Source organism: Actinoallomurus sp. NBC_01490, assembly GCF_036227085.1.
GTDB classification, from domain to species: domain Bacteria; phylum Actinomycetota; class Actinomycetes; order Streptosporangiales; family Streptosporangiaceae; genus Actinoallomurus; species Actinoallomurus oryzae.
On sequence record NZ_CP109433.1, the window covers coordinates 2,896,215 to 2,953,885 of the forward strand.

Annotated in this window: 44 protein-coding genes and 1 riboswitch (2 of these 45 cut by a window edge); of the genes, 23 read left to right on the top strand and 21 right to left on the bottom strand. The window is 71.5% G+C overall.

The window, feature by feature from the left end; translation table 11 throughout:
• Both OG417_RS14010 and OG417_RS14015 read right to left on the bottom strand, forming a co-directional pair.
• On the bottom strand, positions 1 to 5,124 hold the 5' end (the start) of the coding sequence (locus OG417_RS14010; protein ID WP_329255331.1) for a hypothetical protein. It extends 8,577 nt beyond the left edge of the window; only the first 5,124 of its 13,701 coding nucleotides appear in the window; its start codon is at positions 5,122 to 5,124; the stop codon falls past the left edge of the window.
• Positions 5,125 to 6,591 (bottom strand): hypothetical protein, encoded by a 1,467-nt coding sequence (locus OG417_RS14015; RefSeq protein ID WP_329255334.1) that lies wholly within the window; start codon positions 6,589 to 6,591, stop codon positions 5,125 to 5,127.
• Between the two features lie 518 nt (positions 6,592 to 7,109).
• Between OG417_RS14015 and OG417_RS14020 the strand changes: the two genes are divergently transcribed.
• On the top strand, positions 7,110 to 8,519 hold the full coding sequence (locus OG417_RS14020) for a C40 family peptidase (protein WP_329255337.1): 1,410 nt from the start codon (positions 7,110 to 7,112) through the stop codon (positions 8,517 to 8,519).
• Between the two features lie 503 nt (positions 8,520 to 9,022).
• Entirely contained in the window at positions 9,023 to 9,694 is a 672-nt protein-coding gene (locus tag OG417_RS14025) for a hypothetical protein (protein WP_329255340.1), read from the top strand.
• Between the two features lie 36 nt (positions 9,695 to 9,730).
• Here the strand turns inward: OG417_RS14025 and OG417_RS14030 are convergent, their stop codons facing one another.
• Positions 9,731 to 11,893 (bottom strand): WD40 repeat domain-containing serine/threonine protein kinase, encoded by a 2,163-nt coding sequence (locus tag OG417_RS14030; RefSeq protein WP_329255344.1) that lies wholly within the window; start codon positions 11,891 to 11,893, stop codon positions 9,731 to 9,733.
• Between the two features lie 155 nt (positions 11,894 to 12,048).
• On the bottom strand, positions 12,049 to 12,438 hold the full coding sequence (locus OG417_RS14035; RefSeq protein WP_329255347.1) for a MerR family transcriptional regulator: 390 nt from the start codon (positions 12,436 to 12,438) through the stop codon (positions 12,049 to 12,051).
• Between the two features lie 53 nt (positions 12,439 to 12,491).
• Between OG417_RS14035 and OG417_RS14040 the strand changes: the two genes are divergently transcribed.
• Positions 12,492 to 13,493 carry an NAD(P)H-dependent oxidoreductase gene (locus OG417_RS14040; RefSeq protein ID WP_329255350.1) on the top strand — a complete coding sequence of 334 codons (1,002 nt, stop codon included), beginning with the start codon at positions 12,492 to 12,494 and terminating at the stop codon, positions 13,491 to 13,493.
• A gap of 87 nt (positions 13,494 to 13,580) precedes the next feature.
• Here the strand turns inward: OG417_RS14040 and OG417_RS14045 are convergent, their stop codons facing one another.
• The gene (locus OG417_RS14045) at positions 13,581 to 14,588 is read right to left on the bottom strand and encodes a Gfo/Idh/MocA family oxidoreductase (protein ID WP_329255351.1); all 1,008 of its coding nucleotides are present in this window, start codon (positions 14,586 to 14,588) and stop codon (positions 13,581 to 13,583) included.
• A 101-nt stretch (positions 14,589 to 14,689) separates the two neighbouring features.
• Between OG417_RS14045 and OG417_RS14050 the strand changes: the two genes are divergently transcribed.
• Positions 14,690 to 15,499, top strand: a complete 810-nt coding sequence (locus OG417_RS14050) for an AMP-binding protein (protein ID WP_329255354.1) — start codon at positions 14,690 to 14,692, stop codon at positions 15,497 to 15,499.
• 2 nt (positions 15,500 to 15,501) lie between these two features.
• On the opposite strand, the gene OG417_RS14055 is transcribed toward OG417_RS14050, so the two are convergent.
• Together OG417_RS14055 and OG417_RS14060 are read right to left on the bottom strand one after the other, a co-directional pair.
• The gene (locus OG417_RS14055; RefSeq protein WP_329255356.1) at positions 15,502 to 15,891 is read right to left on the bottom strand and encodes a VOC family protein; all 390 of its coding nucleotides are present in this window, start codon (positions 15,889 to 15,891) and stop codon (positions 15,502 to 15,504) included.
• Positions 15,892 to 15,895: 4 nt separating this feature from the next.
• Positions 15,896 to 16,744, bottom strand: coding sequence for a helix-turn-helix domain-containing protein (locus tag OG417_RS14060; protein WP_329255359.1), 849 nt, complete (start codon positions 16,742 to 16,744; stop codon positions 15,896 to 15,898).
• An 88-nt stretch (positions 16,745 to 16,832) separates the two neighbouring features.
• Positions 16,833 to 16,955: riboswitch (cobalamin riboswitch) on the top strand.
• A 60-nt stretch (positions 16,956 to 17,015) separates the two neighbouring features.
• On the opposite strand from OG417_RS14060, the gene cobN reads away from it, so the two are divergent.
• The 3 genes from cobN to katG all read left to right on the top strand — a co-directional run bounded on the left by cobN (position 17,016) and on the right by katG (position 23,573).
• Positions 17,016 to 20,744, top strand: coding sequence for a cobaltochelatase subunit CobN (gene cobN / locus OG417_RS14065; protein ID WP_329255362.1), 3,729 nt, complete (start codon positions 17,016 to 17,018; stop codon positions 20,742 to 20,744).
• Positions 20,745 to 20,905: 161 nt separating this feature from the next.
• Positions 20,906 to 21,355 carry a Fur family transcriptional regulator gene (locus OG417_RS14070; RefSeq protein WP_329255365.1) on the top strand — a complete coding sequence of 150 codons (450 nt, stop codon included), beginning with the start codon at positions 20,906 to 20,908 and terminating at the stop codon, positions 21,353 to 21,355.
• Complete coding sequence (gene katG / locus OG417_RS14075) at positions 21,348 to 23,573, top strand: catalase/peroxidase HPI (RefSeq protein WP_329255370.1); 2,226 nt, start codon at positions 21,348 to 21,350, stop codon at positions 23,571 to 23,573. Before OG417_RS14070 ends, katG begins: the two co-directional genes overlap by 8 nt.
• A 108-nt stretch (positions 23,574 to 23,681) precedes the next feature.
• Here the strand turns inward: katG and OG417_RS14080 are convergent, their stop codons facing one another.
• A complete protein-coding gene (locus OG417_RS14080; RefSeq protein ID WP_329255372.1) occupies positions 23,682 to 24,911 on the bottom strand; it encodes an MFS transporter in 1,230 nt (409 codons plus the stop codon).
• A 171-nt stretch (positions 24,912 to 25,082) separates the two neighbouring features.
• Here OG417_RS14080 and OG417_RS14085 point away from each other — a divergent pair, with 171 nt between their 5' ends.
• Together OG417_RS14085 and OG417_RS14090 are read left to right on the top strand one after the other, a co-directional pair.
• Complete coding sequence (locus tag OG417_RS14085) at positions 25,083 to 26,414, top strand: phosphorylase family protein (protein ID WP_329255375.1); 1,332 nt, start codon at positions 25,083 to 25,085, stop codon at positions 26,412 to 26,414.
• Positions 26,411 to 26,689, top strand: coding sequence for a hypothetical protein (locus OG417_RS14090; RefSeq protein WP_329255378.1), 279 nt, complete (start codon positions 26,411 to 26,413; stop codon positions 26,687 to 26,689). The genes OG417_RS14085 and OG417_RS14090 overlap by 4 nt, the downstream gene beginning before the upstream one ends.
• On the opposite strand, the gene OG417_RS14095 is transcribed toward OG417_RS14090, so the two are convergent.
• On the bottom strand, positions 26,658 to 27,788 hold the full coding sequence (locus OG417_RS14095) for a GDSL-type esterase/lipase family protein (RefSeq protein WP_329255380.1): 1,131 nt from the start codon (positions 27,786 to 27,788) through the stop codon (positions 26,658 to 26,660). The two genes, OG417_RS14090 and OG417_RS14095, sit on opposite strands and share 32 nt — an antisense overlap.
• Position 27,789: 1 nt before the next feature.
• On the bottom strand, positions 27,790 to 29,427 hold the full coding sequence (locus tag OG417_RS14100; RefSeq protein WP_329255383.1) for a glycosyl hydrolase family 79 C-terminal domain-containing protein: 1,638 nt from the start codon (positions 29,425 to 29,427) through the stop codon (positions 27,790 to 27,792).
• A 186-nt stretch (positions 29,428 to 29,613) separates the two neighbouring features.
• Between OG417_RS14100 and OG417_RS14105 the strand changes: the two genes are divergently transcribed.
• Both OG417_RS14105 and OG417_RS14110 read left to right on the top strand, forming a co-directional pair.
• Positions 29,614 to 30,693, top strand: coding sequence for a LacI family DNA-binding transcriptional regulator (locus OG417_RS14105; RefSeq protein ID WP_329255385.1), 1,080 nt, complete (start codon positions 29,614 to 29,616; stop codon positions 30,691 to 30,693).
• A 222-nt stretch (positions 30,694 to 30,915) separates the two neighbouring features.
• Entirely contained in the window at positions 30,916 to 32,547 is a 1,632-nt protein-coding gene (locus OG417_RS14110) for a hypothetical protein (protein WP_329255388.1), read from the top strand.
• A 19-nt stretch (positions 32,548 to 32,566) separates the two neighbouring features.
• On the opposite strand, the gene OG417_RS14115 is transcribed toward OG417_RS14110, so the two are convergent.
• Complete coding sequence (locus tag OG417_RS14115) at positions 32,567 to 33,154, bottom strand: DUF1349 domain-containing protein (protein WP_329255391.1); 588 nt, start codon at positions 33,152 to 33,154, stop codon at positions 32,567 to 32,569.
• A 62-nt stretch (positions 33,155 to 33,216) separates the two neighbouring features.
• On the opposite strand from OG417_RS14115, the gene OG417_RS14120 reads away from it, so the two are divergent.
• Entirely contained in the window at positions 33,217 to 34,176 is a 960-nt protein-coding gene (locus tag OG417_RS14120) for an alpha/beta hydrolase (RefSeq protein ID WP_329255394.1), read from the top strand.
• Here OG417_RS14120 and OG417_RS14125 read toward each other — a convergent pair.
• Positions 34,139 to 34,945: a GntR family transcriptional regulator gene (locus tag OG417_RS14125; RefSeq protein WP_329255396.1), complete on the bottom strand. Its 807-nt coding sequence runs from the start codon at positions 34,943 to 34,945 to the stop codon at positions 34,139 to 34,141. The genes OG417_RS14120 and OG417_RS14125 overlap by 38 nt on opposite strands.
• Before the next feature lie 125 nt (positions 34,946 to 35,070).
• Between OG417_RS14125 and OG417_RS14130 the strand changes: the two genes are divergently transcribed.
• Positions 35,071 to 35,595 carry an ATP-binding protein gene (locus OG417_RS14130; RefSeq protein ID WP_329255398.1) on the top strand — a complete coding sequence of 175 codons (525 nt, stop codon included), beginning with the start codon at positions 35,071 to 35,073 and terminating at the stop codon, positions 35,593 to 35,595.
• Positions 35,596 to 35,614: 19 nt separating this feature from the next.
• Here the strand turns inward: OG417_RS14130 and OG417_RS14135 are convergent, their stop codons facing one another.
• From OG417_RS14135 to OG417_RS14145, 3 genes are all read right to left on the bottom strand, one after another.
• Positions 35,615 to 37,336 (bottom strand): serine/threonine protein kinase, encoded by a 1,722-nt coding sequence (locus OG417_RS14135; RefSeq protein ID WP_329255401.1) that lies wholly within the window; start codon positions 37,334 to 37,336, stop codon positions 35,615 to 35,617.
• A gap of 331 nt (positions 37,337 to 37,667) precedes the next feature.
• Entirely contained in the window at positions 37,668 to 39,002 is a 1,335-nt protein-coding gene (locus OG417_RS14140) for an MFS transporter (RefSeq protein WP_329255404.1), read from the bottom strand.
• Positions 39,003 to 39,144: 142 nt separating this feature from the next.
• Entirely contained in the window at positions 39,145 to 40,734 is a 1,590-nt protein-coding gene (locus tag OG417_RS14145; RefSeq protein WP_329255407.1) for an MFS transporter, read from the bottom strand.
• A gap of 132 nt (positions 40,735 to 40,866) precedes the next feature.
• On the opposite strand from OG417_RS14145, the gene OG417_RS14150 reads away from it, so the two are divergent.
• Entirely contained in the window at positions 40,867 to 41,514 is a 648-nt protein-coding gene (locus tag OG417_RS14150; RefSeq protein WP_329255410.1) for a TetR family transcriptional regulator, read from the top strand.
• Between the two features lie 4 nt (positions 41,515 to 41,518).
• On the opposite strand, the gene OG417_RS14155 is transcribed toward OG417_RS14150, so the two are convergent.
• Positions 41,519 to 43,546, bottom strand: coding sequence for a HelD family protein (locus OG417_RS14155; protein ID WP_329255413.1), 2,028 nt, complete (start codon positions 43,544 to 43,546; stop codon positions 41,519 to 41,521).
• 134 nt (positions 43,547 to 43,680) lie between these two features.
• On the opposite strand from OG417_RS14155, the gene OG417_RS14160 reads away from it, so the two are divergent.
• Positions 43,681 to 44,634: a quinone oxidoreductase family protein gene (locus OG417_RS14160; RefSeq protein WP_329255416.1), complete on the top strand. Its 954-nt coding sequence runs from the start codon at positions 43,681 to 43,683 to the stop codon at positions 44,632 to 44,634.
• Here the strand turns inward: OG417_RS14160 and OG417_RS14165 are convergent, their stop codons facing one another.
• The gene (locus OG417_RS14165; RefSeq protein WP_329255419.1) at positions 44,635 to 45,849 is read right to left on the bottom strand and encodes an RNA-guided endonuclease InsQ/TnpB family protein; all 1,215 of its coding nucleotides are present in this window, start codon (positions 45,847 to 45,849) and stop codon (positions 44,635 to 44,637) included.
• 65 nt (positions 45,850 to 45,914) lie between these two features.
• Entirely contained in the window at positions 45,915 to 46,418 is a 504-nt protein-coding gene (locus OG417_RS14170; RefSeq protein ID WP_329255422.1) for an NUDIX hydrolase, read from the bottom strand.
• Between the two features lie 102 nt (positions 46,419 to 46,520).
• Between OG417_RS14170 and OG417_RS14175 the strand changes: the two genes are divergently transcribed.
• The 7 genes from OG417_RS14175 (at position 46,521) to manA (ending at position 54,772) form a co-directional block, all read left to right on the top strand.
• Positions 46,521 to 47,531 (top strand): LacI family DNA-binding transcriptional regulator, encoded by a 1,011-nt coding sequence (locus OG417_RS14175; RefSeq protein ID WP_329255425.1) that lies wholly within the window; start codon positions 46,521 to 46,523, stop codon positions 47,529 to 47,531.
• A 109-nt stretch (positions 47,532 to 47,640) separates the two neighbouring features.
• Positions 47,641 to 48,951, top strand: coding sequence for an ABC transporter substrate-binding protein (locus tag OG417_RS14180; protein WP_329255428.1), 1,311 nt, complete (start codon positions 47,641 to 47,643; stop codon positions 48,949 to 48,951).
• Positions 48,948 to 49,919 carry a carbohydrate ABC transporter permease gene (locus OG417_RS14185; RefSeq protein WP_329255430.1) on the top strand — a complete coding sequence of 324 codons (972 nt, stop codon included), beginning with the start codon at positions 48,948 to 48,950 and terminating at the stop codon, positions 49,917 to 49,919. The genes OG417_RS14180 and OG417_RS14185 overlap by 4 nt, the downstream gene beginning before the upstream one ends.
• Entirely contained in the window at positions 49,912 to 50,754 is an 843-nt protein-coding gene (locus OG417_RS14190) for a carbohydrate ABC transporter permease (RefSeq protein ID WP_329255432.1), read from the top strand. The genes OG417_RS14185 and OG417_RS14190 overlap by 8 nt, the downstream gene beginning before the upstream one ends.
• A 25-nt stretch (positions 50,755 to 50,779) precedes the next feature.
• A complete protein-coding gene (locus OG417_RS14195; protein WP_329255434.1) occupies positions 50,780 to 52,681 on the top strand; it encodes a cellulase family glycosylhydrolase in 1,902 nt (633 codons plus the stop codon).
• Positions 52,682 to 52,686: 5 nt separating this feature from the next.
• Entirely contained in the window at positions 52,687 to 53,658 is a 972-nt protein-coding gene (locus OG417_RS14200) for an ROK family protein (RefSeq protein WP_329262276.1), read from the top strand.
• A 1-nt stretch (position 53,659) separates the two neighbouring features.
• Positions 53,660 to 54,772, top strand: a complete 1,113-nt coding sequence (gene manA / locus OG417_RS14205; RefSeq protein ID WP_329255437.1) for a mannose-6-phosphate isomerase, class I — start codon at positions 53,660 to 53,662, stop codon at positions 54,770 to 54,772.
• On the opposite strand, the gene OG417_RS14210 is transcribed toward manA, so the two are convergent.
• The 3 genes from OG417_RS14210 to OG417_RS14215 form a co-directional block, all read right to left on the bottom strand.
• Entirely contained in the window at positions 54,762 to 55,796 is a 1,035-nt protein-coding gene (locus OG417_RS14210) for an alpha/beta hydrolase (protein WP_329255439.1), read from the bottom strand. The genes manA and OG417_RS14210 overlap by 11 nt on opposite strands.
• A 160-nt stretch (positions 55,797 to 55,956) precedes the next feature.
• Positions 55,957 to 56,067 carry a DUF397 domain-containing protein gene (locus OG417_RS54300; RefSeq protein ID WP_442875684.1) on the bottom strand — a complete coding sequence of 37 codons (111 nt, stop codon included), beginning with the start codon at positions 56,065 to 56,067 and terminating at the stop codon, positions 55,957 to 55,959.
• 29 nt (positions 56,068 to 56,096) lie between these two features.
• Positions 56,097 to 56,981 (bottom strand): helix-turn-helix domain-containing protein, encoded by an 885-nt coding sequence (locus OG417_RS14215; RefSeq protein WP_329255441.1) that lies wholly within the window; start codon positions 56,979 to 56,981, stop codon positions 56,097 to 56,099.
• 504 nt (positions 56,982 to 57,485) lie between these two features.
• Between OG417_RS14215 and OG417_RS14220 the strand changes: the two genes are divergently transcribed.
• On the top strand, positions 57,486 to 57,671 hold the 5' portion of the coding sequence (locus OG417_RS14220) for a DUF6504 family protein (protein WP_329255444.1). The gene runs 90 nt beyond the window's last position; only the first 186 of its 276 coding nucleotides appear in the window; its start codon is at positions 57,486 to 57,488; the stop codon falls past the right edge of the window.

A 57,671-nucleotide genomic window follows, 5' to 3' on the forward strand; every position in this document is an offset into this window, starting at 1 on the left:
CTTGGACCGGATGTTGTGCTGAAGGTGGAGAACCGCCGTCCGTGCTCCGCGAAGGTCGGCAAGCCTTCTTTCGAGCGGCCTCATCCGGTAAGCCGTGTCGATGTTTCGCGGCAGCGTCAGCGGGCCGTCGATGACCGAGTATTCGCCGTCGTGGTCGTAACGGACGGTCGACCAGTCGTCGTAGTCCCGCGCCATCAGGTAGGCGAACTCGACAGGCGTCTTCCTGAGGTGGCCCAGATCCCCGCCACCATCGTCCCGGCCACTTGGCTCGAGAGAGCCGCTCGGTTGGTTGTGGAACAGGCCGGCGCCGCCTCTGGGGCCGTATATCGCCCCCGTAGAACCCATGCGGAAACTGATCCACCACGGGAATGGACTGGTGGAATCCATGTACCGTGCGGTGGGTACCGCGAAAACGCCGAATTCCCGCGCCGATCCGAGCTCTGCCGCGGCGTCGGCGTGAGCGGTCAGCCAGGTGACAAGATACTCGAATTCGCGTCGGCTCAGCCGAGGCGCGTCCGTGAACGGCCCACGGTCGAGAAGCTCCCCGGTGACATTGTCGATCGGTCCGAGGAACCATTCCTGCAACGGCAGCCCCGCCCGTTGCGGATCCGAGGAGTTCGAGAGCGGACCTCGGAGGTCCTGCACGGCAGGCGGTAGGGGCTGGTCTTCGGCGTTCGTTCGCTGGGCGCGGCCGGAGAGGTCCGGCTCCGTGCTCCGGACCTCCTTCACATCGCCGATGGCCCGTGGGACGCGCACGATCTCATCCGCGTGCCGATCGACGCGGTACTCGGTGTCGGTGGTGCCGCGGCGGACGATGACATGGGCGGGGAGCCGGCCGACGTAGTCGTCGAGCCCGGTGACGACATCGGCCGGTGAGATCGAGTTCGGGGCACCGGTGAGGTCGAGGAGCAGACCGCGCGGGCGGGTGTCGCCGGGGGACAGGCCGCCGGCGGCCCGCTCGTACGCGGTCAGCGCCCTCCCGATCTCCTGCGTGAGTCGCTGCCGGCCGCTCAGCCCGAAGACGCGCTCGACGCGGATCTCGTGCGGGACGTACAGAACGCCGTTGACGGTGGTGAGCCCGGCGAGCCCGGACATGTAGCGGTCGTGCAGTTCCTGGAGGCGGTGGTGGGGAACGGCGGCCGGGGTGCCGTCCTGCTTGAGTACGAGGATCTCGTCGGGTAGGTCCGGGACGTAGTCGGCGAGGGCCTCGGTGAGCGCCCCCACGGTGACCTGCGGGTCGGCGCCGGACAGGTCGATCAGGAGGCCGGGCCGGCGGGCGCTGCCCGGGACCGCGCCCTCGATACGGTCCGTGTACGCGTTGGCGGCGGCCTCGGCGACCTGGACCGGCGTGGCGCCTCCGGACACGTGGTGGACGCCGTAGGGCGTACCACCGACGAGGAGGACGGGTTCGCCGTACAGGGTCGCGTTGGGTCGCGTCTCGACCTGGCGTCCCGACGCCTCCAGCCCGCGGGCGACCCGCGTCACGGCCGGTGACGGCGGTGCCCGCGACACCTGGATGTACGCGCCGGACTGGTCGACGAGGACGAGATCGGCGGGCAGGCGGGCATGTCTCGCGCGGAGGGCGTCGATCACCTGCCGGGTGTCGACCGGAGTCGCCAGACCGGTCAGGTTGACGATCAGGCCGGGGAGACCGCCCGGGCCCGCGGCACGATTCTTGGCGACGGCGCCCACGGCGATGTCCTGGGGAGTGGTCCTGGTGCGTGGTGAGTAGACGCGATACCGGGTGCCGTCCACGGACAGGGCATGAGCGCGGGTCGGGGACAGGGTGACGTCGCGCCGGTCGGCGGTCGCGATCTGCCCGATCCGGCGTACGACGGCGGGGGTCCGCGGGGCGGAGCCATCGGGCAGCCAGTCGCGGGCCTGCCGGATGGCGGCCTCCTGGTCGAGTGCCTGCTGCTCGGCCTCGGCGAGGGCACGGGTGAGCGCCTCTTCGATCTCCTTGCGCCTGCCCTCGCCGATGCCGGGAATCTTCGCCAGGAGCCCGGCCGCCAGATCCTGGCCGGTGCCGACCTTCTCGCCGAAGACCACGTTGCCCGGAACGCCGGTGATGTTGCCGACGTACGGAGGGATGGCCCAGGAGGTGTAGGGGATGGGAACGGGCGAGCCGCCGACGGCGATGAACGGTGAGAGAACCACCTCGCGTCCGACGCCGATCTCCCATTGACGTTTCGTCCTGGGATCGGCCGGCTGGGTCCTGATCTGGTTCTTCGCCTCACCGGTGTACTGGACCTGAACGACGAAGCCGACCGAGCCGACCTGGTGGGCCGGGTCGGCCGGTGGTGTCGTCAGGATGGGCTGGGCGGGCAGGGGGGCGCTACCGTGAGCGTGACCGAGGAGTCCCGCGATCCAGTTTCCGAGCGCCACCAGGTCGCGTGTGTCGATGGGCCGGACCACGACCAGTTGGGCTCCGGCGCCGCTCTTCAGCTGAGGGGCCGCCCAGCGGGGTCCGGGGCTCTCCGGAACGAGGGTCTTGCCGGTCGCCTCTTCGGAGTGGGTCCATTCCGCGGGACGGCCGTCGGGGATCTCGGTATCGCCCTTGGTGACGACCAGCCTGACCTTGCCGGGGTAGGCGAAGACGTCGTCGGACCCCGGCAGCAGCAGCCCGGACTCCCGGCTGAGGTAGGTGCCGAGCGCCACCTGCACCTTGCCGAGGGGCACCGGCACATGCGAGGTGAGGTCGAGAGAGCCGAACGGGACGCCGGTCATCGGTGATCCCGGCAGGACGAACGGCCCCTTGAGCAGGTCACCGCCCAAACGCGTCATCTCGGTGAGGCTGCGCAGCTCCGCCTTTCCGAACGCGAACTTCTTCGTGTACGAATAGTGGTTTCCGGCATACCGCAACTCGGCGTCGAACCTCGCGCTGTCGTTGCTCCACACCGGCAGCAACCCCCCGAACGGCCACCAGGGCACCGCACGCGCCACGAGATAGTGGCCCTTGGTGTCGCTGACCTGCGTGGCGTGGATGCCGCCCCACGACTCGATGTCGCCGGGCGCGGTCACCGGGGATTCGACGTTGTCGCGCCGCTCGTCCATCGTGGCGACGACGAGTTTCTTGCCGGTCCTGGGGTCGGTTCCGTACGCGGGCACCGTGAACACGCTCTCCGGAGGCCGCGGCTCCGCGGTCACCGGGTCCAGCGTCCACGCGGACAGGTAGCGGGAGAGCAGCTCCACCCGGTCACGCGCTCGGCCGAGTTCCTTGCGTTCGGTCCTGGTCAGGCGGCTTCGGCCGGTCAGCCGGCTCACGGTCTCCATGGCCTGGTGGAGAGCCTTCGCCTGCCGGACGAAGCCGTCTCTGTGCCGCCGGACCGTCTCCGCGGCGGCGAGACCGGCGCCCGGCCCCTGGGCGGGGAGCTGGGAGACGGCCGCCAGGTCGCCCTGGTTCGGCCACATCCGTGGGGGCGGCTCGTCCAACCGGCGGGCCACCTCGTCGGCGATGGTGTGCGCTCTGCGGACCGCGGTACGGCGGTAGCGGCTCAGGTCGCGGGCCGTGACGGACCGGCGCCGGGCGGCGGCCGTGACCGCGGAGATCTGGGCTTGGGCGGCGGCCCGCTGCTGTTCGAGCGCGGCGGTCCGCGCGGCGTCACGGCGCAGCCGCGCCGACGTCAACCGCACGCCGATGGCCGTGATGTGCTTTCGCAGCGGTTTCAGACGGGTGGCCGTATTGGCGCCGGCCGGATCGTAGCCGGTCAGCCGAAGCCTGCCGGAGGACTGTCTCAGCTTCCACACGCCGGTCACGGCGGGGTCCCGCCGTTCGAACCAGTGGTGGACCGCCACGGTGTAGTGGATCTTCGCGGCGGCATCCGCCGGCATCCCGGCGGTGATCTCGGAGAGCCGCTTCTCCAGATCGGCCGGGAGCGGTTCCGAGGCCGCCCGCGCCTCCAGCCGTGCCAGCCGGTCGGCCGCACCGATCGCGTGTTCGGCCTGGGCGGCCAGGTCCCCTCGCCGCCGCCGGGACGCCTTCCCCGCGAGTGCGCGCCGGAGCTCGGCCAGGGCGGTGGACGCCTCCCCCCGGAGGCCGGTGCGGAAGTCGTGCAGCGCCATCACGTACTCGGCCGCGTCGGTGAGGGGCGCCCACTGGTTCGCCTCGGCCCTCAGCGCGTCGAGTCTCGCGTCATCCTGTCCGAGCAGTGCCTCCTGCCGGCGGATCTCCTGCTCCACCGCCTGGAGCGACTGTACGGCCGGCGCCGCCGAGGTCCCCGCGCCGCCGCGGACGGGCGCGGACGAGGAGACCCGCACCGTCTGCGCCTGCCGGACCACGGCGGGCCGTACGGTCCGCGGCTGCGGCTGCCGCGGGTTCATCCGTGAGGCGTACGCCCGCGTCGACACGGAGACGCCGGGGCTGCCCCGTTCGCCGTTCGCCACGTGTCGCGGCGCCTGGGGCGGATTCACGGTGCCGCCGGTCAACGCGACGATTTGGGCGATCTGTGCCGCGGTGAACCGGAAGCGCGCGTCCGGCGCGAGCCGCAGGGTCCTGACGGCGGCGGCCACCCGCTTCGCGAGCGCGACGCGCTGCCGGGCGTCGGCGAGGGCCGTCGGCGACAGCCGGGGCCTCAGCTCGCGAGCGATCGCCAGCGCGGTGTCGTCGGTGATGACGACTCCGGCCGCGGCAAGCGTCCGCAGGATGTCGTCGCCGAGCCGGTCGAGCCCCGCGTCGTCGTCGCGCGTGCGCGCGGGCGGGGCGTCGCCGCCACCCGTCGCGTTCTCGCGGTCCGCCGAAGACCTCGCCGGCGCGTCCGTGTCCTTGCCCGGCGGTGCGAGCCGTCGGAGCATTCGCCGCAGCTCGTCCCCCTCGGGTTCCGGCGTCGAGGCCTCGCGCTCGGCCTCCTTGTTCAACCGGCCGATCGTCTTCTTCAGCTCGGTGCCGAGCCGGTTCACGTCGTCGGGGACGGGCCGGCCCGTGGAGGACACCGTGTCGGCCCGTGCCGTGCGTGGACCGGTCAGTCTCGTCGGTACGGCGAGGTCACCGACCAGAAGCGCCATGGCGACCGCGATCGCCACCGCGCCCAGGGCGGAACTGATCCGGCATCGGCTCAGCGCGCCGGCGCAGCCGAAGACCAGCGCGAGCGTGCCGAGCACGAGCCGGATCAGTTCCAGGGTCTGCATTCAGCTGTTGTCCTGCCAGGCGGACGGCCGGCCGTCGTCCGACGGCGAGCCGTACGGGATCGTGTCGGGCGTGGACGCCCGATCGGGCGTCGTGTACGGAGACCGGGTCGCACCGGACAGGTCCTGACCCGAGGTGTCCGGTGAGTAGGTCGTGTCCCCGTTCAGGAGGCACAGAGGGACGATCACGCCGCCGGCCTGCCGCTGCGAGGTGGGGCAGGGAGCGCACGGCCGGTACGAACCGTTGTCGCCGGGGCACAGCAGGACCTGTCGTGTCCCGGCGGAGGTGTCGCTCTGCTGTACCGCCGTCCCGTCCTCGTCCACCGTGTCCTGGGAGGGATCGAGCGCCGCGCACACTCGCCGCAGCGACTCGAGTGCCTCCAGGCCGGCCGTCGCCGAGGTGACACCCTGCTGGGACGCGTCGGCCGGGCAGGGCACGCAGCGCTGGGGCAGCGTCGTCGGGGTGCCGTCCGAGGAGGCGCCCTCCTTGATCAGGCACACGCCGGCGTTGCGCGAGGAGACCGACGAGGTCGGTGCCGTCGTCGTGTCGCTGCCGTCGGAGACCGGTACGCAGATCCGCGGCACGGCCGTGGTGGCGTCGTCACGCGCGGAGGAGACGTCATCGGTCAGGTCACCGTTCAGCGGGATGCGCCGTGAGCAGACGGTGCAGTACTGCGGCGTCGCTCCGGTCACCGACGCGTCGCTGCCGTTCAGGGCGCACATGTCGGGCCGTTGCGCCGTCGCCGTGTCGCTGGAGGCCGGGTCGTCCGAGGCCGGGTCGTAGACCGGTACGTCGGCCGAGTCGGCCAGGTTCGCGAGCGGCTCGCCGGCCGAGTCGGTCAGGTCGGCGAGCGGGTTGCCGGCCGAGTCGGAGTCGGCGGTCGTCGTCTTCTTCTTCGCCTTTCCGGTGGGCTCGTCGTCGCCGGCGAGGACGATCGAGTCCTTCTTCGGAGCGGCTGCGTGAGCGGTCTTCCACGAGCGGGCGGCGGCGACGAGCCGGGTCTGCTCCGCGGCCAGGCTCTTGTCTCGGGCGCGAAGCTGGGACTCGAGCCGCTTCAGCTCGGTCGAGGATGTGCCGGACCGGCCGGTGATCGTCTGCTGCATCCGCGCGATCGTGCTCAGCGACTTCTTGACGAGCCGGCGCTGTTCCTGGTTGGCGCGCAGCTTCTTCGCGTACGGAGTGCCGGCCGCGGCCTTCGTGTACGCCGCCGCCTTCACCGGCGCGGGCTTGTCCGGGCGAGCGTTCTTCTTCGGCGCCTTGCGGTGCTGCGCGACCTTGGGGGTCGCCGGAGCGGTCGGAACCGGCTCCTGTCGCGCGGCCGAGCTCTGGCCGCCGTCCCGGCCTATCGACATGCCCACGGCGATGACACCGCAGACGAGCGCGACGACGAGGAAGAGCAACGGCCATGGCGAGCGTCTGTCGTCGTCTGATTCGCGTGTACGGCGGGCGGGAGGGGAGGGCTTCTTCACGGGAGGACTCCTCGTCGGCTTACCGGGTCGGGGTGCCCGACAGCGCCGGCGCCTTCATGCGGCGTCGGGCGTCATGACGCCAGAAGGGCGCCGAGGGCAGGGAGAACAGAAGAGTGGGCGGTATTCCGCCGTCTCGCGCGTCGCGGCCTGGCCGGCGACCCGCCTTCGAGCGCGTCAGGGAAGATCACCCAACACACCCGGTATGCGAAGACCAAGAATGAGCCCGGCGGGCTCCGCTGTCAAGGAGCGCCTGCGCCGTGCGACTTGACGTGGGATGGATCTTTACTCAGACTGTGAGCTGCCATCGGCGCGATGGCGGAACCGCTGCGTGACCTGTCCGCGGTGGTCATCCGGTTGAGCCGGCTGCTGAACAAGTGGTGGGCGTGCCGCGTCGGGATGGTGCTCATTCGCCGTGACCTGGCGGAGCACCCGTGCTTTGCACTTCTTTCGACCCCTTGTTCCGTCGTCGACAGGTGCAGGCCCACGCCCTGGCGTTGCCGCGCACCCGAGGAGCAGCAATGTCCCGTCGCCTACCTCTCAACCGGCTCCATCTCCCGTGGAACCACACGAAGCTCCGCCGTATGGCGGCCCGGCTGCGCCCCGGCCCGGGTGCGGTGCTGTGGCCGGTCCTCGCGGCCACCACGTTCACCGCGCTGGCCGCGGGCGCATCACACCCCGGCGTGATCGAGATGGTCACGCCGTCGAAGACTCCGCATCACGGCGGCGCGGCTCCCCAGCGGTCCGTACGCCAGGTGCGGCAACAGGACAAGAACGACCTGACCAAGGTCAGGAGCGCGCTGCGTGCGCTGGAGACGGTCCGGAGCGAACTCGCCGGAGTTCGCGGAGCCTCGCCCGTGACCTACGACCGCGCCACCGCGGACCTCGCCAGGCTGGAGCGGACGCTGGCACAGGGCACCACGGCTCCCGGCCGCGGCGCCGAACCGGCATCGAGCGAAGACGTCTCCCAGCAGGCCGACTCGGCCGACGCGGTCCGGGCCCGGATCAGCCGCAAGGTCATCGCCTACGCCCGCGCACAGATCGGCAAGCCGTACATCTACGGTGGCGTCGGCCCGCGCGGATTCGACTGTTCGGGGTTGACGATGAAGGCCTACCGCGCCGCGGGCGTCTCGATTCCGCGAACCTCCGACGTCCAGTACTTCCATACCCATCGCATCGCCAAGGGCAAGGAACGCCCGGGCGACCTCGTCTTCTTCGACTATCACCGCGGCATGAGCGGTCCCGGTCACGTGGGCATCGTGCTGGATCCGGCCCGCCACACGATGATCGCCGCACCGCACACGGGCACGACGGTGAAGATCCAGAACTACGTGACCGTGGGCAGGGCGGACGGCTTCGTCGGCTTCACCCGGCCGGGCCACAACGGCGCCGGCGAGGCACCCAAGTCGCCGAAGCCGAATAAGTCCCCCAAGCCGGACAAGCACCGCGAACCGGCGACGGGCCATCGGCACATCGCCACGGCTGTCGTGCCTGCCGCCCAGACGACGTCCACGGGACGTCCGGCCCGCACCCCGGAGGCACACGTCCGCCGGCCCCAGCCCGCCAAGAGGCACGCCGTGAAGAAGGCGAAGAAAGCGGCGGTGAAGAAGGCGACGCGGAAGACGCGACGCGCGCAAGCTCCCGCCGGTCCGCAGATCCTCTCGTCTCCCGCGCCGACGGTCGTGTCATCGAGCGTGCCGTCGGCAGGAAGGGCGTTCACGCCGCGACGCGTGTCCGGCCATCCGGGGGAGCGGATGAGAGAGCAGCGGCACGCGGGCTCGCGGCGCGGTACGGGTTGCGGTGCGACCGGGCGTCATGGCGGTTCCGGCGAGCACGGCGTCAGGTTCTGGATCGGCCGCACGGGGCAGTCGGGAACCGCAGGCCATCGGACATCCGCACATCACGCACACCGGCCGAGTGATCGCCGGTGACGTCGACGAAGGCCACCGCAGGGCGTACCTGCGCTCTTCCCGGATGTGACCGGCCGGTCGTTCCGACGACGGACGGCTCGCCCCGGCTGTACTGCACACCGGACCACCGTGCCGAAGCACGTCGCCGCAGACGCGCCACCTCGCCCGCCTCGACCGCCGCCGAAGCGCCCGGCGCGGCGCGGAAGGAGCGCGAGGCAGGAAAGGGACGCCCGGCCCGAGCGGCACCGGAGGCGACCGGAGCCACGCCGGGTACCGGCAGGAGACGGTCGGTTTCTCGGGCAGGCGGCGTAGGGCGCGGTTCCGGCGGGGAGCATCAGGCGCAGTCGGTTTCCCGGGCGGGCGGCGTGGGACGCGATTCCGGCAGGGGACGTCTGGAGCGGTCGGCCCGCAAGGCGCCGTCGGGACGCATCGCGCGGCCCAGGGCCGTCGCGGCACGGGGTCCGCTGCGGGCCTTCCGGAGAACAGCCTTGCCTGCCCGGCCGGCGGTGGCCGGGGTGCGGCGAGTGCGTTCGCGCATCGAGCGCCGGTGCCGGTCGACGTCGGCCGGGGTCCTCGGCGGCACGCGGCGGATCCTGGAGCGGCCGGCGTCTCGGCGAGCGCTCGTCGGGCTGACGGCTCTCGTGCTCCTCATCGGCCTCGCGTCCGCCGACCGGCCGTGGGCCGGAACCGGTGTCCGGCCCGCGCGGGCCGCGGTGCCGTCCACGCGAGCACGGCCGATCGGGGTTGAGGCCCTGATCCGGCAGCGCTCCGCGACGGTCCCCCGGTCGCTGGCCCTTGCCACCCGCCGCCTCCGCGCGGTCCGCGACGCACGGCGGAAACTCGATGATCTGCCCGCGTCCCGGAAGAACGCCAACATCACGGCTGCGGCGCACCAGCTCGCGCAGCAGGAGAGGCGGCTCAACCAGGTGATCAAGACGCTGCGGGGTTGGACCGCCGACGCCGCGAGCCGCTCCCGCGAGGTGGCCCGGCGAGGCCGGATCGACGGCGATCTCGCCGATGTCGAGCGTGCGCTGACGGCACTGCGCGGATTGCCGCCGAAGGAGACCACCCCGTATCTCCGGGCGGCCACCCGGCATCTGCTCGAACGGCGTACCGGCCTGCGCCGGCAACGGGCGGCGGTCACGGAGGCGATCGCCGGCCTGGAGAGGAGGCTCACCGTCCCGCTTCCGAACTGAGCGTCGAGCCCAGCGTTTCAGAGCGCCGGGAGGTCGTTATCCGGTCCAGGACGCGAGTTGCTTCTGCGCCGGCAGATTCCACAGCGTGCCATGCCCCTCCGCGATGACCAGCATGTCGCCGCGGGGGCTGAGCGCCAGCGTCTTCGGCGTGTCGATGAGCCGAAACGCCGACGTCTTCTTGGCGCCGGGAATCTCCCAGATATCGATGATGTCCTCGTCGGTGCTCGAGTCGGCGCTCGAGTCGGTCGAGGTAACGGCGAGGGTCCGGCCGTCCGGGCTGAACACCAGCCCGCCTTCGGGCGCTGTCCAGAGGCCGTCGGGCGCCACCCAGGAGCTGTGCAACTCGATGGTCTTGGTGTGGGAGGCCACGTCCCAGAGTTCCAGCCGGCCGTCACGCGTGCTGGAGAACACGATGGTCTTGCCGTCGGGGCTGAACGCCATTCCGTCAGGCTCGGCCCCAGGCCATGAGGTGCGCTGCCTGTTCTCCTTGGCGTTCCAGATGAAGATGCCGCTGCCGCCGCCTTCGCTCTGGTAGTAGCCGCAGGCGACGTCGTACCCGTCCGAACTCAACGCCGTGCCGAGGCAGCCGGACGGCATCGTGCTGGCGACGCGCCTTCCCGTACGGACGGTCCAGATGGCGATGTGACCGTTCGTGCCGACGGCGGTGAGGGTCCGGCCGTCGGAGCTGTATCCCAGCGCGTCGACCACCTCATCGATCCCGGAGTACTCATGCTTGTGACGAGTGGCGAGGTCCCAGGTGTCGACGGACCCGCTGTCGAGGGCGGCGGCGACGGTGCGGCCGTCCGGACTGAAGGTCAGCGCCTGGATCTCGCCGTCGGTCTTCCAGGAGCGCCGTAGCCTGCGGGTGGCGGTGTCGTACACCCGCACGACCTCAGAGCTTCCGCCGAACACCACGGCGTCGCCGTCCGGGCTGAACGCCGTCTGGTCGAAACCATCGGGGTCATCCGGCGGCTCGCCCCCGGTGGGCGGCCCGGACTCGGTCGGCAGCGGATCGCCCAGCGGGACCGACGGCGTCGCGGCGGGCGCACTCGCGGGCGAGTGGCCCGAGCCGGCATGGATCCCGGTGTACAGCACGGTGAGGCCGAGGACGACGAGTGCCGTGATGGCCAGGACTCGGCTGGGTCTGACGGCCGGCGGCGGGCGGTGAGGCAGGGCGTCGACGGGAGGGATCCGCGGATCCCGGTCCGAATTCCGGTGCGGCGGCGGGACCTTCCGTACGGGAGAGTCCTCGTCCGAGCGAGCCGGGCCGGCGGTCTTCGGCGGCGACGGCGCGGCCGGCTTCTCGCTCACCGCCGGCTTCTCGGTGGCAGCGGGCGCGATGGCCGGTCTCTGGGGGATGGCGGCCCTGGCCGTCGCGCCGTCGGGCTCCTCGCGCAGGATCTCCGCGAACCGGTCGGCGACCTCCTCGGCGCTCAGACGCCGCTCCGGATCACGGCGCAGCAGCGCCGTGATCACTGGTGCGAGCGGACCCGCGCGCACGGGAGCCGGCGGGTCCTGGGTGAGCAGGGTCAGCAGGACGGTGGCGTGGTCCGGGCCCTCGTACGGCGGTCTGCCCTCTGTCGCGTTGAAGAGTGTGGCGCCGAGGGCCCACAGGTCGGCGGCGGGACTGGCGGCGGCGTTCTCGGCCTGTTCGGGGGCCATGAACGCCGGGGTGCCGGTGATGTCTCCGGGCTCGTCGGTGCGCTCGCCGACCCGCTGGGCGACGCCGAAGTCGGTGATGACGATCCGCCGGTCGCTGATCAGGATGTTGGCGGGTTTGAGGTCACGGTGGACGACGCCGGCGGCGTGCGCCTCCCGCAGCGCTTCCAGCGCCGCCCTCCCGATCTCGGCGACGCGCCGGTACGGCAGGCGTACCTCTTCTTTGAGGATGTCGGCGAGTGAACGGCCGGGGAGGAGTTCCATGACGATGATCGGGACGCCGTCGTCGTCGATGACGTCGTAAATCGTGATGATCCCGGGATGGTTGAGCCGGGCGGTGGCACGCGCCTCCCGCAGGGCGAGCGTGCTGAGTTCGGCACGTTCGTCATCGTCGAGGCCGGGCGGCAGAGTGACCTCTTTGATGGCGACCTCGCGGTCGAGCATCTCGTCATGACCGCGCCAGACCGTGCCCATACCGCCCTGCCCGATCACCTCGACCAGGCGGTAGCGCCCGTTGATCAGCTGACGCCCTTCATCCATGACCCCACCCATGATCGGGTTCGACGGGAGAGGGACATCGTCGGTTCCCGGGGGACCGCACTGGCGAGTGGGGGAGAGCGCGGCCTCGATGACCTCCAGGCCCGCGATGGCGTCCTCCAGCGTCACCGGAGGGGGGTGCGCAAGTAACGACCACGTCAGGCGGGGTTCGGCTCGAACTCATCCAGCAGCTTCAGCAGCTGGTCCACGCGTTCCACGATGACCGTGCGCAGTCGCTCGGCGAGCCTGTTCCAGTCTTCGGAGGCCGGCGGCCGACCGGGTGGGAGGGCCGCGAGCGCCACGCGGATCTCTTCCAGGGTGAGCCCGACCCGCTGCGCCGCGCGGATCATCGCGACGCGGCACAGCACGTCGGCGAAGAAGCGGCGCTGGTTGTCACTCGTCCGCTCGCAGGGCAGCAGGCCCTGGTCGGCGTACCAGCGCACCGCCGACCTGGCGATGCCCATGCGCTCGGCGACCTGGCCGACCGTGAGGCCGGAGACGTGCCACTCCGCGGCCCCGCGGTCGCGCGGGCTTGCGTTCAAGTTCACTTGACCCCCTAGCGTCTCGGCCATCTCACCACGAGACGTACAGGAGGAACATCATGGCCGAAACGCTGCAGGTCGGCGTCCTCGTCGGCAGCACCCGCCCGGCCCGGCGGGCCCGGGCGGTCGCCGAGTGGATCTGCGCCGGCCCCGAACCCGGCGAGCTCGCCCTCGATCTCACCGTCGTCGACCTCGAAGAGGTCGGCCTGCCGATGCTCGCCGAACCCGAACCGCCCGCGTTCGGCCGGTACGCCCTGGAGCACACGAAGGCCTGGGCGGAGCTGGTCGCCGGCTTCGACGCCTACGTGCTCGTGTCACCGGAGTACAACCATTCCACCACCGCCGTGCTGAAGAACGCGCTGGACCACCTGTACGCCGAGTGGCAGGACAAGGCCGTGGCCTTCGCCGGCTACGGCACCGGCGGCGGGGTCAGGGCCGTCGAGCACCTGCGCGGCGTCACCGCCGAGCTCGGTATGGCGGGCGTCGGCCCGCAGGTGGCACTCGACCTCTTCGAGGACTTCGACGACCAGGGCCGGTGCGCACCACGGGCGCGACAGGACGAGGCGCGCCGCCGGATGCTCACCGGCCTGGCGCGGTGGGGCCGGTCGCTGAGGGGCCTGCGCGCCGCCCCGCCGCCGGACGGCGAGCGGCCGCACCTGCACTCGCCCGCGGAGGACGCCGAGGCCTCTGCGGCGGTGGAGCGGCTCATCGAGACGCTCCAGGCCGGCGGCGACACCGTCGACGCGGACGAGTACGACCGGATGTTCGCCGGAGACATCCTCTGGGGCAGCCCCTACGGGCGCACGCTGGCGGGCTACACGCCGCTCAACGAGATCCACCACAAGCTCATGGCGAAGAGAGTCGCTCCGCCTTCGCGGTTCGAGCCGGTCCAGGTCCTCGCGCCGGCGCCGGGCGTGGCCGTCGCACACATCCGCCGGCGGGCCCTGACCGAGCCGGGCTTCTCCGAGATGGCGATGTACGTCCTGATCAAACGGCAGGGCACCTGGTGGCTGGCCGCCGCCCAGAACACCCCGATCGCCGACCCGCCCCCGGCGCCGTGACGCCGGAACACGCTCCGCCCGTCATCGGTCGAGACTACGCGCGGGAGCGAACATTCCCGGTCGCGCGGACACCCGCGGACGACTCATCTAGAGCACGCGGCCCAGCGCCGTCTCGATGACCTCCAGGCCGGCGACGGCGTCGTCCAGCGTCACCGGAGGGGGTGCCTCGCCGCGGATCGCGGCGGCGACCGCCGGATAGAAGTCCTGGTAGCGGCCGTGCTCGGTGGGGTGCGGCTGTGTCCGGCCCGGGGTGCCGAGCAGCCCGTACGCCTCCGGCGGTGTCACGCCGAACCCGGGGTCGTCCGGTGTCCGGCCGTCGCGGAGCTGGGCCTCCTGGCCGTCCAGCCCGTACGAGGTGTACGCCGCCCTGTCGCCGAGCACGCGGAAGCGCGGGCCCAGGTCGGCGCTGATGGCGCTCATCCACAGGTGCGACCGGACGCCGTTCGCGTGGGTCAGGGCCACGAACGCGTCGTCGGCGGCCTCCGCGTCCGGGCGGCGGACGTCGATCTCCGCGTGGACCGAAGACGGCGGGCCGAACAGGGTGATCGCCTGGTCGATGAGGTGCGACCCCAGGTCGTACAGGACGCCGCCGGCGGCGGCCGGGTCGGCGGTCTCCTTCCAGCCCGGCTTGATCTGCGGGCGCCAGCGGGTGAACCGCGACTCGAACCGCAGCACCCGGCCCAGCGCGCCCGACGAGCACAGCCGGGCGACCGTGCGGAAGTCGCCGTCCCAGCGCCGGTTGTGGAAGGGGACCACGAGCGGGCCACCGGCGAGCGACCGCGCCTCGGCCGCGGTCGGGGCGACCGGCTTGTCGACCACGACCGGCAGGCCGGCGTCGAGCGCCGCGCGGGCGAGGGAGACGTGCGAGCGGTTCGGCGTGGTGACCACCACCAGGTCGTATCCACCCGCCCACACCGGGTCCGTACGATCCAGGATCTCCGTGTCCGGGTACCGGCTGCGGACGCTCGCCCGCCGGTCGGGGTCGGCCGTCACGACGGCGGCCAGTTCGAGTTCCGGCGCGGCGGAGATGAGCGGAGCGTGGAAGACGGCACCTCCGGTGCCATAACCGATCAACGCGACCCGAAGGGTGTCCACAGATGGCCTCCTCAGAATCTATTTGATCACGCTCCGGGTCTGTCCCGGCACGGCCGCCCGGCCTAGTGTCGCTGGGGGGCCCACGATGGGGAGGAGCGCGCATGCCCGGACCATCCCCGGATGCGAATCTGGCGGAGGTGCTCAGGCAGTGGACGCACGCGTTCGGCTGGTCTGAACGGGCCGCGTTCCTGTGCGGTGACGACGTCTACACCCACGGCGAGGTGCACCGGGGCGCGGCCCGCGTCGCGTCACTGCTGCGCGCGTACGGCGTCGCGCCGGGCGACCGCGTGGCGATCGCGCTGCCCGGCTCGATGGAGCTCGTCTGGTCCTTCCTCGGCGCCGTACGCATCGGCGCGGTCGCGGTACTGGCCGATCCGGACGCCTCGGCGCTGCCCCCGGCGGCCTTCGCGGTCTGCACGCCCGGACGCCATCCTCATACGATCACGCCGGTCGAGCTGATCGGCGCGCTGCCCGCCGCGGCCTCCGCCGACCCGCACCCGGTGCTGCCCGACGCACCGGCGTACGGCCAGCACGCCGCGACGTACGCCCACCGCGACCCCGAAGAGTCCTACCTGGCGATGGAGCCGTTCGGGCTGCGCGAGAACGACGTGCTGTTCTCGGTGTCGAAGACCTACGACCCGGTCGGCCTGCGCAACACGATCTTCCTTCCGCTGTTCACCGGCTCGTGCGCGATCCTCGACTCGCGGCAGCGCTCGATCCCCCTGGTCGCCGAGGGGGTGCGGCGGCACCGGGCCAGCGTGTTGCTGTCGACGTCGGCGTTCCTGGGTCGCCTCGCGGCGGAGCGGCCGCAGGGCGACTTCGCACCGCTGCGGCTCGCGGTCTCCCAGGGGACGACGCCACCACCGAGCCGCGTCGAGCAGTGGCTCGGCTGCCCGGTGGTGACGCCGTAGGGTCAGCTCCCCGCCCCCGCGTAGGTGCCGAAGCTCCAGAAGACGCCCTCGGGGTCGCGCACGGTGAAACCGCGCCCGTACGGCTCGTCGAGCGGCTCCCGTACGACGGTGGCACCGGCCGCGCACGCCCGCTTGAACAGGCCGTCCACGTCATCGGTCACGACGTAGACCGATCCGGTGCCGGCCGGCAGACCGGCGATGGAGCTGTCCTCGCGGGAGGAGCTGCCGAGCATGACGCCGCCGCCGAGCGGCCAGCGGAGTTCGGCGTGGTCGACGCGGTCACCGTTCTCATAGACGGCGACGCGTTCGAAGCCGAAGGCGTCGACCAGGAACCGGATGGCGGCGTGGGCGTCGGAGTAGCGGAACGACGGCCAGATCATGGTTTCGCTCATGGCCCTATCGTCCGACGGCGTCCTCGCCCCCGTCTTGGATGAATGGGAGATCCTCGCCGGTCAGCCACGCCGAGGGCGGGCAGCCGCAGAGCTCGTTCCACTCGCGCGCCAGGTGCGCCTGGTCATAGAAGCCGCACACGGCCGCGACCTCGGCGAGCGCCGGCCGGTCCGGCCGCGACAGCAGCCGCTTGGACCGCTGGAACCGTACGACGCGTGCCGCCTCCTTCGGCGTCAGGCCGTACTCGGCGGTGAACCGCGCGGCCAGGTGCCGCCGGCTCCAGCCGACCTCGGCGGCGATGTCCGCGACGCGCACGAGGCCGGCGTTCCGCGTGATCAGCTCCCAGGCGTGGCGCACCTCGTCCGACGGCGCGCCCGGCCGGCCGGCGTCGCGGGACAGCACCTCGTCGAGGACGGCGAACCGCGCGGGCCACGAGGCCGACTCGGCCAGGCGTTCGATCAGCTCACCCGCCCGCGTGCGCAGGAGCCCGTCGAGTGGGACGACCGTCGACGACAGCTCGCCGGCCGGCATCCCCAGCAGCGTCCTGACTCCCCGCGGAGTGAGGTCGAGCTGGACGCCGTACTGGTCGCCGTCGTGTTCGATCAGCACCGGGCGCGTGTGCATCCCCCCGGCGAGCGCCGCGAATCCCGTCGCGTCCGAATCACGGCCGGGCTGGGTCGTACGGGTCGGCTTGCCCAGGCTGAGCACCACGGTGACGTACTGGGAGGGCAACCCCCGGTGCGTGCCCGCCGGCAGACCCTCGTAGCGGTAGCCGGAGTAGCGGGCGACCAGCGGCGCCACGCGCGCCGGCGGTGTCACGTCGGCACGCTCCGCGATGAGAGCCGAGCTGCTCATGTCCACCACGGTAACCGCGACGAACGGCACGTAGCGCCCCTGCCGTGGCGAATCTCCCTCTCGTAGACTGGCCGCGCGACGGCGAGGCAAGGAACCCGGTGCGATTCCGGGGCTGTCCCGCAACTGTGATCGGGTAGCGCACCCGCACGTACGGCCACGGCGACGAGCCGGAAGGCCGCGGGTGTGCGGTGACCCGAGAGTCAGGAGACTTCCCGCCGTCGGCGATCGGCACCCGAGCCGGGGCGAGGACCCCCGAGGGAAGGACCCACACGTGCGTGTCTTGCTGCTGTCCACCGCCGACACCGAGTTGCTGTCGGCCCGCTCCGCCGGGTACCTCACGGGCAACCCCACCCGGCTCGCCCTCGCCGACCTCGACGCCCTCTGCGCGGACGCCGACGCCGTCGTCGTCCGGCTCCTGGGCGGCCTGAAGACCTGGCGCGAGGGCGTGGAGGACCTGCGGCGGCGCGGCCTGCCGCTGGTCGCGCTGGGCGGCGAGGCCACGCCCGACGCCGAGCTGATGGCGCTGTCCACCGTTCCCGCCGGCGTCGCGGCCGAGGCCCTCGACTACCTGCGCGAAGGCGGCGTCGGCAACCTGCGCGAACTACGCCGCTTCCTCGCCGGGATGCTGTCGCCGGGCGACGAGGAGCCCTGGGCGCCGCCGCAGCGGATGCCCGAGTACGGCGTGCACGGCGAGCACGAGACGCGGGCGGACCGGCCCACGGTGGGGATCGTCTTCTACCGGGCGCACGAGCTGTCCGGCAACACGGCGTTCGTCGACACGCTCTGCGAGCGGATCGAGGCGGCGGGCGGCAACGCCCTGCCGGTGTTCTGCGGCTCGCTGCGCTCGGTCGACGAGGGCCTGCTGGAGCTGCTCGGCCGTGCCGACGCCGTCGTGGTCACCGTGCTCGCGGCCGGTGCGTCCGCCGGAGCGGCGAGCCGACGAGCGAGCGGAGCGGTCGGTGAGGGACGAGCCGCCCGCGCAGCGAGTGAGGAGGGGAGCGCGACCATCGACACTGACGGCTGGGACGCCGGTGCGCTGGCTGCTCTGGACGTCCCGGTCATCCAGGGCATGTGCCTGACGACCTCGCGGGAGGTGTGGGAGGCCTCCGACGCGGCGCTGTCGCCGATGGACGCGGCCATGCAGGTGGCCATCCCCGAGTTCGACGGGCGGCTGATCTCGGTGCCGTTCTCCTTCAAGGAGGAGGGGCCCGACGGCATCCCGGTGTACGTCGCCGACCCCGAGCGCGCCGCCCGCGTCGCCGGCATCGCCGTGCGCCACGCGCGGCTGCGTCACACGCCACCCGCCGAACGGAAACTCGCGATCGTGCTCTCGTCGTACCCGACCAAGCACGCGCGTGTCGGCAACGCGGTCGGCCTGGACACCCCGGTCTCGGCGGTACGCCTGCTGACCGCGCTCAAGGAGGCCGGCTACCAGGTCGGCGACCACCCCGCCGACGGCGACGAGCTGATCCACTCGCTCATCGCGGCGGGCGGCCACGACGTGGAGTGGCTGACCGAGGAACAGCTCCGCGCCGCGTCGGCGCGGGTGCCGCTGGAGGACTACGAACGCTGGTTCGCCTCGCTCCCGGACTCGCTGCGCGAGGCCGTACGGGAGCACTGGGGCGAGCCGCCGGGCGAGCTGTACACGGACGGCCCGGGAGGTCGGTCGGGGTCGGTTGGTCGGGGGAAGGTCGAGATCGTGCTCGCGTCACTGCGGTTCGGGAACGTGCTGCTGATGATCCAGCCGCCGCGCGGCTTCGGGGAGAACCCGGTGGCGATCTACCACGACCCCGACCTGCCGCCGTCGCACCACTACCTGGCCGCCTACCGCTGGCTGGACGCGACGTTCGGCGCCGACGCCGTCGTCCACCTCGGTAAGCACGGCACGCTCGAATGGCTGCCCGGCAAGGGCCTGGGCCTGTCCGCGGAGTGCGCGCCCGACGCCGTACTGGGCGACCTGCCGCTGGTCTACCCGTTCATCGTCAACGACCCGGGCGAGGGGACCCAGGCCAAGCGCCGTGGCCACGCCGTCGTCGTCGACCACATGGTGCCGCCGATGGCCCGCGCGGACACGTACGGCGACCTGGCCAAGCTCGAACAGCTCCTGGACGAGTACGCCACGGTCCAGGCGCTGGACCCGGCCAAGCTGCCCGTCGTGCGCGCGCAGATCTGGACCCTCGTCCAGGCGGCCCAGCTCCACCAGGACCTGCACGTGTCCGACGAGCCGGACGCCGACGCCTTCGACGACTTCGTCCTGCACGTGGACGGGTACCTGTGCGAGGTCAAGGACGTGCAGATCCGCGACGGCCTGCACATCCTGGGCGACGCGCCGGACCCGGAGCAGCGGGTCAACCTCGTGCTCGCGGTGCTGCGGGCCGCCCAGGTGTGGACCGGCGGATCCGGCGCGCTGCCGGGACTGCGCGCGGCCGTCGCCGCCCGGTACGGGCTGGAGGAGAAGGCGCTGCTGGCCGAGCCGGGCGCCCCGGCGGACGCGGGCGGCCTCACCGAGATCGCCGACGGCCCGGCCCGTACCGCCTCGGACGTCGTCGACCTGCTCGAGGCGGTCGCGCGGCGGCTCGTGGTCGGCATGGAGACCCTCGGGTGGGACGCGTCCAAGACGCCGGCGGTCTGCGCCGAGGTGCTCGGGTCGGCGGATCCGGACGTCGTACGGCTGCTGGAGTTCGCGGCGCGCGAGGTCGTGCCGCGGCTGGAGGCCACGTCCGGCGAGATCGACGCCGTCCTGCACGCGCTGGACGGCGGGTACGTCCCGGCCGGACCCTCGGGTTCGCCGACGCGCGGCCTGGTCAACGTGCTGCCGACCGGGCGCAACTTCTACTCCGTCGACCCGAAGGCGATCCCCTCCCGCAACTCCTGGGAGGTCGGCGTCTCCCTGGCCGACTCGCTGATCGCCCGTCACCTCGCCGACACGGGGGAGTACCCGCGCAGCGTCGGCCTGACGGTCTGGGGCACCTCGGCGATGCGCACCCAGGGCGACGACATCGCCGAGGTCCTCGCGCTGATCGGCGTGCGGCCGGTGTGGGACGAGGCCTCCCGGCGGGTTACCGGCGTCGAGGTGGTCCCGCGCGAGGAGCTCGGCCGCCCGCGCATCGACGTGACGCTGCGCATCTCCGGCTTCTTCCGCGACGCGTTCCCGCACGTCATCACCCTCGTCGACGACGCGATCGCGGCCGTCGCCGAGCTGGACGAACCCGACAACCACCTGCGGGCGCACGCGCTGGAGGACGCACGCGAGCACGGCGACTGGCGGCGCGCCACGAGCCGCATCTTCGGCTCCAAACCGGGCGCGTACGGCGCGGGCCTGCTGCCGCTGATCGACGCGCGCAACTGGCGCGACGACGGCGACCTGGCCGAGGTGTACGCCGTGTGGGGCGGCTACGCGTACGGGCGCGGCCTCGACGGGCGCGAGGCGCGCGGCGACATGGAGGCGGCGTTCCGGCGCATCACGGTCGCCGCCAAGAACCAGGACACCCGCGAGCACGACATCGTCGACTCCGACGACTACTTCCAGTACCACGGCGGCATGGTGGCCATGGTCCGCACGCTGACGGGCCGCAGCCCGGCCGCGTACGTCGGCGACTCGGCGCTGCCGGAACAGGTGAGGACCAGGACGCTCGGCGAGGAGACCCACCGGGTGTTCCGCGCCCGGGTGGTCAACCCGCGCTGGATCGCGGCGATGCGCCGGCACGGCTACAAGGGCGCGTTCGAGCTGGCCGCGACGGTGGACTACCTGTTCGGCTACGACGCGACGGCGGGCGTGGTGGACGACTGGATGTACGAGAAGCTGGCCGAGGAGTACGTCTTCGATCCGGAGAACCGGGAGTTCATGGAGCGCTCGAACCCCTGGGCGCTGCGCGGCATCACCGAACGCCTGCTGGAGGCCGCCGACCGCGACCTGTGGGCCGAACCGGATCCCGAGACCCTCGACCGCCTCCGCGAGACCTACCTGCGCCTCGAAGGCGACCTCGAAGGCGGCGAGTAGCGGGCCCCGCTCGACGACGGTCTTGAAAGGCGGAGGGTAACGGGCGTCGCACGTCACGGTGAAATGTCGTGGCGAAAGGGGCGACCATGGACCGGTGCGGGTCTAGACTTGCGTCGTTCGTTGTCTTGGACCATTCGCGTTATGAAGGTAGGTCTGGCGCCATGACCGCATCCCAGACTCCCACCCCTGCCGAGGAGTTGCGCGGTGCCGGCCTGCGGGTGACCGCCGCCCGGGTCGCGTTGCTCGAGACCGTCCGGCACGGTGACCACCTCGACGTCGAGGCGATCGCGTCCGGAGTGCGCGATCGCGTGGGCCATGTCTCCCTTCAAGCGGTGTACGAGGCACTCCACGCCCTCACCGCGGCGGGGCTCGTACGCCGCATCGAGCCGGCCGGCAGCCCGGCGCGGTTCGAGGGACGCGTGGGGGACAACCACCACCACGCCGTGTGCCGGTCGTGTGGTGCCGTCGCCGACGTCGACTGCGCGGTCGGCGATGCCCCCTGCCTGACAGCTTCCAACGACCAGGGCTTCACGATCGACGAGGCCGAGGTCATCTATTGGGGCCTGTGCCCCGACTGTTCCACCACAAATCGGAAGGATTCCCGTGGCTGACACTCCTGACGCCGTTGTTGGAGAGACGAACGAGAGCGCGGGCGGGTGCCCGGTCGCGCACGGGCGCGCGCCGCATCCCACCCAGGGCGGCGGCAACCGCGGCTGGTGGCCGGATCGGCTCAACCTCAAGCTGCTCGTCAAGAACCCGCCCATGGCCAACCCCCTGGGCGAGGACTTCGACTACGCCGAGGCGTTCAACAGCCTTGACCTCGCTGCCGTGAAGCAGGACATCGCCAACGTCCTCACCGACTCGCAGGACTGGTGGCCGGCCGACTTCGGGAACTACGGGCCGCTGATCATCCGCATGGCGTGGCACAGCGCCGGCACCTACCGCGTCAGCGACGGCCGGGGCGGCGCCGGAGCGGGTCAGCAGCGCTTCGCGCCCCTCAACAGCTGGCCGGACAACGCGAGCCTCGACAAGGCCCGCCGCGTGCTGTGGCCGGTCAAGAAGAAGTACGGCCGGAAGATCTCGTGGGCCGACCTGATGATCCTGGCCGGCAACGTCGCCCTGGAGACGATGGGCCTGAAGACCTTCGGCTTCGCCGGCGGACGCGAGGACGCCTGGGAGGCCGACGAGGACGTCTTCTGGGGTCCGGAGACCGGCTGGCTGGACGACGAGCGTTACAGCGGCGACCGTGAGCTGGAAAAGCCCCTGGCCGCGGTGCAGATGGGCCTCATCTACGTCAACCCCGAGGGCCCGAACGGCAACCCGGACCCGCTCGCCGCGGCGCGCGACATCCGCGAGACGTTCGCCCGCATGGCGATGAACGACGAGGAGACCGTCGCCCTGATCGCCGGCGGCCACACGTTCGGCAAGACGCACGGCGCGGCCCCGGCGGACGCCATCGGCCCCGAGCCCGAGGGCGCCCCGCTGGAGGACCAGGGCCTGGGCTGGAAGAACACGCACGGCACCGGCAAGGGCCGCGACTCCCACACCAGCGGCATCGAGGTCACCTGGACGCCCACCCCGACGAAGTGGGACAACAGCTTCTTCGAGCTCCTCTTCGGCTACGAGTGGGAGCTGACGGAGAGCCCGTCCGGGGCGAACCAGTGGCGGCCGAAGGACGGCGCCGGCGCCAACACCGTGCCCGACCCCGAGGACGGCACGCTGAACCGCCAGCCGGGGATGCTGACGACCGACCTGGCGCTGCGCTACGACCCGATCTACGAGCCGATCTCGCGGCGCTTCAAGGACAACCCCGAGGAGTTCGCCGACGCGTTCGCCCGCGCCTGGTTCAAGCTGACCCACCGCGACATGGGCCCGATCCAGCGCTACCTCGGGCCCGAGGTGCCGGCGGAGACGCTGGTCTGGCAGGACCCCGTCCCGGCGGTGGACCACGAGCTCGTCGACGCCGACGACGTCGCCGCGCTCAAGGCCCGGCTCCTCGACTCCGGCCTGTCGATCTCCCAGCTGGTCTCCACCGCGTGGGCGTCGGCCGCGTCGTTCCGCGGCACCGACAAGCGCGGTGGCGCCAACGGCGCGCGCATCCGGCTGGAGCCGCAGAAGAGCTGGGAGGTCAACAACCCCAGCGAGCTGGCGACCGTGCTGCGCACCCTGGAGCAGGTCCAGGAGGCGTTCAACGCCGAGCAGACCGGCGGCAAGCGGATCTCCCTGGCCGACCTGATCGTGCTCGGTGGGTGCGCGGCCGTCGAGCGGGCCGCGAAGGACGCCGGCCACGACGTGGTGGTGCCCTTCACCCCGGGACGCACCGACGCGTCGCAGGAGCAGACCGACGTGGAGTCGTTCGAGGTGATGGAGCCGACGCACGACGGGTTCCGCAACTACCTCATGAAGGGGAACCTGCTGCCGGGCGAGTTCCTCCTCATCGACCGGGCGAACCTCCTCACCCTGAGCGCGCCCGAGATGACGGTACTCGTCGGTGGTCTGCGCGTCCTGGGCGCCAACCACGGGCAGTCGTCCCTGGGCGTCTTCACCGACAACCCCGGGTCGCTGACCAACGACTTCTTCGTGAACCTGCTCGACATGGGCACGGTGTGGAAGCCGACGTCCGAGGAGTCGGAGACCTTCGAGGGTCGCGACGCCTCGGGCGAGGTCAAGTGGACCGCCAGCCGCGCCGACCTGGTCTTCGGGTCGAACGCCGAGCTGCGCGCGGTCGCGGAGGTGTATGCGAGCGACGACGCGAAGGAGAAGTTCGTGACGGACTTCGTCGCGGCGTGGGACAAGGTGATGATGCTGGACCGGTACGACCTCGCCTGATCCTCGCGTGATCGATCTCGTCTGACCGACGACGTCCGGGCCGGCCCATGGATGGGCCGGCCCGGACGCTTTTTTGTGGACCCGTGGACGGGGCGGCGCTGGACGCTTTCAGGCGGCCGGTGCGTTCGGCGCGGGTTCGAGGAGAGCCTGCCGGTGGCCGCGCCGCGCCCGGCGTACGGCGAGTGGAGCGGCCAGCCCGGTCAGGGCGAACAGCGCTCCGACGACGTACCACCCGGGACGGCCCCAGGCGATGCACAAGGCGATGAGCACGCTCGGCCCGACGGCCTCGGCCAGCCCGGCGCCCAGGCCGAACACACCCAGGTACTGCCCGGTGGCGTGCTCCGGAGCGAGGGCGAAGGACACCTCGAAGCCCCCGCCGGAGTGCCACAGCTCGCCGACCGTGTGGACCACCACCGCGGTCATGAGCAGCGCCGCGGCGGCCCACGCCGGCACCCCCGCGGACAACGAGATCAGCGAGCAGGACAGGAGGAAGGCCACGCCCGCTCGGCGGTAGGCGACTCCTCCGGCCGTGGGGGAGTCGATGCCGCGGCTGGCCCGTACCTGGAACACGACGACGATCACGGTGTTGACGACCATCGTTCCCGACACGAGCCAGCGCGGAGCGGTGGTGGCCTCGACCAGCCAGAGCGGGACGGCCACGGTGAGCACCTTGAACTGGACCGCCATGATGCCGTCGAGCGCGGTGAGCAGAAGGTAGGGGCGGTCCCGTAGCGCGATCCAGCGGGGCCCGTGGACGACGGGCCCGGCCGTGACCGGCGGCAGGAAGGCGAGGATCGCCGCGGAGGCCGCGAAGGCGATCGCGTTGCCGACGACCAGCACCTGGTACGCCGTGAGGGTGCCCACCTGAACCGCCCATCCCGCCAGCAGGGCACCGAGTGAGATGCCGACGTTGGTCACCGCGCGGAGGTAGGCGCGGAACTCCTGGGGCCGGTCCCCGCCGTAACGCCTGATGAGCGGACTGCGCGCGGCCAGCCCGGCCGCCTTGGCCCCGGTGGCCGCGCCCACCGCGAGAACGAACGGCCAGAAGCCGTCCACCAGCACGAACCCGGCCGTCGCGAGCGCCTGGACGACGAGGGTGGCCGCGTAGACGCCGCGCGCCCCGCGCCGGTCCGCGAGATGGCCGACGACGATGCCGACGGCGAGCGAGAGAAGCCCGGCGATGCCGAGCCCGAGTCCCACCTGGCTCGCCGGCAGGTGCACCGCCTGGGTGAAGAACAGAACCCCGGCGGTCAGGTAGAGGCCACTGCCGACGGTGTAGACGAAGTTCGAGGCCGCGACGACACGCTGTGGTCCGGTGTCCGGTACGAGGTGGGGCATGACGTGGCTCCGCTCCCGGGCAGGCGGTGAGGACCGGAGCTCATCTTGTTGCAACTATATTGCAATAGCAAGTGAGATGTGACTGCCGAGCCGTAGACTCCTCTCGTCGTCTGGTCCGGGAACTGATGGAGACCTGCACATGACCTCCACTGACGGAGATCGATCCGAGCGGTGACGCTGCGCGCCGACCTGACCGGATTGCTCGCCGATGCCGACGTCGTCGACGTGGACATCGACAGGGCCCTCGAGGACGAGCACGTGCGCTGCTCCGCATATCTCAGAATTCTTTCGGTGCTCGCCGCCGCACGGAGCCGTGACCGTGACCGGGAAGTCGTATCGACGATCCTGCGCGACCCCGAGGGGTCGGTGGCCAAGACGGCGGTCGTCGCACTCGTGGACGGCATCGCCATGAAGACGGATGACCCGGCCGAGTTCCGGCGGTGGGCGGCCGGACTGATGCCGGAGATGGATCGGCTCATGGCGGATGGGCACCGCGGCTTCCTGCACCGTCGAATCCACGACTGGACGGTCTATCTGACCATCCTGACCGGCCGTACTCCGGCCGCCGCCGAGATCGCCGGGCTCACGGACTGGATGCAGCGCAAGATCGCGACTGAATCGACCTCGCCGCCGGTACTCGCGATGCTCACCGAAACGGGCCGCACACGGAAGATACGGAACATCGCCCGAAACCGCGCCGGCAGCCGCGCGGTCAGAAACGAACTACGCCCGTGGCGGAGGAGCGCGATGGACATTCCACTGACGGAGTTCGATCCGAGTGGTGACGGGCTGGTCCCGCCGGCCCCTCCTCCGCTGAGCGAACCACTGCCCGAGCGCGTGGTGATGTGCTTCTTCCCCGAGGTCGTCGACGGCCTCCCGGAGACGTACGGCGCGCGGCGCATCGGCGCGTACTCCCGCGAACTGGGCGGCCACGCGATCTACCGGATCGTCCACGACGGTGTCCCGGTCGCGGTCTTCCACCCCGGCGTCGGCGCGCCGCTGGCCGTACAGCACTTCGAGAAGGCGATCGCCGCCGGCGGACGGTACTTCGTGGCCTGCGGAGGGGCGGGCGCCGTACGGCCCGGCCTGGCGCTCGGCCACGTCGTCGTGCCGGACGCCGCCGTACGCGACGAGGGCACCTCGTACCACTACGCCGAGCCGTCCCGTCTGATCCGCGCCGACCCGACCGCCGTGGAGACCGCCGTGGCCACGCTCGCCGCACACGACGTCCCCCACGTCACGGGAACGACCTGGACGACGGACGCCCCGTTCCGCGAGACCCCGGCCCGCGTAGGAGCGCGCCGCGAGGAGGGCTGCGTGACCGTCGAGATGGAGACCGCCGCGTTCCTCGCCGTCGCGACCTTCCGCGGCGTGCGCTTCGTCCAGTACCTCTACGCGGGCGACGACGTGAGCGGCGAGGCCTGGGACCACCGCGCGTGGACGACGGCCGCCGTACGCCCGGAGCTCTTCGCACTCGCCGCGGAAACGGCCACCCGCCTGTGAACGAGGGAAGCGCCCGGCCGACACCGCCCGGTGCCATCTGGTACGCCGTGGCCGCGGCGATCCTCCTCACGGGCTGGGGACCCATCTTCATGTTCCTCGTCCTGCCGGTGGGTTCCCCCGAAGGCGTACACCTCGGGGCGCGGTTCCGGCCCGACACGACGATCACCGTCTCGCTGCGCGCCGGGGATCGCCTGGCGATCCACGCCGGCACGACCGGGATCTATCGCCTGAGGTGTCACAAGCCTACGGTGATTCCCGCGGAGCCCCGGACCTGACCGGCCACCCGGTCACCCGGCTGATGATCGGGATCAGCCGGGAGGCGACCTTGAGATGGCCCGCGACGGTCGGATGGACCGTGTCGGTGTAGTCCGCGGTGCTGTGCCGGTCCAGCCAGCCGTCGGTGTTGACGAAGACCATCCGCGGATCGGCGGCGTTCGCCACGTCGGACTGGATCGCGGCCGAGTGCCGGCCGATGAGCGGCTCCATCGCGAAGATCCACGCGTGCGGGTTCGCCGCGCGGACCTCGCTCAGGTAGCTCGCGTACGCCGGCGCGAACTGCTCGTCGGTGACCGTGCTGTCGTTGGAGCCCTCCAGCAACACCACGACGTCCGGGACGAACCCGGAGTCGGCCGGTGATCCGGCGAAGTTGTATGGGAACGACTCCGGCGCCGTCGGCACGTTGCCGACTCCCTCGCGCATGACGCCCTGCTTGCCGAAGCCCACGAGCTGCATGTCGGCGCCGAACGAACGGGCGGTGACGGCGGCGTACGTGCGCGTGCCGTCCGCTCCGTCCGGGGTCAGCGGCTGCCCGAGCGCGCGGATGCCCTCGGTGATCGAGTCGCCGAAGAACGCCATCCGTACGGGCGCCGGCCGGGGCGGCGGAAGCAACCGGCCGCGAGGTGCGAGGCGGAACCCTCGGAGGATCACGGCGTCGCCGAGCGGCGGCAGCCAGCGGTTGGTGACCTGGTCGGTGTCCTTGACGTCGACTCGCAGCGTGTGCGCGCCCGGACGCAGCCCGGGCGGTGCGAGGTCGATCTCCGGCCGGTCCACCGTCACCAGTGACCGGGGCCCGCCGTCGACGGTCACCCACAACTGCGGCGGCACCGCGATGGTGGAGACGTCGAACAGGCCGGTCACCCGACGGCCGGTGAACCGCAGACGTACCCGCGATCCCGAGTTCACCGTGGCCGCTTCGTCGCCCGCGTAGTGGCGCTCCCAGCGGCCGACGAATCCGATCCGCGGATCGGAGGACGCGATGGTCGTCCCTTCGCCCGCCGGTTGCGCCACCGCGCCCGGCGTGCCGAGCAGTACTCCGGCCAGCACGGCGGCCGGGAACGCCCCGGCCGCCGCCGCCCGTCTCCGGTCGCTCCGCATGTCAGCGTGCGGAGAAGGTGATGATCTGAGCGGTGCCCGGCGCCACCGTGACGGTCGACCTGCCACCGGAGACCCGCACCGGGGTGGCGTCCGGCCGGCCGGACGGGACGCCGCGGTCGGAGATCGTGCGGCCGCCGAGCCTGATGGCGGAGGCGTCCAGGGAGGCCAGGCCGTCCGAAGCGGAGGTCCGCAGTGTCACCGCCTGGCCGCGGCGGTAGGCGGACGGCAGATTCACCGTCACGTCGTCGTCGCCGGTCGAGGCGGCCGGGTCCTGGATGTTGATCAGGACCATCGTCAGCCCGCCGTTCCGGTTCTCGACCGCGTACGCGCGCAGCTGTGACAGCGCGGTGTCCGACAGGCCGACGTCGAGGAACCTGCCCTCCGGAACCTGGTGGAACGCCCACAGCCCGTAGTACAGCGGCGTGGCCGACAGCCGGTTCGAGTCCAGCGCGTGCCGGTCCGCGGCGCAGAACGCCCCGTAGTACCGGTAGGAGATCGGGTAGTCCTCCGAGTCGCGCGGTTGGAAGTCGCCGCAGACCGCCGCGGTGTTGGTGTGGAACTGCAGCTGGGAGACGCGGCTCTGGGCGGTCTGCAGGAGGTAGTCCAGCGACCACAGGCTGGTCGCGTACGCGTCGCTGACCCCGGGCTGGCCGCTGCAGGACGCGCTGTTGGACTCATTGATCACCGCGGGTATCCCGCTGTTCAGCCGGCCGGTGATGTCCATGATGCCGGTCAGCTTGTTCCGGTCGGTGACGTAGGTGCTCGGTGACAGCAACCCCGCGATCGTGGCGTTCGACGAACCGCAGTGGCTCTGCGGGTACAGGTGGTTGGTGAACTCGGCGATCATCTGCCGCGGGTCGCTGCCCGTGTCGGCCTGCACGGCGGACACGAACCCGTCGAGCTGGGTGTTGGTCTTCGCGGTGTTCGCCGACGGCCCGGTGACCTTGATGTTCGCGTGCGGGACCGCCTGCTTGATCGCCGCGTGGTACTTCTTCATCGTCGCGTAGTACTCGGCCGGGGTCAGCGTCGTGACGTTGTCGTACTCGTTGCCGACCTCCACGGCCAGCAGGTCGTCGCCGAGGATCTCGTGCGCCGCCTTCACCTCGGCGACGGCCTGGTCCAGCGTCACCGGCGGGGACGGGTCCTTGGTGGGGTTCTTGATCTTCGATGGATCGATGATCTTCTTCAGCGGCACGCCGAGGGTGGCCTTCCAGCCGCTGTCGCGCAGCAGGGCCTTCAACCGGACGAGGTCGGACCGGTCCACCCGGCCGCCGATCGCCTCCGGGGGCGTGGGGGCGTCGCGGTAGTCGCCGAACGCGGGCCAGACCAGATCCATCGAATAGCCGCCCAGCCGCAGCACGCCGTGCCGGCCGAGCGTCTTGAGCCACTGCGACATCCGCGGCTTGGTCAGGAACCCGTGCGCGAGGTCGGCCGACTCGACGGAGAAGCCCAGGTTCTCGCCGGTGACCGCCCCGAGGTCCGGGGCGACTTTCGGAGTCAGTGTGATCGCGGTGGGGTCGGCCGAAGCGGTCGGCGCCGCCACCGCGCACGCGGTGGCCAGCGCGGTCGCCAGCCCGACCGCCGACAGAGATCGCCGTACGATCCCGCCCGTACCGCGACGACCTACGATTTCTCTCACCATCTGCAGGCTCCCAGTGTCCTATCGCCGCCGTCTTGATTCAGGAGGTCAGCCCCGAGAAACCGGTTTCTGGTGGTGCAGTTCAGCACCGTTCGCACCGAACGTCAATAGATGACCGGACCGTGAGGGTGTTCCTCGCCGGTGAGCGCTGGTCCTCGCCGTGCCGTCTGCGGTTACCGTTGGCGTGTGCCCACGAAACGCGATCCGTCCGGTGCCGGCGGGCGCCGGGTGACCATCGCCGACGTCGCCGAGAAGGCCGGCGTCTCGCGTGCCACCGTGTCACGGGTCCTCAACGGCCAGGACACCGTGGATCCGGTCCTGGCCGGACGCGTCCGCCAGGTCAGCCGCCGCCTCGGCTACCACCCGAGCGCCATCGCGCAGGGTCTGGCCCGCGGGGCGAGCCAGACGGTCGGCGTCGTCGTCCCCGACCTCGCCAACCCGTTCTTCCCCGAGGTGGTCAAGGCGCTGACGGTCGCGGCCGGCAACGACGGGTTCAGCGTCGTGGTCGCGGACTCGGACGAGGACCCCGAGGCGGAGCTGCGCCTGATCCAGGACGTCTCCCGCCGGGTGGACGGCCTGGTCCTGTGCTCTCCTCGCGCTCGAATCGCGGACCTGCGCCGCGTCGTCCGCAAGGGGCTGCCGATGGTGTGCACCAACCGGATGGCCGACCCGCCGCTGACCGCCTCCGTCATGATCGACTCAGGCCGGGGGATGCAGGCGGCCATCGCGCACCTGAGCGAGCTCGGGCACCGCCGGATCGCCTACCTGGCCGGGCCGCCGTCCTCGTCGTCGAACGCCGACCGGCTGCACGCGCTGGAGCGGAGCCTGCCCGACGCGGTGGTGATCCCGACCGGATCGAAGAGCCAGGAGGGCTACACCTCGGCCGCCGCGGCGGCCGAGGCCGGTGCCACGGCCATCATCTGCTTCAACGACCTGGTGGCGTTCGGGGCGCTCGCCCGGCTCCGCACGCTCGGCGTCGCGGTCCCGGCGGAGATGTCGGTGGTGGGGTTCGACGACATCCCCGCCGCCGACTTCGTCCATCCGGCGCTGACGACCGTCCGCCTCCCCAAGGCCGAGCTGGGCCGGAGAAGCTGGGAGGTCCTGCGAGACCGGCTCGCCGACCGAGGGACGAGCGCGTCGGTCCGCCTGGAGCCGACCCTCGTCGTACGAGAGTCCACGGGCAAGGCGATCGACACGGCGGAGGACGCCGCCGGGGAGATCGTTTCGGGCGCGACGATCACCGCCGGGGAGCGCGCGGGGAGCTGAACCCGGCCGTACGCGTCGCCCGCTCGGTGTGGGCACTCGAATCGCAGGCGGCTATTGACCGCTTCCATGATCGGTGCTGGACTGCCTCACCAGAAACCGGTTTCTCAGAGCTGACCTCGGGAGGAGTGCCATGACAGTGAGCCGTTGGCGCTGCCTGGCCACCCGGATCGCGTTCGGTGCGCCGGTCACCGCCCGCCTCGTCGTCGACTCCGAGAGGAACCAATGAAGGTCCGGACCGCCCGTGTGGCGGCGGCACTGGCCGCCGCCGCGCTCGTCGCCCAGCCCGTCACGAGCGCTGCCGCGGCGTCGTCACCGCCGCAGGCGTCGGTGACCCTCGACCCCGCGCACCAGAACCAGGGCGGCATCCCGCGCCATTTCGTCGGCTTCAGCGTTGAATGGTCGCTGGTCGAGCGGTACATGGGGCCGGCCGCGCGGCCGGCGTTCGCGAACCTGCTGGGCAACCTCGGCACGGGCGTGCTGCGCATCGGCGGCTCGTCCCAGGACCTCATGCCGTTCGAACCGGACGCGCCCGACACCAACCGGGTGATCACGCCGACGGACCTGCGCGCCATCCGCTCCACGCTCGACGCGGTGAACGGCCGGAGCCGCACGCCGTCGTGGGGTGTCGTCCTCGGCACGGCGATGGCGCCGCCCAGCGCGTCGCGGCCGTTCGTCGGCCCCGACCACGCCCGCGCGTTCGTCCGGCAGGGCGTCGAACCGGCCTTCGCCGGCGCGGAACGGGACATCGCCGGCATCGAGCTCGGCAACGAGCCGGACCTGTCCTACCACTCCGACGTCGACGCCTACCTGCACGACCTGAGCGAGTACGCCGACCCGGACGTCACGGGGCCCCTCCCGCTGATCGTCCCCAACACCAGCGAGGACATCCTGCCCTGGCAGGACATCGACCAGCGGGCCGTGCCGACGCGCTTCTTCTGGGACTGGCCGCGGATCCTCGACACGGCCGCGCCGTCGATGCGAGCACGGGCGGGAGCGTTCGGCGCGTACGCGAGCGACCACTTCTATCCGCTGGCGCGCACCTGCCCGAACAAGCCGTACCGCTGCCCGAGCATCGGCGCCCTGCTCTCCGACGAGCACCTGGCGAGCCTGGACTACCAGGTCTACACCCACGCGAGCGAGGCGCGCGACCACGGTCTCGGCTACCGCCTCGAAGAGACGAACACCGCCGCGGGACGCGGCGCGGACGGCGTGAGCAACGTCGCGGCCTCCGCCGCGTACGGGCTCGACCTGATGTTCCACGCCGCCTGCCCGCAGCCCCCGGCCGACCCCGCGGCGAACGCCACGTGCGGTACCGCCGCCGTGGGGGTCAACTTCCACAACGCCGAGGTACGCGCGTTCTTCGCGCCGGAGGAGGGCAACGGCTACTACAACGCGATCGACTACGACGTCACCCCCGCCATGGGTGCGCCGACGGCGGCGCCGCTGTACTACGCCGCCCTGGTGTTCGGCCGGTTCGCGCAGGGCGGCACCGGGCTGCGCCCGGTGCCGGTGACCGCGAACGACCCGGCCGCGGCGCAGGTCAAGGCCTGGCGCGCCGAGGGCGGGTCCGGTGAGCGGCGGCTGTTCCTCATCAACAAGGGCGACCAGCCGGTGACGCTCACCGTGTCCGCGCCCGGCTCCACCGCCCTGATCGACCGGATGACCCCCTACGATCCGTCCGGCGCCGGCCGGACGCTCGACGCGCCGCAGGTACGGGTCGACGGCCGCCAGGTCGCCGCCGACGGGAGCTGGCCGGGATTCCACCCCACGGCCGAGCGGATCCACGGCCGCCGGATGACCGTGACCGTCGCGGCCGGCGAGGCGTCCGTGATCACCTTGCGTGATCACAGCTAGCCGTACTTGGCCGGGAGCGTCAGTGCAGGGCGGCGTCGGCCGGTCCAAGGACGAATCCGGTGAACCGGACGGTCAGGCCCTCGCGCTGGGGTGAGCAGCAGAACGGCCCGGCCGCCGCCGTCGCGTCCGGGTCGAGCGGCGCGAGCCGTACCATCCGCCACGGTTCGTCCTCGCAGCGTGCCCGTACCGTGACCGCGTCACCGGCCCGGCTCGCCCGTACGGTGACCCGGCGCCCGGACCATTCGGGTACGGGTGCCACCGACCAGTCCGAGACCCCGCGCGTCACGACGGCGCCGAGCTGCGGCAACCCGTCACTGAGCTCGATCCCGGCCTTGATCCAGTTCTGCGCGTCGACCCGGACCATGAGCCCGGCCTGGTCGTACAGCTCCTCGAACCGCGCCACGAACTCCACCTCGACCGCGGACCCGGGCGGGAAACCGGTGAGCAGAGCGTGCCCGTCGTCTCGCACGAAGCCGTAGCTCGTCGTCCGCCAGAAGTCGCTCTCGCGCCGGGTCGTGACCAGCAGCGCGTCCCCGTCCTCCTCGGCGTGCGGCGGCGGGTTGAGCCACGTCGCGTCGGACCACCCGACAGCCTTGCGCCCGTCCATGTTCGGTCTCCTGTGATCCCGGTCGTGTTCTCGGAACGAGTCTGACCGTACGCTCATCCGTCATGGAACCGGATGTTCTGGGCGCGGACTACGAGGCGCTCCGGCTGACCTTCGAGGACGACGCCGAGGGGGAGGTCGTCGCGACGCTGGTCCGGCGCCGTGCGCCCGGGCGTAAGGCCGTGCTGTACGTCCACGGCTTCGTCGACTACTTCTTCCAGGCGCACCTCGCCGACTTCTACGTCGAGCGCGGCTACAGCTTCTACGCGCTCGACCTGCGCAAGTACGGCCGGTCGCTGCTGCCGCACCAGACCCCGTACTTCGCCCGCAGCATGACCGACTACTTCCCCGAACTCGACGAGGCCGTACGCCTCATCCGGGAGGACAACGACGTACTGCTGATCAACGCGCACTCCACCGGCGGGCTCATCACCGCTCTGTGGGCCGATCGCGTCCGCGGCCGGGGACTGGTCGACGGGCTGTTCCTCAACAGCCCGTTCCTGGAGCTGAACGTCCCGGCTGCCGCGCGGGTGCTCGCCGGGCCGCTCGTGCGGGCGGCGGCCCGGGTGTGGCCCAAGGGCGTGATCCCGCGCGGGCTGTCGGAGTCGTACGTGCGGACCATCCACCGCGACCACGACGGCGAATGGGACTTCGACCTGGCCTGGAAGCCCGAGAAGGGGGCCGTACGTCTGGGCTGGCTGGCCGCGGTCCTGCGGGCGCACCGGCAGGCGCACGCCGGGCTGGCCGTCGACGTGCCCGTGCTCGTGATGGCCTCCACGCGCAGCGCACGGCGCAAGAAGGACGACATGACCAGCGCGGACGCCGTGCTGAACGCCGACGACATCGCCCGCTGGTCGACACGGCTCGGGCCGCACGTCACCTGTGTGCGGATCGACGGCGGCCTGCACGACCTGTGCCTGTCCGCGGCGCCGGTACGGGAGCGGTTCTTCGCTGAGCTGGACCGCTGGCTGGCGGCCTACCTGGATGTCAGAACTCCTGTTCCCCGCCCTCCTGGCTCACCGTGAAGATGTGCCGGCTCGCGGCGCAGATCGACTCGAGGATGTGCACCGGCGTGTCGTCGGTGGAGTAGGACGCCCGCAGCACCTGGACGGCCCACTCGCCCAGGTCGAGTTGCAGGGCGTCGGCCTCCGGGCGCGTCGCTGGACGGGCCATCAGGGTCTCCTCCGCGTGGCCGAAGCTGTGTCCCAGCTCCTCCAGGCACTCGCGCAGCGAAGGCCGGATGGGGTCCGGCTCGGCCACGGAGGTGCCCGCGAACAGGTCGGCGCGGAAGTAGGAGGTGACCAGGCGCACCGGTACGTCGTCGGCGAGGATCAGCCGGCGCCGCGCGATGACCTCGTCGCCCGTCTGCACGCGCAGACACGTCGCGACGTGCTCGCTCGACGGCTCGGCGCCGACGAACAGCATGCGGTGGCCGGGGCGTACGCCCTGCCGCTCGGCGGCGGTGACGAAGGCGGCGCCGTTGCCGAGGGCGCCCGGTGTCGTGGGCAGCGCGCGGTGCACGATGACCTGCGGCCTGGTATCCGGCGGCGGCTGCGGGGCGCGCGACGCCGGGCCCTTGCGCATCTGGGAGATGCGGCCGGGAGAGACGCCGAGGACACTCGCGATCTCTTCGAGCCGATGGCCGCTCTCGCGGGCTTCGGCGATCGCCTGGCGGCGCATGCGGGCCGCCTCCTCGACGAGGCTCTGCTGTTCGGTCATGGCGCGGCCGAGCGCGCAGGCACGCTCGATCGGGTCGGAGATCGTGGCGATCTCGTGGAGGGTGTTGAGGTTCACTGCGTCGGCACTCCGGTGTTCGAGACGAACTCGGCCCCCTGTTGCATGGTCACACATTGTGGTCGTATGCTCACAGCATAGTTTCTTTACCCTCTCTAAACCTCGGCTTGAGGTGTGATGCCGCCATGCGCGAAACACCGTTCGGTCATCCCGGCGATCGTGATATAGGCGAAACGGGCCTCGGTGGCGAGATCGGTGCCCCCGGTGAGCGGCCCGGCGTCCCGGCCGGAACCCACGCGGCGGCGGCCGCTGGCCCGGCGCGAGCCGCCGGTCCGGTGCTCGGCTCGATCACGCTCGCCCGCCGCCCCGAGGAGGTCGCGACGGCCCGCCGGTTCGTCGCCAAGGTCCTCGGCGAGCGGCCCGAGACCGCCACCGCGGTGCTGCTGACCAGCGAGGCGGTCACCAACGCGGTGATCCACGCCACCGGCCCGGCCGTGACCGTCGCGGTCGCCGAGACCGCCGCGGGCCTGCGCGTGGAGGTCGGCGACGGCGGGGCCGACACCGTCCCGACGATCCGCGAGCGCGGCGACCTCCGCCCGGACGGCGAGCTCCGCGAGGGCGGCCGCGGCGTGCTGCTGATCCGGCGGCTCGCGGCCCGATCCGGCTTCCGCGCCGACGAGAGCGGCCTCACCTACTGGTTCGAGTTATGAGACCGCGGCGGCCGTGAGATCAGTCGATCTTGGACAGGTCGAAGTTGTCGTACAGCACCTGCGTGCCGTTGTCGCTGCCGTTCTCCAGCCGGCTCATCAGGCCGACGCCGCCGCTCGGCAGCGGTGCGTCGCCGTCGGTGGTCTCGGCGGCGAGCTTGCCGTTGACCCACATTCGCAGGTGGACCTTCTTCCCGTCCTGCTCGCACGCCGCCTGGAGGCGGTTCTTCTTGCCCTTCTTGAAACCCGGGGCCTTGTTCTTCTGCACCAGCTCCTTCGACCCCGCCTTCCCGGACTCCTTGCGGATCAGCACGCCCCGCCCGTCGGCCCGTACGAAGAAGTCGTAGGAGGACGAGTCATCGACGTTGCCGTCGCCGTCGCCGCGGCAGTAGACCCCCATCTGGCCGTACGGCGGGCTCTGCTTGACCGTCGCGTCCGTGCTGACCAGAAGTTTGTCCGGGGCCTTGTCGACCGGAGCCTTCGACCAGCGCTCCGTGTAGGCGCTGCCGCCCGCGTCGATGCGGTAACCGCTCTGGAAGTACCCGCTGTCGGAGATCCAGATCGAGCCGGACCAGCCCGAGTCGGTGTTGGAGAAGTCGTCCGAGAAGACCGTGGCGGTGTTGGACGGCGGCCCGCCGTCGTGCGCGTCCAGATACACCCCGACGCCGAGCAGGATCACCAGCACGACCGCGGCCGCGGCCAGCACGGGCGGCCGTCGCCAGACCGGCCGGCCGCCCGACGCCGGCTGGGACTGGGGCGACCACGCCTGCGTGGGCCCTCCCTGCGGCGGCCACGCCTGCGTGGGGCCGCCGGGTGGCTGCCATGCCTGCGTCGGGCCTCCCTGCGGGGGCACGCCCGGTGGCGCCTGTGCTCCGTCGGGCACGGTGTGGGCCCAGGTGCGGCCGATGGTTTCGGCGGTGGCGGCGGCTTCGGCGTGGGGGCGCCCGGTGAGGACGTCGAGGAGTTCTTGTGCGGTGGGGCGGGCTGCGGGGTCTTTGGACAGGGCGCGGGTGACGAGGTTGCGCAGGCCGTCGTCCAGGCCGTCCAACGAGGGTTCGCCGTGGGTGATCTGGTAGAGGACGGAGGGGACGGTGGGGCCGTCGAAGGGAGCGCGTCCGGTGCCGGCGAAGGCGACCACGCAGGCCCAGGCGAACACATCCGAGGCCGGTGACGCCTTGGCGCCGGAGATCAGCTCGGGGGCCATGTAGGCCGGGGTGCCGATGAACTGGCCGGTGCGTGTGGCGCCGGAGACGGTGTCGAGAGCCCGGGCGATGCCGAAGTCGATGACGCGGGGGCCGACCGAGGACAGCAGGACGTTGGCGGGTTTGAGGTCGCGGTGGACGACTCCGGCGCCGTGGATGGCGGTGAGTGCGGTGGCGACGCCGACGGCGAGGTGTTCGAGGCTGGAGCCGCGCATGGGGCCGCTGGCGGTGACGAACTCTTGAAGGTCCGAGCCGTCGACGAACTCGGTGACGATGAACAGGGTCTCGCCCTCGAGCTGGGCGTCCAGTACCGGGGCGGTGCAAAAGCGCCGCACCTTGCGGGCCGATTCGACCTCCCGCCGGAACCGTTCGCGGAAGGTCTCATCATCGGCCAGCTCAGGACTGATCACCTTGACCGCCGCGCGTTCACCGCCCGCGGACTCGGCGAGGTAGACGATGCCCATCCCCCCGCGCCCGAGCCGCCCGACGATCCGATAGTCCCCAAGCCGCTGCGGATCGCTGGGCCGCAAAGGGCTTGTCACGTGGTTTTCGGTCACAGCGGTCCAGATCCTCCCGTGTCAACAGTCGATAAGACTAGTGGGCGGACCGCCTTGGTTCCCCATGATTGCTGGCAAGTGCGAACGAAGGTTGACAATTGGAAACCGCGGCGGCCGTGACGGTCGATGGAGCGGCGCCGAGATCAGCCGGATCCGGACTCCTTGCGGATTCCCCGTGCAACGATCGACAAGACTGACGGGCGAACCCGTCCAGATGATGGCAATGGCGAATGAACATTGGCAAATGTAAACGGCGGCGGCCCGGTCATGGGCCGCCGCCGCTCGTCACCTCCGTGACAGGTGACCTGGTCGATGGCTACGCGTAGACGGCGTCGTCGGTGATGTCCACGCGCGAACGGTCGGGCAGCAGGGCGGTCGCGATCAGGGTCAGGACGGCCGCCAGTACCATCATCGCCGAGATCGCCCACCAGCCGTAGTCGTGCAGCAGCCAGGTCGCCAGCAGCGGCGCCGGGCCGCCGGCGATCACCGAGGCGAGCTGGTAGCCGATGCCCGCGCCGCCGTACCGCAGGTTGGTCGGGAAGACCTCGGCGATGAGCGAGGCCTGCGGCCCGTACTGCAACGCGTGCGGCACCTCGGACAGCATGACGGTGAGGAAGATGACCACGCCGATCCCCGTATTGATCAGCGCGAAGTACGGGAAGGCGATGATCGCCGTGAGGAGCGCCCCGGCGGCGTAGACCCGTTTGCGGCCGATCGAGTCACTGAGGTGCCCGGCCAGCGGGATGAGGACCAGCGCCACGATGGCGGCGGCCGCCACCGCGTTCAGCGCGAACGTGTCGGACCGGCCCGCGTGCTTCTCCATGTACGTCAGGGCGAAGGAGGTGAAGATGTAGAACGGTGCCTGCTCCGAGCAGCGCAGCAGCGCGCTCAGCACGATCTCCTTGGGGTGGCGCCGGATGACCTCGGCCACCGGCACCTTGGCGACCTTCCGCTTCTCCACGACCTCGGCGAACAGCGGCGTCTCCATGACGCGAAGCCGCACCCACAGGCCGATCGCGACGAGCACGAGGCTGAACAGGAACGGCAGCCGCCAGCCCCAGTTCTTGAACGCGTCGCCGCTCGCGCTGGCCACCGAGGACATCGCGACCGTGCCGAGGATGAGCCCGATCGGGACGCCCATCTGCGGCCAGCTCGCCATGAGCCCGCGTTTCTTCTTGTCGCCCCACTCCATCGAGAGCAGGACCGAGCCGCTCCACTCGCCGCCGACCGCGACGCCCTGCAGGACGCGCAGCGCGACCAGCAGGATCGGCGCGGCCACGCCGATGGAGTGCGTGCCGGGCAGCACGCCGATGAGCGCGCTGGACAGCCCCATGAGGACCAGCGTGACGATCAGCGTCGCCTTGCGGCCGAGGCGGTCGCCCCAGTGCCCGAAGATCGCCGCGCCGACGGGGCGCGCGGCGAACCCGACGGCGTACGTCGCGAACGACGAGAGCGTCCCGGCGTAGTCGCTCGACGACGGGAAGAAGACGTCTTTGAAGACGACCGCCGCCGCGGTGTTGTAGAGAAAGAAGTCGTACCACTCGATCGAGGTGCCGACCACGCTCGCGATCGCGGCCATCCGGACCTGCGCCCCGCGTTCGTCGTCGTCGAGGGAGCGTGCTCGCCGTGCCTCGCCCGGCTCCAGGACCATGAATCCTCCTGTCGCCCCCGATGCTCGATGAGAAATCGACAGGACGTTACCCGGGGTTTCGGGCGCCGGAACGCACCTAATGTGACGAAAAGCGCGCCGGATCGTTGGCAATCTCGGGGACAGGGCGAAGCCCGTGACGAGGTCAGATGAGAGCCGCCGCGCCCTCCACCTGGCGGCCGGCGCGTACGAGCAGGCTCAGCAGCGCGGCCGCGAACATGATGCCGACGCTGACGGTGAAGGCCAGATGCATCCCGTCGATGAAGGACAGGTTGCTGGCCCGGACCAGCAGCCGGGCCACCTCCGGCCGGGTGTTCGCGGGCACCGGCGCGACGCCCTGGGAGATCGCCCCCTTCATCAGGTCCACCTGCGCGGGAGTCGGGACCGGCAGCCCGGCGTCCTTCATGTGGCCCGGAAGCACGTTCGCCACCTTCGCGGTCATCACCGCGCCGAGCACGGAGGTGCCGAGCGCGCCGCCGACCTGCATCGCCACCTGCTGGAGACCGCCCGCGACTCCGGCCAGGGCGACCGGGGCGTTGCCGACGATGATGTCGGTGGCGGCCACGAGCACCGGGCTCAGCCCGATGCCGAGCAGCGCGAACCACGGCGTCATGTCCCAGAAGCCCGCCTCGACGCCGATGCGGGTCAGCCCGAGGAAGGCGACGGCGGCGAACACCATCCCGGCGACCAGGGGAAGGCGCGGCCCGACCTTGCTGATCAGCCCGCCGGCCGCGGGCGAGGCCACCATCATCGCGAGCATCATCGGCAGCAGCCGTACGCCGGTCTGCACGGGGGACAGCAGGTGGACGCTCTGCAGGTAGAAGGTCAGGAAGAACATCCCGCCGAACATCCCGAAGGCCATGAGCATCATCAGCACGGCCCCCACCGACAGCGGGACGGACCGGAACAGCCCGAGCGGCAGCAGCGGCTCGCGGGCCATGGACTCGCGCACGACGAAGACGGCGAGCAGCACGACGGCCGCGCCCAGGAACGCCAGCGTCTTCACGTCGGCCCAGCCGTACGACGGCGCCTTGATCACGGCCCACACGAGCGTGAACAGCATGCCGGACAGCAGCAGGATGCCGGGGATGTCGAAGGAGGAACCCCGGTCGCCGCCGCGGGCGTTCAGCAGGAACAGGGCGCCGACCACCAGGGCGACGACGCCGACCGGGACGTTGATGAAGAACACCGACTCCCAGTTGATGTGCTGGACGAGCAGGCCGCCCGCGATCGGGCCGGCCGCGGTCGAGGCCGCGATGCAGGCGCTCCAGATGCCGATGGCCAGATTGAGGCGCTCGGCCGGGAACGCGGCGCGCAGGAGCCCGAGCGCGGTCGGCTGGAGCATCGCCCCGAAGACGCCCTGGATGACGCGCAGCGCGATCATCAGTCCGATGTCCCTGGACAGGCCGATGCCCGCCGACGCGAGCGCGAAGCCGACGACGCCGATGAGGAAGACCGGCTTGTGACCCAGCCGGTCACCGAGCTTGCCCGCGGTGATCAGCGACACCGCGAGCGCGAGCAGGTACCCGTTCGTCACCCACTGCAGGTCCGAGAGGGACGCACCGAGGTCGCGGGAGATCGCCGGGTTGGCGATCGCCACCACCGTGGTGTCGAGCGTGACCATGATCACGCCGAGTGCGACGGCGACCAGCGTCAGCCATGGGTTGCCGTGCCCGCGGCGGCCCGTACGGCCGGAGGCCGCGGGTACGGAGTGCTGTGCGACCGGCTGAGACATCCATCCCCCTCGATAGGTACGAGCGCGGCCTCCTCCGAAGTTATGGCAGCTACTGACAAATGACAAACGCACTTGAACAGTCACTTGCTGTCATATGGCAGACTATGAACGAGGACGGGAGGCGAGAGCGCGATGGCAGGCATGACCGACGCCCACGTCGCCGGCCTGCGCGAACGCAAGAAACAGCGCACTCGCTGGGCCCTGGTCGACGCCGCGCTCGACCTGTTCCTGGCCAAGGGCTACGAGGCGACCACGATCGATGAGATCGTCGCCGCGGTCGACGTGTCGCAGCGCACCTTCTTCCGCTACTTCGCCGGCAAGGAGGACATCGCCCTGTCGTTGCTGACCGGCTACGACACCCTGTTCATCGCGGCGCTGGCCGAGCGCCCGCCCGCCGAGCCGCCGGTCCCCGCGCTGCTGGCCTCGCTCGACGTCTCCCTTGAGGCCATCCGGGAGAGCGACGAGGCGGACACGGCGCGGTTCCGCAAGCTCCACCGCCTGATCGACGGCACGCCCGCCGTCGCCGCCGGGCAGCTGAGAAGGTTCGCCGAGACCGAGCAGGCCGCGGCGCGGATCATCGCGCGGCGCGCGGGCACCGACGTCGTGACCGACCCGCGGCCCCACCTGGTGGTCGCGTCGTTCATGTCGGCCGTCCGGGTGGCCTACGAGACCTGCGTACGGGACGAGGTCGTCGAGCCCGCCGACGTCGTGCCCCGGGTGCGCGGGCTCATCGCGCTCGCCGCCGAGACCCTGCCCGGAGCCTGGTCCGCCGCTCCCTGAGGTCTCAGAGGAGGGCGGCCGGGAGGTCGCGGGTGTGCAGCACGGTCAGGTGCGACACCGCGCGGGTCAGCACGACGTACAGCCGCCGCAGCCCCGGCGCGACGCCGCCGTCGCCGGGCGCGACCACCGGCTCGGCGTCGGCGATGTCCGCGGGCTCGACGACGATGACCTGGTCGAACTCCAGGCCCTTCGCCTGCGTCGCGGGCGTGAGGACCAGGCGCGCCCCGGCGAAGCCGTCCGTGAGCGTCACGTGGTCGAGTCCCTCGGCGGTCAGCAGCCGGGCGAGCGCGGGCACCGTCGCGTCGGCCGTGATCAGCCCGACCGAGCCCTCGCCGGCGAGCGCCTGCCGGCAGGCGGCCACGACCGCCGCGTCCGCGTCGGCGCCGTCGACCCGGCGGATCTCCAGCGCCCCCGGCGCGGAGCGTACGGAGGTCGGCGGGGCCAGGCCCGGCGCGATCGAGGGCAGCAGGCGGCTCGCGAAGTCGATGATCTGGCGCGGCACCCGGTAGCCGCGGTCCAGGACGGTCCGCTCCGCCTCCGGCTTGCCGAGGTGGCGCAGGAGCGTCGCCCAGTCGCCGACCGCCCACGGCGTGGTGCCCTGGGCGATGTCGCCGAGCACGGTGGCCGAGCCGGTCTCACACCGCCGTCCGACCGCCCGGCACTCCATCGCCGACAGGTCCTGCGCCTCGTCCAGGACGACGTGGCCGAGGCTGGGCGTCCGGTTGATGATGTCGGCCGCCTCGTCCACCAGCACCGCGTCCGCGCGGGACCAGCGTGCCGACTTGGGGCCCCGGGCGGGCCGGTCCCACAGCAGCGCGGCCTGCTCATCGGCGTCGAGCAGGCCCTCGGCCGCCCCGGCGAGGAAGTCCGCGTCGGACAGCAGCCGCATCACCACGCGTACGGGGTCGAGCGCGGGCCAGGCCTGGTCGACCATCGCCTTCACCGGCCGGGTACGGCGCACGGCCTCGTGCGTACGGTCGTCGCACGCCTCGCCGGCCGACTCCATGCGGATGAGGATCGCGTGCGCGATGCGGTGGGAGAGCAGGTCGCGGCCCGCGCCGTACCGGACGCCGCGGGCGCGCAGCTCGCCGGCCAGCTCGGCGATCTCGTACGCCGGGACCCGCCAGCGCCGGGTGCCGCGCGGCAGCACGAGCGCCTCGTCCGGTTCGCGCAGGTGGCTCCAGACCGCCCGGTGCAGCACCTCCGCCATCCGCGCGTCACCCTTGATCCGCGCCGTCACGGGGTCGTCCAGGCGCTTGACCGGGACGGTGTCGAGCAGCCCGTCGAGGGTCTCCTGCTTGACGTTGATCTCGCCGAGCGCGGGAAGCACGCCGCGGATGTAGTCCAGGAACGAGGCGCTCGGCCCGATGACGAGCACGCCGCCGCGGCGCATCCGCTCGCGGTGGGCGTAGAGGAGGTAGGCGACCCGGTGCAGGCCGACCGCGGTCTTGCCGGTGCCCGGGGCGCCCTGCACGCACAGCGTGTGCTCGGCGCCGGCCCGGACGATGTCGTCCTGCTCGGGCTGGATGGTGGCGACGATGTCGCGCATCGGGCCCACGCGAGGGCGTTCGATCTCCTCGATGAGGATGCGCGACTCCGCCTGCGTGGTGAAGTCCTCGTCCTCGAACGCGGTCAGCTCGCCCCCGGAGTAGCCGAACCGCCGCCGCAGCACGAGACCCATCGGGTCGGCCGTGCTCGCCTTGTAGAACGGCCGGGACATCGGCGCCCGCCAGTCGATGACCAGCGGCTCGCCGCCCTCGTCGTGGACGTGCCGGCGGCCGATGTAGAGGCGCTCGTCCGGATGGTCGAGGCGCCCGAAGAACAGCGCGGTCGAAGGGTCGTCGCGCAGCGCCTCCGCGCGCTTGGCCAGCTCGCCCGCCAGGACCTCCGCCGACACCCAGTCGCCGGCGGACGAGGCGTCCAGCGTGAGGACGTTGTCCCGCATCCGCCCCAGCGCCGCCCGGGAACGCCGCAGATAATCGCGCTCGGCGGTTATCTCGGCCTCGATGTCCTCGGCTTCCTGGGCAGGCATGACAGAACCCTTCCGGTCGGTGGGGGAGCGCAAAGTCACCAACGTAGTACGGACGACGCGGCGGCTCACCTCAATTTCCCCGCCGGCCGTGCGCTAAGTTCGAAACGGATCGAACCACCGCTCTGGGAGGTCACATGCGTGCGATCGTCGTCACCGAGTTCGGCGGATCCGAGGTCCTGCGGGCCGCCGACTACGAGGACCCGCGGCCGGGCCCCGGCGAGGTCGCCGTCGACGTCATCGCGAGCGGCGTCAACTATCGCGACACCTACGAGCGCACCGGCGCCTATCCCCGGAACCTCCCCTACATCCCCGGCCTGGAGGGCGCGGGCCGGGTCAGCGCGGTGGGCGAGGGCGTGACCGGCACCGCCATCGGCGACGTCGTGGTGTCGGCCGAGATCGACGGGGCGTACGCCGAGCGCGCCGTCGTGCGCGCCGACCGGGCCGTGCCGGTCGGCGACGCCGACCCGGAGCAGGCCGCGGCCGTGTTCCTGCAGGGGCTGACCGCCCACTACCTCACCCACTCGACGTACGCCATCAAGCCGGGCGACACCGCCCTGGTGCACGCCGCGGCGGGAGGCGTCGGGCTGCTGCTCACCCAGATGGTCAAGCTGCGGGGCGGCCACGTGATCGGGACGGTCTCCACGGAGGAGAAGGAGAAGCTCGCCCGCGACGCCGGTGCCGACGAGGTGGTGCGCTATGAGAACTTCGCCGAGCGGGTCCGCCACCTGACCGGCGGCGTGCACGTCGTCTACGACGGCGTGGGCAAGACGACCTTCGACGACAGCATGTCGGTTTTGCGGCCCCGCGGCATGCTGGCGCTCTACGGCGCGTCCAGCGGCCCGGTGCCGCCGGTGGACCCGCAGCGGCTCAACGCCGCCGGGTCGCTGTTCCTCACCCGGCCCACCCTCGCCCACTACACCGCCACGCGCGAGGAGCTGACCCTGCGCGCCCAGGACCTGTTCGGCTGGATCGCCGCGGGCGACCTGTCGGTGCACGTCGGCGGTCGCTACCCGCTGGAGGACGCCCGCCGGGCGCACGACGACCTGGAGTCGCGCCGCACCACCGGCAAGCTGCTGCTCATCCCTTGACTACTCCCCGCCCTGAAGGACAGGGATTCCAGCCCTCACGGGCTGGGGTTCCTGCTTCTGTGGCGACTGCACCCGGGAGGACCTCGGGTGTCTGACGTCACCTCCACAGGCCGACACGGCAAGACCTGCCGCCAGAATGTTCTTGGCCGCGTTGACGTCCCTGTCGTGCAGGGTGCGACAAGACGGGCAACACCATGCCCGGGTGGAAAGACTCAGCTCGGCGAGCAGGTGCCCGCACGCCGAGCAGGTTTTGGAGCTGGGATGCCAGCGGTCGATCACGATCAGTCGACGACCGTGGCGGTCTGCTTTGTATTCCAGTTGGCGGCGGAACTCGCCCCAGCCGCAGTCGGAGATGGTTTTGGCGAGCCGCCGGTTACGGACCATGTTCTTCACGGCCAGGTCCTCGATCACGATCACGTCGTGATCGCGGACCAGCCGCGCGCTGGTCTTGTGCAGGAGGTCCCCGCGGGACGCGGCGACCTTGCGGTGTGCGCGGGCGACCTTCGCCTTCGCCTTCGCGCGGTTGTTCGACCCGCGTTGCTTCCGGGCCATGCGCCGCTGGTAACGGGCCAGATTACGTTCCCGTCTGGCCAGGTGGCGGACATTTGCGATCTTCTCGCCGCCGGACGTGACCGCGAAGTCCTTGATACCGAGGTCCACACCGACTACCGCGCCGGTTGGCGGCGCTTGCTCGGGGTCTGGGGCCTCGACGGCGAGCGAGATATACCAGCGTCCGCACGGCTCGCGCGAGACCGTCACCGACGTCGGCACGATCACGGCTGGATCGACATCCGGCCAAGACCAGACCACCTCCAGCGGTGTGTCCATCATCTTGGCCAGATACAGACGGCCCTGCCGCCAGCGAAACGCGGCCCGGGTGTAGGTCGCCGACTGCCGGGCCTGCCGGGACTTGTACCTGGGATAGCGGGTACGCCCGGCGAAGAAGTTCACGAACGCCGTGTGCTGATGCCGGAGCCCCTGTTGGAGTGGCACGCTGGACACTTCGCATAAGAACTCCAGGTCCGGGTCCCGCTTCAGTTCGGTCAAATAGCGATCGGTCTCGGCATAGGAGGTCGCGATGCCCTGGGTGCGGTAGCGGTTGCGTCGCCATTCCAGGACTTTGTTCCACACCAGTCGTACACAGCCGAACGTGCGGTTCAGCACCGCCGCCTGCTCCGGGGTGGGGTAGGCCCGCATCTTGTAGCTCGTACGCACGTTCGAAAGCATCGCAGCACCACAAGATCAGTAACGACGAACGGAAGAAAGGGGTGGAAAGACGGTTATGAACGCTTCGTGTTCGAGGGTGCCCCGGCTGTGCCGGGCCGCCCCTTCCGGGGTCCGGATTCGTCCCGGCCCTGAAGGACCGGGCCTTCTCCGGACTTATCGATGACCGGCGGCAGGATCCTCCATCGGATCAGCGTCTCCACCAGGCCGGTGCTGGCCGGGAGGCGGCGCAGCTCGTCGGGGGTGACCCATCGGGCGTCGGACGCGTCGTCGCCGGGCGTGAGCGTGCCGCCCGTCACGACGGCGGCGTAGTCGTGGATGTCGTAGGTCACCCCGGCCGGACCGGCGCGCTCGACCGACCCGACGAGGCGGCCCGGCGCGACGTGCAGGCCGGTCTCCTCGGCCAGCTCCCGCGCCACCGCCTCGGCGTCGGACTCGCCCGCCTCGACCCGTCCGCCCGGCAGCGACCACAGTCCCTCGCCCGGGGGATGCCCCCGGCGGATGAGCAGGAGACGGCCCTCGGCGTCGTGGACGATCGCTCCCACGCAGCGCACGTGCATGCCGACAGCATGCCCGCGTGACCACGGCCGCGGCCAGGCGCCGCGTTACAGTGATCTCCTTAGATAAACCGGTTAAGTCCGGCCGGCCCACCGGGAGTCCGAATGAAGCGTCCCACGATCGCGGACATCGCCCGGCGCGCCGGCGTCACCAAGAGCACCGTCTCCTTCGCGCTGAACGACCGCCCCGGCGTGTCCGACACGACACGGGCCCGCATCCTCGCCATCGCCCGCGAGATGGGCTGGCAGCCAAGCCGGACCGCGCGCGCCCTGTCCGGCGGGCGCGCCGGCGTCCTCGGCCTCGTCGTGGACCGGCCGGCCCGCACGCTCGGCGTCGAGCCCTTCTACATGCAGCTCATCTCCGGCATCGAGGCCGAGCTGTCGAGCCGCGACATCGCACTGCTGCTCCAGGTGACCGACGACGCCCGCACGCAGGAGGCGACGTACCGGCGCTGGTGGGCCGAGCGCCGCGTCGACGGCGTCTTCGTCGTCGACCTGCGCGTGGACGACGAGCGTACGAAGGTCCTGACCGAGCTCGGCATGCCCGCGGTCGTGGTCGGCGGCCCGCACGGCCTGGGCGGCCTGCCGGGGGTATGGAACGACGAGGTCGCCCCGGTCCGCTCGGTGATGGAGTACCTGGTCGCGCTCGGGCACCGGCGCATCGCCCGGGTGGCCGGGCTGCCCGGCCTGTGGCACACGGTCATGCGGGACGAGGAGTTCGAGCGGGCCGCCCGCGAGCTGGGCGTGACGCCGTCCGGGGGCACCGCCGACTACACCGGCGACGCGGCGGCCCGCGTGACGCGGCGGCTGCTCGCCTCCTCCGCCCCGCCGACAGCGATCGTCTACGACAACGACGTCATGGCCGTGGCCGGGCTGGGCGTCGCGGCCGAGATGAACATCCGCGTCCCCGACCGGCTGTCCATCGTCGCCTGGGACGACTCGGCGCTCTGCCGCCTCGTCCACCCGCCGCTGACCGCCGTCGGCCTCGACATCGCCGCGTACGGCGCGGAGGTGGCGCGGTGCCTGGCCGACCTCGCCGCCGGGCGGCCGGTGACGAGCGCCTGCCACGCGACGGCGGTCCTGTCGCCGCGGGGGAGCACCGGACCGGTCCGCTGACCCGATCGCAACCTGTTCGCCTGTTGACGCTAAACCGGTTTAGTGGTCCGATGCATGGAACCGGAGCCGGGGGCGTCCTCACACGACTGACAGGTGATGGGAGACACAGGTGAAGGCACGCGGTATCGCGGCACTCGCGGCGAGCGTCACGCTCGCCGCCGGGCTGTCGGCCTGCGGGAGCGGCGGAGGCGACGACTCGTCGCCCAAGACGCTGACCTACTGGGCGAGCAACCAGGGCCGCAGCATCCAGCAGGACCAGCAGGTGCTGGGGCCGGAGTTGAAGAAGTTCGAGACCAAGACCGGTATCAAGGTCAAGCTCGAGGTGATCGGCTGGCCCGACCTGCTCAACCGGATCCTCGCGGCGACCTCCAGCGGCCAGGGACCGGACGTCGTCAACGTCGGCAACACCTGGTCGGCCTCGCTCCAGGCGACCGGCGCGTTCCAGTCCTTCGACGACGCGACCATCGCCAAGGTCGGCGGAAAGGCGAAGTTCATCCCCTCGACGCTGACCTCCGCCGGGGCGCCGGGCAAGCCTCCGGCGTTCGTGCCGCTCTACGGGCTGGCGTACGGGCTGTTCTACAACAAGAAGCTGTTCGCCGACGCGGGCCTGCAGCCGCCGAAGAGCTGGCAGGAGCTGGTCGCCGACGCGAAGAAGCTCACCGATCCCGCCAAGAAGCAGTACGGCGTCGTCATGGAGGGCGCGAGCTACACCGAGGGCGCGCACTTCGCCTTCATGTTCGGTAGGCAGAACGGCGCGAACCTGTTCCAGGGCGGGCAGCCCGGCTTCGACTCCCCGCAGATGGTCGCCGGGGTGAAGCAGTACGTCGACCTGATGTCCACGGAGAAGGTCGTCAACCCGAGCAACGCGGAGTACCTCAACGACGCCGACATGCTCAAGGACTTCGCCAAGGGCAAGGCCGCGATGATGATGATCCAGAGCTACGCGCCCAAGGGCCTCGCGGAGAACGGCATGAAGGCCGGGGAGTTCGGCGTCGTGCCGATCCCGGCGCCCGACCCGCTGCCGGCCGGCGGGCACAAGGTCAGCAGCCACGTCGCCGGCATCAACATCGGCGTGTTCAAGAACACCAAGAACAAGGACGGCGCCCTCAAGCTGATCGACTTCCTGACCAGCCCCGACGAGCAGAAGATCCTCGACACTCAGCTGGGTCCGCTGCCGGTGGTACAGGAGGCGTACAACGACCCGAAGTTCCAGACGCCGCTGATCAAGACGTTCCGGGACATCCTCGCCAACGCCTCGGAGACCCTGCCGATGATCCCGCAGGAGGCCCAGTTCGAGACGCTGGTCGGCAACACCGTCAAACAACTGATCGCCGACGCCGCCGCGGGCAAGCCGGTCGACGACCAGACCATCCGGAGCCGTCTGGCCGCCGCGAACAAGAAGATGCAGTCCGGCGGATGAGCACCACCGTCACCGCACCCGGGGACGCGCCGCCGCGCGCCCCCGGGGCGCCCCGGAGGCGGTTCCGCAGGCCCGGCCGTGCCCTCCTGCCCTATCTCCTGGTGCTGCCCGCCCTCATCGCCGAGCTGGCGATCCACGTCATCCCGATGCTCGTCGGCGTGTGGATGAGCCTGCTGCACCTGACCCAGTTCTTCATCCGCAACTGGACCGCGGCGCCGTACGGCGGCCTGGCCAACTACCGCGTCGCGGTGGACACGCACGGTCCGGTCGCCAAGGACCTGCTGCACTCGTTCCTCATCACGGTCGGGGTCACCGCCGTCGTCGTCGCCCTGTCGTGGCTGTTCGGGCTGGCCGCCGCGGTCTTCCTCGAACGGCCGTTCCGCGGGCGCGCGGCGCTGCGCACCCTGTTCCTCGTGCCGTACGCGTTGCCGGTCTTCACCGCGGTGATCACCTGGCGGTTCATGTTGCAGCGCGACAGCGGCATGGTGAACAACGTGCTGTCGGACAAGCTGCACCTCGTCCACGGCCATCCGTTCTGGCTGCTCGGCGGCAACAGCTTCGTCTCGCTCGTCCTCGTGAACGTCTGGCGGCTGTGGCCGTTCGCGTTCCTCACCCTGATGGCCGGACTGCAGAGCATCCCCGGTGACCTGTACGAGGCGGCGGCGATCGACGGCGCGGGCTTCCTGCGCCGGCTGAGGTCGGTGACCCTGCCGCTGCTGCGGCCGGTCAACCGGGTGCTGGTGCTCGTGCTGTTCCTGTGGACGTTCAACGACTTCAACACCGCCTACATCCTGTTCGAACAGCCCCCGGCCGACGCGGACATGATCTCCATCCACATCTACAACGCCTCATTCCTCACCTGGAACTTCGGCCTGGGCTCGGCGATGTCCGTGCTGCTGCTGGCGTTCCTGCTGATCGTCACGCTCGGGTACCTGGGCGCCGGAAAGTTGAGGAGCCGCCATGCGTGAGTCGTCGGCGGTGCGCTGGACGCGCCGGGTCGTCCTGACCCTCCTCACGATCTTCACCGTCCTGCCGCTGTACGTGATGGTCACCTCGTCGGTCAAGCCGCTGCGGGACGTGCAGGGCGCCTTCCGGTGGATCCCGACGCACGTGACCCTCCGGCCGTTCGTCGACATGTGGCACACCGTGCCGCTGGGCCGTTACTTCATCAACAGCCTGGTCGTGTCGGGCTGCGCGACGGTCTGCTCGGTCATCATCGCGATCTTCACCGGATACGCGGTCAGCCGGTACCGGTTCCCCGGCCGCGGCACGTTCATGACGGCCGTGCTGTCGACGCAGATGTTCCCGGGCATCCTCTTCCTGCTGCCGCTGTTCCTGATCTTCGTCAACATCGACCGGTACACCGGCATCACGCTGTACGGCAGCCGGCTCGGGCTGACCATCACCTACCTCACCTTCGCGCTGCCGTTCTCGATCTGGCTGATCGCCGGCTACTTCGACACGATCCCGCGCGAGCTGGACGAGGCCGCGCGGGTGGACGGCGCCGGGCCGATGCGGACGCTGTTCCGCGTCATCCTGCCGGTGGCCGCCCCGGGCGTCGTCGCGGTCGCCATCTACGCGTTCATGACGGCCTGGGGCGAGGTGCTGTTCGCCTCCGTCCTCACCGACCACTCGACCCGCACCCTCGCGGTGGGCCTTCGTGAGTACTCCAACCAGGGCCAGGTCTACTGGAACGAGGTGATGGCGGCCTCCCTGGTCATCAGCCTGCCGGTGGTGGTCGGCTTCCTCGCCCTCCAGCGCTTCCTCGTCCACGGCCTCACCGCCGGCGCGGTCAAGTCCTGACGGGCCCCTGCAGAAAGGCACCTCTTTGCACCGCAACTTCGCCAAACTGCCCGGCGCCGCGTGGCTCGGCGTCAACTTCTGGTCGCGCACCGGCGGGCCGCTGATGTGGCGCTCCTACGATCCCCGCGTCGTACGGGAGGAGCTGGACGTCCTGCGCGAGCACGGGCTGAACACCACGCGCTCCTTCTTCTACTGGCCGGACTTCATGCCCGAGCCCGACCGGATCGAGGAGACCCTCGCCGGGCACTACGCGGACTTCCTGGAGGCGCACGCCGAACGCGCCATGGCCACCATCCCGACGTTCATCGTCGGCCACATGTCCGGGGAGAACTGGGACCCGGCCTGGCGGGCCGGCCGCGACCTGTACGCGGACGTGTGGATGGTCGACCGGCAGGCGTGGTTCGCCGAGGAGATGGCCCGGCGCTACGGCGGGCACCCGGCGATCGCCGGGTGGCTGATCACCAACGAGATGCCCATCTACGGCGGTAAGGCGCCGACCGAGCAGGTGACGGCGTGGGCCCGGCTGATGGTCCGGGCGGTGCGCGCGGGCGGCGCGGCCGAGCCGGTCTCGATCGGCGACGGCGCCTGGGGCGTCGAGGTGACGGGGGAGGACAACGGCTTCTCGGTACGCGAGCTGGCCGACGTCACCGACTTCGTCGGCCCGCATGTGTACCGCATGGAGGACGACCTGGTCCGCCAGCACTACGGCGCCGCGTTCATCTGCGAGCTGGCCGGGACGTACGGCCGGCCGGTCGTGCTGGAGGAGTTCGGCTGTTCCTCCGACTTCGTCTCCGACGACAACGCCGCGCACTACTACCGGCAGGTGCTGTACAACAGCCTGCTCGGCGGCGCGACCGGCTGGCTCGGCTGGAACAACACCGACTTCGACCTGGTGGACCAGCCGCCGTACAGCCACCATCCGTTCGAGCTGCACTTCGGGCTGACGCGGGCCGACGGCACGCCGAAGCCGGCGCTGGAGGAGATGCGCCGGTTCGGCGCGACGCTCGCCCGGGTCGACCTGGCGGCCTGCGAGCGCGCCGCGACCGACACCGCGCTCGTCGTGCCCGCGGTGCTGGACGCCGGTTTCCCCTTCACCCAGGCCGCCGACCGTACCGACGTGTTCGGCGCGCTGCGGCAGGCGTACGTGACCGCGCGGGCCGCCGACCTGCCGGCGGGCCTCACCCGCGAGAGCGACGGCATCGCGCCGGACGCGCGGCTGTACCTGGTGCCGTCGGCCAAGCAGCTCACCGGGCCGGGCTGGCACCGGCTGGAGGAGCTCGCCGAGGGCGGGGCCGTCGTGTACGTCTCCTACTGCGCGGGCTCGCACGGCTGGCAGCGCGGCCCGTGGTACTCCCACATGAACGCGATGTTCGGGGTCGAGCACCGGCTCCGGTACGGCCTGGCCGACCCGATCGAGGACGACGTCGTCGAGCTGACCTTCACGGCCGCCCTCGGCCCGCTCGCCGAGGGCACGACGCTGGCGTTCCGCGCCGCCGGCACCGAGCACAGCCGCTCGTACCTGCCGGTCCGGCCCACCACGGCGGAGGTCGTCGCGGTGGACGGCCATGGGCGGCCGGCCGTGCTGCGCCGCCGGCACGGCGACGGCTGGCTGGTGCTGTGCACGTACCCGCTGGAGCACATGGCGGCGGTCACCCCGCGGGTGAACCCCGAGCCGACCTACCGCCTCTACGACGCGCTCGCCACGCTCGCCGGGGTGCGCCGCCCGGTCACCGTCGCCGACCCGCGCGTGTCGGCGGACGTGCTGGTCCGCGCCGACGGCACTCGGTTCGCCGTGCTGGTCAGCCAGGCCGGCGAGGAGCTGAAGGCCGTCGCCGAGGTCGCCGCCGCCTCCGCGGGGGCCGAGCCCGCGCGTGAGGAGGTGGCGCTGGAGCCGTATGGTGTGCACGTGCTGGAGCTTCGACCTTGACCGACGTGCGTGAGACGGCGTCCGCGACCCCTGCGACCTCCGCGACCGCCGCAGAGACCAACGATCCGGCCGCGAGCGTGCTCGCCATCGACATCGGCGGCACCAAGCTCGCCGCCGCGCTCGTCCGCCCCGACGGGCGCCTCGGCCCCCTCGCCACCCGCCCGACGCCCAAGGGCGACGCCGAGGAGGTGTTCGCCGCCCTGGCGGCCGTCGCCACCGAGGCGGTCGGCGGCGAGGAGGTGTCCGGCGCGGGCATCGGTTCGGCCGGCCCGCTCGACGCCATCGCCGGCACGGTCAGCCCGGTGAACATCCCGGGCTGGCGCGGCTTCCCGGTGCGGGACCGGCTCGCCGCCCTGCTGGGCGGCCGGCCGGTCGCCCTGGTGAACGACGCCGTGGCGGGCGCGATGGGGGAGTACCACCACGGCGCGGGCCGCGGCGTCCGCGCCATGCTCGGCATGGTGGTCTCGACCGGCGTCGGCGGCGGTCTCATCCTCGACGGCCGCGTGTACGCCGGGGCCACCGGCAACGCCGGGCACATCGGGCACACGGTCGTCGACCTCGGCGGTGACCCGTGCCCGTGCGGTGCCCGCGGCTGCGTCGAGACGATCACCTCCGGGCCCGCGATGGTCCGCTGGGCGCTCGCCAACGGCTGGTCCGGCGCGGAGACCACCGGCGTGGCGCTCGCCGCCTCCGCCCGTGACGGCGACTCCGTGGCCCTGGCGGCGTTCGACCGCTCGGCGCGCGCGCTGGCCGCCGGCATCTCCTCCGCCGCCGCGCTGTGCGACCTCGACCGTGTGGTGATCGGCGGCGGCGTCGCACGAGCCTGGGACCTGCTCGAACCCCCGCTGAGGGCCGCCATGGCCGACTACGCCGGGCTCGCCTTCGTACGCCGCGTGGAGATCGTCCGATCCGCGCTCGACGGGCAGGCCGGCCTGCTCGGCGTCGCCGCCCTCGTCCACCACCCCGAAACGGCCTGACATGGAACTTCTCGACAATCCGATCCAGGAGTACGCCTGGGGGTCGCACGAGGTGCTCGCCGAGTTCCTCGGCCGTCCCGCCCCCACCGAGGCGCCGCAGGCGGAGCTGTGGATCGGCGCGCATCCGGCCGCGCCGTCGCGACTGCGGTCGGGCCGGCCGCTGGGCGACGTCATCGCGGCCGACCCCGGCGCGGCGCTCGGCGACGCGTCCGTGTCGGCGTTCGGGCCCCGGCTGCCGTTCCTGCTGAAGGTGCTCGCGGTGGCCGAGCCGCTCTCGCTGCAGGTCCACCCCGACCGGGAGCAGGCCGAGCGGGGCTTCGCCGCCGAGACCGCCCCGGAGGGCGACCCGTCCCGCAACTACAAGGACTCCTGGCCCAAGCCGGAGATCCTGTGCGCGCTGACCGACTTCCGCGCGCTGTGCGGCCTGCGCGACCCACGCGAGAGCGCCGCGCTGCTGGCCCCGATCGCCGCGCTGCGGCCCGTCGTGGACCTGCTCACCGCCGGTGACCTGCGGGGCGCGGTCGAGACGCTGCTGACCTGGCCCTCGCCGAAGGACGTGGTGGCCGAGGCCGCCGCGGTCGCTCCCGAGCCGTACGCCTCGCTCGCCGCGCGTCACCCCGGCGACATGGGCGTGCTCGTCGCCATGCTGATGAGCGAGGTACGGCTTCGGCCGGGCCAGGCGCTGTACGTCCCGCCGCGCCGTCCGCACGCCTACCTCAGCGGCACCGGGGTGGAGCTGATGGCCGGCTCGGACAACGTGCTGCGCGCCGGGCTCACGCCCAAGCGCGTCGACGTGCCCGAGCTGCTGTCCGTCGCCTCGTTCGAGCCGGGCCCGCCGGACGTGATCGAGCCCGAGCACCGCGAGGGCGAGGACGTCTACGTCACCCCGGCGCCGGAGTTCCGGCTCTCGCGTCTCGACGCCGCCCGGCGACCCGTGCTGCCGGCCGCCGGCCCGCAGCTGCTGCTGTGCGCCGAGGGCGGCGTACGGCTCCGCCGCGACGAGCAGGAGCTGGAGCTGCGGCGCGGCGACGCGGTGTTCGCCGGGCACCGCGGCGGCCCGGTCGAGGTGACCGGGTCCGGCACGGTCTTCCGCGCGAGCCTGCCTAGGGTGTGAGGCGTTCGGCGAGCCAGGCGAGGGCGAGCGGGTAGCGGTACTCGATGGCGCCGTGCCCGGCGTCGAACAGCTCGAAGTGGACGTCGTCGTCGGCGACACCGGCGGCCTCGACCGCGCGCCGGAACGCTACCGCGCCGAAGTCGAGGTGGTACTCATCGCGGGTGCCGGCGTCGATCCAGATGCCGCGCAGCGACCGCAGCGCCTCGGCGTGCTCGGGGCGCGCGGCCATCAGCACGGGGTCCCAGGCCAGCCAGCGCTCCCAGACCTCGGGGATCACGTTGCCGGTGTCGTCGAAGGGCAGCCGTACGGTGCCGTCCTCGTCGGCGGAGTAGGCCGCGGAGTAGCCGTACTGCTCGATCAGGGGGAGGTCGGTGTCCTTGGTGCCGGCGATCCGGCCGCGGAAGTCGGCCAGGAAGGCCTCCACCGACCCGTCGTAGGAGTCGCGCAGCTGCCGCGCCGCCTTGGGGAAGTGCGGCCGGTAGCAGACGTCGAAGAGCGCGTCGCCCGCGTGGGTGGCCAGCGCGCCGAACACGTCCGGCCGCAGCATCGGCGTGATCATCGCGCCGTAGCCGCCGCTGGACTTCCCGCTGATCGCGCGGTGGTCGCGGCTCGCCAGCGTGCGGTAGCGGGCGTCGACGTAGGGCACGACCTCGTCGCACAGGTAGGAGTGGTAGCGCCCGGTGCCGGGCGAGTCGAGGAACTGGCTGCCGCCGACCGAGGTCCAGGCGTCGACGTAGACGACGATGACCGGCGGGGCCTCTCCGCGGGCGAACACCTGGTCGGCGAGCTCGGGAAAGGTCGGCCGCCACGGCGCGCGGTTGTGCCACATGGGCAGCTGGCCGGTGTAGCCCTGGATCACGTAGACGGACGGGTAACGCCGCTCGGGCTCCTCGTCGTACCCCGGCGGGACGTACACCTCCAGCGGGCGCTCGTGCGGGTCGCCGAGAGGGTTGCCGCGCAGGAGGTCACTGCTGAGGATGTGCTCGTCGATGCGTCCGGCGAACTCGGCCGACCAGGGCAGCATTCGTGCTCCTTCGTTCGGTTACGCGTCCGACCGTATCCCGCGCCCGAGCCTGTTCTCTCCCACCGACCGACCTCCCTGTTCTTCCCAACCAACCGACCCCGACCGACCTCCCAGGACGGCCGCGGGGGACCGACCCCCGCGGCCGTTCGGAGCAGTTACGTCAGTGCTCGCTCACGATTTCGAGGATGCTCACTTCGACGCAGTCCGCCCCCTGCGAGCTGCGGCTGCTCGTGCGCCAGCCGGTGTCCGCGAGATCGGGGTCGCAACCCATCCCCCACCTCTCCTTTCATGGTGAACCGATCATCCCCGTGGGTACGGGGACGTTTTCTTGAACTCATCCGCGATCGCGGCGATGAAGTCGGTCGACTCGTCCGGCGGCAGCGCGGCGGCTCGTAGATGGTCGAACCAGGTGGTGTGGCGGCGGACGTCTCTGTCCTTCTCCAGGAAAATGTTCCCCGCGGGCGAATCGACGTACACGACGTCCAGATCCGTCGGATCGGGGAAGCCGATGATGGTGAAAGCGCCGCCGAGCCCGGGATGGGCGCCGCGGGCGAACGGCAGCACTTGGATCGTGACACTGGGGAGCTCGTCCGCCTCGAGCAACCGCGCGAGCTGGGCGCGCATGACCGTGACGCCGCCGATGGGCCGGCGCAGCACCGCCTCGTCGAGCACGGCCCACAGCTCCAGGGTGCCGGCGTCGGCGAGCATGGCCTGGCGCCGCTGGCGCAGGGAGATCATCCGGTCGATGTTGTCGGGGCTCTCGGTGGGCCGCCCGACCTTGATCAGCGCGCGGGCGTACTCCTCGGTCTGCAGGAGCCCGGGGACGAGGTGGGTCTGGAAGGTGCGGAGCGAGGCCGCCGAGGCCTCCAGCCCGACGTAGGTGTCCAGCCCCGCGGACAGCACCGATTCGTACTCGGTCCACCAGCCCCGCTGCTGGGCGTCCTTGGCCAGGGTGAGCAGCTGCTCGCGCTGGGCCGCGTCGCCGACCTTGTACAGGTCGAGCATGTCGCGCACGTCCCTGATCCGGGCGACGGACTTGCCGGTCTCGATGCGGCTGACCCGCGACATCGAGCATTCGAGGTGCTTGGCGACATCTTCGATCATGAGGCCCGAGGCCTCACGCAACCTGCGGAGTTCCATGCCCAGTCGGCGACGGCGGACGGTGGGGCTTTGCGCGTCGGACATCGAGCACCTCCAGAGCGACCGTCCGGGACGGGGGGTTGAACGAGGGGTGGTGGACGGGAAGAGGAGCCGCTGCGGGCGGTGGCGGCGGACGACGGATCATCTGTCCGGGCCCGTTGACCGCTGAGGAAGCGTAGGCGGGATCGAGGGGAGATGGACGGAGTTTTTGCCCGACACTACCGCTATGCCTCATTTAAGCGGATTGTCGTGAAAATAAGCGTTACGCACCGTTGTCGTACGAGTACCTCTTGCCACGACATCGCACTTTACCTGTTCAATGCTATGTCGCTCATCCTTTTGTCGGGTAGCGGAGCTCCGAAACGGTGATCTGACGGTGCGGGACGCCGGATCCGCACGGCGCGTCGCGGTCGGATCACCGATCGGCGCCGGTCGCCCTCTTCCCAAAACGTCGATGCGAACGTATGTTCGATGACGCCTGTCTTCCCCCGGGCACTTCGGCGGCGTTCGACCGGGAAGGCGGCGACGAGACGTGTGGACGGTGTCCGGATGAGCCGGGCGTACGGCGACCCGGTCGAGGTGTGGCGGGCCGACGGCCGGCCGTCACGGTTCGTCTGGCACGGGCGTCTCTACACCGTGCTGCGCGTCCTGGACCACTGGGTGACCAGCCGCGACTGGTGGCGCGACCGGAACCCGGACGCCGAGGAACCGGCCGCCCGGGAGTTCTGGCAGGTG

Excerpts from the sequence above, each read along its gene's own strand:
- OG417_RS14145 (WP_329255407.1), bottom strand. The coding sequence starts at position 40,734 with ATGTCTCAGCCGGTCGCACAGCACTCCGTACCCGCGGCCTCCGGCCGT.
- OG417_RS14185 (WP_329255430.1), top strand. The coding sequence starts at position 48,948 with ATGAGCACCACCGTCACCGCACCCGGGGACGCGCCGCCGCGCGCCCCC.
- OG417_RS14030 (WP_329255344.1), bottom strand. The coding sequence starts at position 11,893 with ATGGATGAAGGGCGTCAGCTGATCAACGGGCGCTACCGCCTGGTCGAG.
- OG417_RS14160 (WP_329255416.1), top strand. The coding sequence starts at position 43,681 with ATGCGTGCGATCGTCGTCACCGAGTTCGGCGGATCCGAGGTCCTGCGG.
- OG417_RS14095 (WP_329255380.1), bottom strand. The coding sequence starts at position 27,788 with ATGCGGAGCGACCGGAGACGGGCGGCGGCGGCCGGGGCGTTCCCGGCC.
- OG417_RS14055 (WP_329255356.1), bottom strand. The coding sequence starts at position 15,891 with ATGAGCGAAACCATGATCTGGCCGTCGTTCCGCTACTCCGACGCCCAC.
- OG417_RS14130 (WP_329255398.1), top strand. The coding sequence starts at position 35,071 with ATGCGCGAAACACCGTTCGGTCATCCCGGCGATCGTGATATAGGCGAA.
- OG417_RS14140 (WP_329255404.1), bottom strand. The coding sequence starts at position 39,002 with ATGGTCCTGGAGCCGGGCGAGGCACGGCGAGCACGCTCCCTCGACGAC.
- manA (WP_329255437.1), top strand. The coding sequence starts at position 53,660 with ATGGAACTTCTCGACAATCCGATCCAGGAGTACGCCTGGGGGTCGCAC.
- OG417_RS14175 (WP_329255425.1), top strand. The coding sequence starts at position 46,521 with ATGAAGCGTCCCACGATCGCGGACATCGCCCGGCGCGCCGGCGTCACC.
- OG417_RS14060 (WP_329255359.1), bottom strand. The coding sequence starts at position 16,744 with ATGAGCAGCTCGGCTCTCATCGCGGAGCGTGCCGACGTGACACCGCCG.
- OG417_RS14190 (WP_329255432.1), top strand. The coding sequence starts at position 49,912 with ATGCGTGAGTCGTCGGCGGTGCGCTGGACGCGCCGGGTCGTCCTGACC.
- OG417_RS14020 (WP_329255337.1), top strand. The coding sequence starts at position 7,110 with ATGTCCCGTCGCCTACCTCTCAACCGGCTCCATCTCCCGTGGAACCAC.
- OG417_RS14115 (WP_329255391.1), bottom strand. The coding sequence starts at position 33,154 with ATGGACGGGCGCAAGGCTGTCGGGTGGTCCGACGCGACGTGGCTCAAC.
- OG417_RS54300 (WP_442875684.1), bottom strand. The coding sequence starts at position 56,067 with ATGGGTTGCGACCCCGATCTCGCGGACACCGGCTGGCGCACGAGCAGC.
- OG417_RS14110 (WP_329255388.1), top strand. The coding sequence starts at position 30,916 with ATGAAGGTCCGGACCGCCCGTGTGGCGGCGGCACTGGCCGCCGCCGCG.
- OG417_RS14210 (WP_329255439.1), bottom strand. The coding sequence starts at position 55,796 with ATGCTGCCCTGGTCGGCCGAGTTCGCCGGACGCATCGACGAGCACATC.
- OG417_RS14070 (WP_329255365.1), top strand. The coding sequence starts at position 20,906 with ATGACCGCATCCCAGACTCCCACCCCTGCCGAGGAGTTGCGCGGTGCC.
- OG417_RS14050 (WP_329255354.1), top strand. The coding sequence starts at position 14,690 with ATGCCCGGACCATCCCCGGATGCGAATCTGGCGGAGGTGCTCAGGCAG.
- OG417_RS14155 (WP_329255413.1), bottom strand. The coding sequence starts at position 43,546 with ATGCCTGCCCAGGAAGCCGAGGACATCGAGGCCGAGATAACCGCCGAG.
- OG417_RS14215 (WP_329255441.1), bottom strand. The coding sequence starts at position 56,981 with ATGTCCGACGCGCAAAGCCCCACCGTCCGCCGTCGCCGACTGGGCATG.
- OG417_RS14080 (WP_329255372.1), bottom strand. The coding sequence starts at position 24,911 with ATGCCCCACCTCGTACCGGACACCGGACCACAGCGTGTCGTCGCGGCC.
- OG417_RS14150 (WP_329255410.1), top strand. The coding sequence starts at position 40,867 with ATGGCAGGCATGACCGACGCCCACGTCGCCGGCCTGCGCGAACGCAAG.
- OG417_RS14040 (WP_329255350.1), top strand. The coding sequence starts at position 12,492 with ATGGCCGAAACGCTGCAGGTCGGCGTCCTCGTCGGCAGCACCCGCCCG.
- OG417_RS14120 (WP_329255394.1), top strand. The coding sequence starts at position 33,217 with ATGGAACCGGATGTTCTGGGCGCGGACTACGAGGCGCTCCGGCTGACC.
- OG417_RS14170 (WP_329255422.1), bottom strand. The coding sequence starts at position 46,418 with ATGCACGTGCGCTGCGTGGGAGCGATCGTCCACGACGCCGAGGGCCGT.